38 protein-coding genes and 2 pseudogenes are annotated in these 57671 nt (G+C 55.2%); 11 read left to right on the forward strand and 29 right to left on the reverse strand.

The window, feature by feature from the left end:
* Window positions 1-193 (forward strand): hypothetical protein (locus tag WMO36_RS07680; protein WP_349077231.1); only part of this gene is annotated, 193 nt, incomplete at its 5' end.
* A 118-nt stretch (window positions 194-311) separates the two neighbouring features.
* On the opposite strand, the gene WMO36_RS07685 is transcribed toward WMO36_RS07680, so the two are convergent.
* A complete protein-coding gene (locus tag WMO36_RS07685; protein ID WP_349077232.1) occupies window positions 312-2768 on the reverse strand; it encodes a DUF6541 family protein in 2457 nt (818 codons plus the stop codon).
* 251 nt (window positions 2769-3019) lie between these two features.
* Between WMO36_RS07685 and WMO36_RS07690 the strand changes: the two genes are divergently transcribed.
* Complete coding sequence (locus WMO36_RS07690) at window positions 3020-4345, forward strand: ABC transporter permease (protein WP_349077233.1); 1326 nt, start codon at window positions 3020-3022, stop codon at window positions 4343-4345.
* Window positions 4342-5511: an ATP-binding cassette domain-containing protein gene (locus WMO36_RS07695; RefSeq protein ID WP_349077234.1), complete on the forward strand. Its 1170-nt coding sequence runs from the start codon at window positions 4342-4344 to the stop codon at window positions 5509-5511. Before WMO36_RS07690 ends, WMO36_RS07695 begins: the two co-directional genes overlap by 4 nt.
* A 118-nt stretch (window positions 5512-5629) precedes the next feature.
* On the opposite strand, the gene WMO36_RS07700 is transcribed toward WMO36_RS07695, so the two are convergent.
* The 8 genes from WMO36_RS07700 to WMO36_RS07735 form a co-directional block, all read right to left on the reverse strand.
* Complete coding sequence (locus WMO36_RS07700; protein WP_099571522.1) at window positions 5630-6421, reverse strand: HD domain-containing protein; 792 nt, start codon at window positions 6419-6421, stop codon at window positions 5630-5632.
* Window positions 6422-6557: 136 nt separating this feature from the next.
* Window positions 6558-7442 (reverse strand): class II glutamine amidotransferase, encoded by an 885-nt coding sequence (locus tag WMO36_RS07705; RefSeq protein WP_144165190.1) that lies wholly within the window; start codon window positions 7440-7442, stop codon window positions 6558-6560.
* 201 nt (window positions 7443-7643) lie between these two features.
* A complete protein-coding gene (locus WMO36_RS07710; RefSeq protein ID WP_144171101.1) occupies window positions 7644-9821 on the reverse strand; it encodes a KUP/HAK/KT family potassium transporter in 2178 nt (725 codons plus the stop codon).
* A gap of 222 nt (window positions 9822-10043) precedes the next feature.
* Window positions 10044-11000: a TatD family hydrolase gene (locus tag WMO36_RS07715; protein ID WP_039199411.1), complete on the reverse strand. Its 957-nt coding sequence runs from the start codon at window positions 10998-11000 to the stop codon at window positions 10044-10046.
* Window positions 11001-11100: 100 nt separating this feature from the next.
* Entirely contained in the window at window positions 11101-12066 is a 966-nt protein-coding gene (locus WMO36_RS07720; protein WP_154034945.1) for a family 43 glycosylhydrolase, read from the reverse strand.
* Between the two features lie 135 nt (window positions 12067-12201).
* The gene (locus WMO36_RS07725; protein ID WP_302147315.1) at window positions 12202-13035 is read right to left on the reverse strand and encodes a carbohydrate ABC transporter permease; all 834 of its coding nucleotides are present in this window, start codon (window positions 13033-13035) and stop codon (window positions 12202-12204) included.
* 59 nt (window positions 13036-13094) lie between these two features.
* On the reverse strand, window positions 13095-14042 hold the full coding sequence (locus WMO36_RS07730; RefSeq protein ID WP_302147300.1) for a carbohydrate ABC transporter permease: 948 nt from the start codon (window positions 14040-14042) through the stop codon (window positions 13095-13097).
* 177 nt (window positions 14043-14219) lie between these two features.
* Window positions 14220-15470, reverse strand: coding sequence for an ABC transporter substrate-binding protein (locus WMO36_RS07735; protein WP_302147301.1), 1251 nt, complete (start codon window positions 15468-15470; stop codon window positions 14220-14222).
* A 292-nt stretch (window positions 15471-15762) separates the two neighbouring features.
* Here WMO36_RS07735 and WMO36_RS07740 point away from each other — a divergent pair, with 292 nt between their 5' ends.
* Window positions 15763-16929 carry a LacI family DNA-binding transcriptional regulator gene (locus WMO36_RS07740; protein WP_187324896.1) on the forward strand — a complete coding sequence of 389 codons (1167 nt, stop codon included), beginning with the start codon at window positions 15763-15765 and terminating at the stop codon, window positions 16927-16929.
* A 198-nt stretch (window positions 16930-17127) separates the two neighbouring features.
* Here WMO36_RS07740 and WMO36_RS07745 read toward each other — a convergent pair whose 3' ends face one another.
* On the reverse strand, window positions 17128-19488 hold the full coding sequence (locus WMO36_RS07745; RefSeq protein ID WP_349077235.1) for an alpha-L-arabinofuranosidase family protein: 2361 nt from the start codon (window positions 19486-19488) through the stop codon (window positions 17128-17130).
* A 93-nt stretch (window positions 19489-19581) separates the two neighbouring features.
* A complete protein-coding gene (locus tag WMO36_RS07750; protein ID WP_349077247.1) occupies window positions 19582-20961 on the reverse strand; it encodes a glycoside hydrolase family 27 protein in 1380 nt (459 codons plus the stop codon).
* A gap of 285 nt (window positions 20962-21246) precedes the next feature.
* Here WMO36_RS07750 and WMO36_RS07755 point away from each other — a divergent pair, with 285 nt between their 5' ends.
* Window positions 21247-22479, forward strand: a complete 1233-nt coding sequence (locus WMO36_RS07755) for a LacI family DNA-binding transcriptional regulator (RefSeq protein ID WP_099571524.1) — start codon at window positions 21247-21249, stop codon at window positions 22477-22479.
* 86 nt (window positions 22480-22565) lie between these two features.
* On the opposite strand, the gene WMO36_RS07760 is transcribed toward WMO36_RS07755, so the two are convergent.
* The 5 genes and pseudogenes from WMO36_RS07760 to WMO36_RS08385 all read right to left on the reverse strand — a co-directional run.
* Complete coding sequence (locus WMO36_RS07760) at window positions 22566-25022, reverse strand: beta-L-arabinopyranosidase (protein WP_435374776.1); 2457 nt, start codon at window positions 25020-25022, stop codon at window positions 22566-22568.
* 242 nt (window positions 25023-25264) lie between these two features.
* A complete protein-coding gene (locus WMO36_RS07765; protein ID WP_271725053.1) occupies window positions 25265-25987 on the reverse strand; it encodes a hypothetical protein in 723 nt (240 codons plus the stop codon).
* Window positions 25988-26181: 194 nt separating this feature from the next.
* Entirely contained in the window at window positions 26182-27969 is a 1788-nt protein-coding gene (locus tag WMO36_RS07770) for an ABC transporter ATP-binding protein (RefSeq protein ID WP_144171095.1), read from the reverse strand.
* 30 nt (window positions 27970-27999) lie between these two features.
* Window positions 28000-28779 (reverse strand): annotated as a pseudogene (locus tag WMO36_RS08380) (ABC transporter ATP-binding protein); the annotation flags it as partial.
* 158 nt (window positions 28780-28937) lie between these two features.
* Window positions 28938-29940, reverse strand: a pseudogene (locus WMO36_RS08385) (ABC transporter ATP-binding protein); the annotation flags it as partial.
* Between the two features lie 401 nt (window positions 29941-30341).
* On the opposite strand from WMO36_RS08385, the gene WMO36_RS07780 reads away from it, so the two are divergent.
* A complete protein-coding gene (locus WMO36_RS07780; RefSeq protein WP_186291027.1) occupies window positions 30342-31433 on the forward strand; it encodes an alpha/beta hydrolase in 1092 nt (363 codons plus the stop codon).
* A 308-nt stretch (window positions 31434-31741) separates the two neighbouring features.
* Here the strand turns inward: WMO36_RS07780 and WMO36_RS07785 are convergent, their stop codons facing one another.
* A complete protein-coding gene (locus tag WMO36_RS07785; protein ID WP_099571528.1) occupies window positions 31742-31978 on the reverse strand; it encodes a hypothetical protein in 237 nt (78 codons plus the stop codon).
* Window positions 31979-32023: 45 nt separating this feature from the next.
* On the opposite strand from WMO36_RS07785, the gene WMO36_RS07790 reads away from it, so the two are divergent.
* Entirely contained in the window at window positions 32024-33229 is a 1206-nt protein-coding gene (locus WMO36_RS07790) for an ATP-binding protein (RefSeq protein ID WP_349077248.1), read from the forward strand.
* A 111-nt stretch (window positions 33230-33340) separates the two neighbouring features.
* Complete coding sequence (locus tag WMO36_RS07795; protein ID WP_099571530.1) at window positions 33341-34162, forward strand: alpha/beta hydrolase; 822 nt, start codon at window positions 33341-33343, stop codon at window positions 34160-34162.
* A gap of 267 nt (window positions 34163-34429) precedes the next feature.
* On the opposite strand, the gene WMO36_RS07800 is transcribed toward WMO36_RS07795, so the two are convergent.
* Both WMO36_RS07800 and WMO36_RS07805 read right to left on the reverse strand, forming a co-directional pair.
* Window positions 34430-35560 (reverse strand): glycoside hydrolase family 172 protein, encoded by a 1131-nt coding sequence (locus tag WMO36_RS07800; RefSeq protein WP_349077249.1) that lies wholly within the window; start codon window positions 35558-35560, stop codon window positions 34430-34432.
* A gap of 186 nt (window positions 35561-35746) precedes the next feature.
* Window positions 35747-37996, reverse strand: coding sequence for a glycosyltransferase family 2 protein (locus WMO36_RS07805; protein WP_349077237.1), 2250 nt, complete (start codon window positions 37994-37996; stop codon window positions 35747-35749).
* A gap of 295 nt (window positions 37997-38291) precedes the next feature.
* Between WMO36_RS07805 and WMO36_RS07810 the strand changes: the two genes are divergently transcribed.
* The 3 genes from WMO36_RS07810 to WMO36_RS07820 all read left to right on the forward strand — a co-directional run bounded on the left by WMO36_RS07810 (window position 38292) and on the right by WMO36_RS07820 (window position 43264).
* Window positions 38292-39560, forward strand: coding sequence for a chitinase (locus WMO36_RS07810; protein WP_349077238.1), 1269 nt, complete (start codon window positions 38292-38294; stop codon window positions 39558-39560).
* Window positions 39561-39658: 98 nt separating this feature from the next.
* Window positions 39659-42115, forward strand: a complete 2457-nt coding sequence (locus WMO36_RS07815) for an EAL domain-containing protein (RefSeq protein WP_349077239.1) — start codon at window positions 39659-39661, stop codon at window positions 42113-42115.
* Between the two features lie 132 nt (window positions 42116-42247).
* Window positions 42248-43264: a LacI family DNA-binding transcriptional regulator gene (locus WMO36_RS07820; protein ID WP_349077240.1), complete on the forward strand. Its 1017-nt coding sequence runs from the start codon at window positions 42248-42250 to the stop codon at window positions 43262-43264.
* Window positions 43265-43345: 81 nt separating this feature from the next.
* Here WMO36_RS07820 and WMO36_RS07825 read toward each other — a convergent pair whose 3' ends face one another.
* The 10 genes from WMO36_RS07825 to WMO36_RS07870 all read right to left on the reverse strand — a co-directional run bounded on the left by WMO36_RS07825 (window position 43346) and on the right by WMO36_RS07870 (window position 57170).
* Window positions 43346-44701 carry an N-acetylglucosamine-6-phosphate deacetylase gene (locus tag WMO36_RS07825; protein ID WP_144171089.1) on the reverse strand — a complete coding sequence of 452 codons (1356 nt, stop codon included), beginning with the start codon at window positions 44699-44701 and terminating at the stop codon, window positions 43346-43348.
* Window positions 44702-44991: 290 nt separating this feature from the next.
* On the reverse strand, window positions 44992-45804 hold the full coding sequence (gene nagB / locus WMO36_RS07830; RefSeq protein WP_349077241.1) for a glucosamine-6-phosphate deaminase: 813 nt from the start codon (window positions 45802-45804) through the stop codon (window positions 44992-44994).
* 68 nt (window positions 45805-45872) lie between these two features.
* Window positions 45873-47885 carry a beta-N-acetylhexosaminidase gene (locus WMO36_RS07835; protein WP_349077242.1) on the reverse strand — a complete coding sequence of 671 codons (2013 nt, stop codon included), beginning with the start codon at window positions 47883-47885 and terminating at the stop codon, window positions 45873-45875.
* Window positions 47886-47983: 98 nt separating this feature from the next.
* Window positions 47984-48904 (reverse strand): ROK family protein, encoded by a 921-nt coding sequence (locus tag WMO36_RS07840; protein WP_271725042.1) that lies wholly within the window; start codon window positions 48902-48904, stop codon window positions 47984-47986.
* A gap of 108 nt (window positions 48905-49012) precedes the next feature.
* A complete protein-coding gene (locus tag WMO36_RS07845; RefSeq protein WP_144164270.1) occupies window positions 49013-49972 on the reverse strand; it encodes a carbohydrate ABC transporter permease in 960 nt (319 codons plus the stop codon).
* The gene (locus WMO36_RS07850; protein WP_349077243.1) at window positions 49969-50913 is read right to left on the reverse strand and encodes a carbohydrate ABC transporter permease; all 945 of its coding nucleotides are present in this window, start codon (window positions 50911-50913) and stop codon (window positions 49969-49971) included. The genes WMO36_RS07845 and WMO36_RS07850 overlap by 4 nt, the downstream gene beginning before the upstream one ends.
* A gap of 274 nt (window positions 50914-51187) precedes the next feature.
* Window positions 51188-52495, reverse strand: coding sequence for an ABC transporter substrate-binding protein (locus WMO36_RS07855; RefSeq protein WP_349077244.1), 1308 nt, complete (start codon window positions 52493-52495; stop codon window positions 51188-51190).
* Window positions 52496-52952: 457 nt separating this feature from the next.
* Window positions 52953-54776: a glycoside hydrolase family 13 protein gene (locus tag WMO36_RS07860; RefSeq protein ID WP_349077245.1), complete on the reverse strand. Its 1824-nt coding sequence runs from the start codon at window positions 54774-54776 to the stop codon at window positions 52953-52955.
* 31 nt (window positions 54777-54807) lie between these two features.
* Entirely contained in the window at window positions 54808-55821 is a 1014-nt protein-coding gene (locus WMO36_RS07865; RefSeq protein WP_117664706.1) for a LacI family DNA-binding transcriptional regulator, read from the reverse strand.
* Window positions 55822-55829: 8 nt separating this feature from the next.
* Complete coding sequence (locus WMO36_RS07870) at window positions 55830-57170, reverse strand: ABC transporter substrate-binding protein (protein WP_117664707.1); 1341 nt, start codon at window positions 57168-57170, stop codon at window positions 55830-55832.
* Window positions 57171-57671: the final 501 nt, after the last annotated feature.

The raw sequence follows: 57671 nt of genomic DNA on the forward strand, positions 1-57671 counted from the left end.
GAAAAGCGGGCAAGGAACACCATCGCGCGGCAAAAGACCGTCGGAAAAACCTCAAAACACCCCACCGCAAGCCAACACCCGGGCGTGTCGGCACTACGACACCACATCTGCAACCAACTCTGCAACCAGCCATCCACACATCAGCCGAGATGGAAAAGAGAAGAAGCAAGCAGAGGAAGAAAGGAAGCAATAAAAAGAACCGCACCCAGATCGTTAATCTGAACAAATTCAGATCTCAACTGATCGAAAGTGCGGTCTCACATATGCGCGCGCAGGCGACGGCAGAACAAGGCAGCGCAGCCAAAAATCGATTAATCGGCGCATCCGAAACGGTAGAGAGCCCAGCCCTGGCCATACTGCGAATAATCGGCAACCTTCACCAACGTGCCGTCATCCACATACGCATCAATCAATTCCTCATTATGGAAGGAATCGTATTGGGCGCGATACGGGAACGACTGCAAGCTTTGCGCTTGGTCGCCCATCGTAAGAAAGTACTTCGGAGCGTCGGTCAGCGGACATACCGTGCCAAGCACCTGCTGCACATCGCCGGAAGCAAACGCGGTCTCCACTTTGCCGAACGGAGCGGATGACACATCGGTGCGCGCATTGATGATCGGATACAGCATGTTCGCGTTGAACAGCGTCTCCGCATACATCGAACCGTTCAGCGGATCGGAAATGATGGTGGCCTGAGTGCCAGTACGTTCCGTGACCTTGCGCAGCACAATGATCTTCTGCTCGGTGAGCTGCTCGTTGGGGTCGCTTTGATCCAGGCTGGAATGCGCGATGATCGCGTCACGAACTGCAGTGCGAGACGGACATACGATCTGCGCGGAAACCGCAAGTATCGCAATTGCGAGGAATGCGGCGATTGGGCCGATCCAATTAGAAGCGAAAGAAACACTCTTCACGGAAGAAACAGCAGACACAGGAGAAAGAGAAGGAACGGAAGAAGAAGAAACACTATTCTTCGCGGAGAAGGAAGATGCAGAAAGAGCGAAAGAAGCGGATGCGGCGCAAGCGGAAACGCATTCGGAAAACGCGTTGACGCCAATGACAAGCAACGGCAACGCAACCAGCGGAAGCATGGTCACAATACGGTTTTCATCGCGATACCAAGGAGCGCTGATGATATTCGGCAGCGCGCCAACCAACGTGACCGTGCACACATAAACCAGCGTGACCAGCAGAAATGCAGCCATTAACGCGATCACGTCACGCAGGCGATCGTTGCGGAGAGGTCGAGATGGTTCGGACGATTCGAATAAGGAGACGTCAGCAGCATCGGAACACGAAACAGCCGGCAGACCGGAAGTGGGAACCGGGGAAACAGCAGGAGCGGAAACCGCAGTATCGGAAGCCAAAGCATCAGCATCAGCGGAAAAAGCGGGAGCCACAGTGGAAACAGCAACCGAAAGCGAATCCGAAAAGCGCACAACAGTGCGGCGGGAGGCGCAAACAAAAGCGGCAACGGTTCCCGCAATCAGCAATAATGCGAACAGAATCGCAGGAAAACCGTCAAGACCATCCGCGAAACAGAACGAAATCGACTCCCACAAATTCTTGGACGGCTGATGACTGTGGAACCAGGAAGCGGGATTCGCCCAACGATCCGATTTGAACGACGTGAGCATCAGAGCCACAAACGCCACCGCGCCGACACACATGGCGATAAACGCGCCAAGAATCAGCTTCCACGGCAAACGCAACACAATGAAAGGCACCAAAATCAGAGCGTACGTGAATGCAATACGCGGGTGCGCAACCAAGCAAACCACGCCTGCGACAGCAGTGATCGCAAGCCATTTTGCTATATGCTCGCGTGCGGCGATCTCATCGAACAAGCGCAACGTGGCAGCGATAAGGAACGGCAGCAGCGAAGTGGCGAAACCGAATGCGATCAGCGGGCCGGCATTCAGCAGTCCGTACGGGTGGCACACCGAGCTGACGGCAAGCACCGGCACGAACAGTCCAAGCAGATTCTGCAGAACGAAAGTAACGTCGAGAGTGGCGTTATATTGCCGATTTACAGCTGACGATGCATGCTGGTTTGAAACATTCGACGATTCAGATACGGACGACGATTCAGATACGGACGACGATTCAGACGTAGGCGATGCTTGCGAAATACGTGAAATTCGATTGGAAATTCGATTGCCACGATTCCAACGTTGTAGAAAATACCTGCACAATACCAACATTCCGGAAGGAAAAATCACGCCCGAAGCGATGATCCACGTGATATTGAATGCCGCGTAAATCGAACATTGCACGCCGAACAGTGCCGCGATTTTGATCACGAAATAAGCGCAAATGTGGAATAACGGCGGATAAAACGAATTATGAGGCCACAAATGCAATGCCGCCCCCAAACCTTCGTCAAGCAGGCGGCGAATGAAATAGTAATGCGCGGGGGCATCGCTGCTGGCAATCGGCGTATTCCACACCGTGGAGGGGAACCACGCGATCACCAAGCATAACGCGGACGCGATGCCGATAATCGACGTAAGCCACGGCAATAACGCGCGGAGCGACGCCGGATGCAGCATCGCGTGGCACCGCTGCAGGCCATGTTTCCGCCCGGACGGACCGCCCTTGGCCGAATCATTCCTGGCTGGACCATTCGTAGCCGAACCATCCTTGGACGAGCCATTCTGCCGAGCCTGAGTCTGCACATAAGCCTGCACATGAGTTCGCGCACGAGCCTGAGCCGAGCCACAATCGCCCGACACGGAACCGGTATTCGTAATCTGTTCGGAAGTCATCGATTCCATCGTAGCGAGTGCCGCAACCATGCTCAACGCTTATTCTCTGGAATCACTTTTCAGGAATCATTCAGACTTCATGCAGGGGTATAACAGTGTTGCGCAAGAAAACAATCACGTTGGAAGCCCAAGATGATTTCACGGGACGCACCATGCGCTACGGGCCTGCCTTGCTGCGGAGCGCGCGTCCCGGCTAACGCTGACGTCGGCATGCGCCGGCGCGCAATAACAGAGAACTGGAGAAGTACCGCATGTTCGTTCTCAAGAACGCATGGGCGGCGCTCGGCCGCGTCAAATGGCGCACCGCGCTGATCGCCCTACTCGCACTACTGGTGTCTTTCTCGGCTGCCGTGGATCTGGCAGTCATACGAGCAAACGACACCGCCAATAATGAAACATACCAGTCGCAGAAAGCCACTGCGGTAATTCGGCCGACCGCGCAAACCAAAGCCAAGCGCGACGGCGCCGATTCCAGCTATACCGACAAATACTTGACGTGGGAAAAGTACGGCACGTACGCAACGGCCGCACAGAACAGCAGCGTGACCTTCAATTACACGTTGGCAACGTCAGTGCCGGTGCGCGAAAGCAAGTCGTTGCAGGCGATCGCCGCGAAAAACGATACCAGCGAAGACAAGACCGGCGGCAACCTGACCCTGCAAGCGTTCTACACGTTGGACGCCACGAAAATCAACGATTACGGCTACTACAAAGTGGTCAAGGGCAAGCATCTGAGCTATAAGACGCAGAGCGACGGCGTACTCATTTCGCAGGCGCTAGCCGATAAGAACAATCTCAAGGTAGGCGACAAGGTGACGGTCGGCAATCCGTCGAAGGCTTCCGAAACGTACACATTCACCGTGCGCGGCATTTACGAATATGACAGCGACGTGCCTGAGGGCAATGGTTCCGACGCAAAATACGCGAAGGACAATCGTGAAAACGTGATCTACACGACGTATCTCAACTTCGCCAAGAACGGGCTTGACACGACGGAGGCCACAGGATGGGGCGTTCCGAATCTCAATATCGTGTTCTCGCTGGCGAATCCTTCCACGTACAACAAGTTCGTGCGCGCGGTGAAGAAGGCCAAGTTGGACACGAAGACATACGAGATCACCTCGCCGTCGCTTACCGCCTATAAGAAGTCGATTGAGCCGCTTGATTCCGCCGCTTCGGCCGCGCGCATCGTGCTGTTGGCCGTGACGCTCGTCGGCGGAATCGCGTTGCTGGCATTGATTGTGTGGGCGGCAGTCGGCGGTCGGCGCGACGAGATCGGCATGGCGATGATCACCGGCGTGACCAAGGGCCGTTTGGGATGGCAGTTCATGCTGGAAACGTTCATGATGACGGTTCCGGGTTTGATCATCGGTTTGGTTGCCGGCGCGCTATTGGCGAAGCCGATCGGCACCGCGTGGGCCGGCGGGCAGACTGTGGCGATCACGTCCGCTTCAGTGTGGAATGTGATCTGGTGCGGCTTGGGCGCATGCCTGGCGCTTGGCATCGTGGCGTTCGTGCGCGTGGCCTGCTTCAACTTGAACCAACTGTTTGAGGAACGCTCGGAGGTGACGGCATGAGCGACAATATGAACGATAAGAACGAAAACATCGACGAGACCGTGGTTGACGAGACCGCTGAAGCCGAGGCAAGCGAGACCGTCGATGATACTGCGATCGGCGATATTGCAGATGACGCATCTTCCGCAGATTCCATTGAATCCATCGATTTTACGGTGATGTACGACGACGACAATGCAGATATCGAAATTGCGGCGAATGACGATGCTGCGACTTCCGACGATGCAAACGACGGCGACACTGCAGCGGCTGCAGGCAACAATACTGCAGATGCCGACGAAACCGCCGACGCTGCAAATGACGTTGCGGATACCGAGGATGACGATTCGGACGTGGTGGCGGATAACGCGAATCAAGTGAAGGAAACGCTCGCTTTGCGCTCTTCCGACGAACCGACCGTACTGGAATCGCATGAAACGGTGAAAGCCGATTCCGTGACCAGCGTTTCGTCACAGCTTGACAACGAAATCAAGCGCAATCGCAAAAAGGATGCGTTCTTCTTCAAAACGAATCCGACATTCGCGCTCGATCATGTGACCGTGACCAATCGCAAGACCGGCCGCAATATTCTTGACGACCTGTCGTTGTCGTTCCAAGCAGGCTCCACGCATGCAGTGCTTGTGGACGCGGAGGATTGCGAACAGCATCAGGCATTGCTGGCCACCATGGTCGGCATGGTGCGCACGGACCGCGGCAATGTGATGCACAAAAGCGCCAACCTGAGCGACACCGAACCGGTCGAAGTGCTGGGACACCGCATCGGATTCATTCCGCAACATTTCGCTTTCCGCCCCGATCTCGACGCGGAAAGCAATGTGCTCTACGCCATGGATGCATCGAACCGCAACTTCCTCAAACCGAAGCCTGTGATCGCCCGCGAACTGCTCAAGCGCGTAGGCTTCGACGAGGTGACGTCCGGCCTGGCAGTCGGCGAAGTAAGCGAACTGAACCAGCGTCGCGTGGCCATCGCTCGTGCGCTAAGCTGCGAGGCTGAGGTGATTATCGCCGACGAGCCGACCGCTGGATTGAATGCCGACGATGCGGCCGTGGTGTTGGATCTGTTGAAGAAGTTCAAGCGCGATGCCGATCGCAAGCGCGCCATCATCGTGGTGACCACCAATCCGGAGGTCGCCGATGCGATGGAGCACAGCGTGGAACTTGACTAGCCGCCTAGTGCAACGGGCGCGCGAACATAGACTCTTTCGCGCGCCCATAGGTAAGCCCTTTGGAATTCTGGTTTTAGCCAAATCCCAAAGGGCTTACGTGTTCTGAAAGCGGTCTGCCCTACTCCGCGATACGCATGTGGTACTGCTCGGCGAGTGGCGTGACGTCAAGCACACCGTATCGTTCGAGCAGCCGCAACCATTCGCGCCTGTTGCTTTCGCCGAAACGGGCCGCTTTGCGCGCATAGGCTTCGGCCGTCAGGAACTTCGGCGGAATCGACTTGCTGTTGTACTTGTCGGCCACCATCACCACTTCCTGCTCAAGATTCATGGGCACATAGTCGGCCGGAGGCAGCGGCAATCCTTGCGATTCCACCGCTTCTTTGGTGAGTCCCACACCGGTGTGGTTGCGCGCGAACTGCGCGATGGACTCGTCAACACCCTCATTCAACAAATATTCGTAGCCTTTAAGCCCATGCCGCACGTAATTCGGACCGTCGAATTTCAGCGGCCCACCGTCGGAACCATCTTGTTTGAGCAAAAAATACGTGCCGATATCATGCAGCAGACCACCGATCACCACCAGATGCTCGTCGATCAGCCTTGGCGGAACGGTTCCGCCCGTAAGCCCGTCCGATGATGGAATGGAAGGAATGCGAAGCATGCCGAACGATTCGTCTCCATTGCCATCTTGCGTAAGCCTAAGGCCGAAATCGCCCACTTTTTCGGGGGCATCGTCCGGTAGCGTGCAGCGACGGGTGAAAAGTGCGTTCTGCCTGCGTGCCATGCGACGTGCGATGTCGGCAACGACTACGCAATGTCCGTGAATCAAATCGTATGCGGCTTGCGATTGCGCGATTTTTCGATGCAGTTCGTCAACTTGGGCGAGTGTAGGAATATATCCGGTTGTCATACCGCCTATCTTAGGCGCTGTATGACGATTGCCGCATGCTGAATCCGGTCGAAAAAATGTCCGGAAATCCCAGATGAAAATTACAGTCGAAAATTACGGTCGAAAATTCCCAAGTACGGATTCCAGCTTACGAATTTCAGATAGAACGCACGCGAAATGCGCCGGTACGGTTAGAAGCGACGATCATCCGATCGTTTTCCAAACGAGTCCAGCCATCTTCGGCACGCTGATCGAAACCGGAGCTGGCCACAACCACGCCCTTCAGCTGGCCTGCAGCCTGATCCGCTTCGGATTCACCAAGCGCACGATAGCGCATCACACGATAGTCATGCGCCTGGTCGCCACGTCCGTACTGGTCGTAGATTTCCACAATGCGCTTGGACGTGACCTCACGACCGGCCGCGCACAGAGCGATGAACTGGTCTTGGCTCTGAATCATGCAGTTGTAGCTGGATTTCGGATAGCTTTTGCGCAGTTCGCGCACAGCCTGCGCGACCGCCTCGTCGAGCGCGAAACCAAAACCGATGTACTGCAGAATCACTGCGAAGAAAATGGCGGAATCGGAACGGCCGCCGGTGGACTGCACGATATTCGGATCGACTGGGAACGCACGGTTGGTGATGATGTTGCGACCCTGATCGTCGGAAATATCGCCATTGTGGATGAAGCTCAATCCGTTGGCGTAGAACGGCTGCTGGTTTTCGAGAATCAGCGGCAGGTTCGAGCTGGCCAAACGTAGGTGCCACAGGCCTCCACGGGCCGGAGCGTTGGCGAGCTCGTCGAAAATCGGATCATGGCGGGCCGCGACCGTGTTCTTGTAGATGGTGGTGCCGGTTTCCGGAGTGGGAGCGCCACCGTCACGCAAGTACGGCGACTCGCTCGGCACGGTGACCAGCGCGGAGCCCCAGCCATCGTTGTGGATTTCGCTCAGATCACGGAAATCGCGTACGGTCTGCATGCCGAGCACACCATTGAGACTGGTGTTGCTTCCGGCTGCCGCGAATCCAAGTAATCTGCACATGGTTGATTACTCTACAGGGCTTGTGCTGCAACGCGCGCATATGGCTATCGACATTGCTTATAGCGTGCAAAAAACCGCGGGATTCCAACGATTCTTCGCGATAAGACCGTGCAAAACCTACAAAATGTCCCTACGAAAACGGGCTGCGCGACGATGGCAGATGCGATCACCATCATCGCGCAGCCCGTTTCACGGCTTGTTTCACACACGCTTTAGCCGCGGAGGACGCTGAGTCGCGAGGAACAGCGGCTGTATCTCAATCAGCGGATTGTAAGGCGCAAGGCCGAACCATTTGACCGGAGATCCCGCAAGACGACGGATCGCATACTTGATTTCCAAAGAAATCGCGCCACGCTGCGATACCTTCGACTCAGGCATAAGCGCCTTGTGAATCAGCACATATCGAATCGGACCGATATTCGGATCAGCATCAAGCTTCGGATAACGGCTTTCCTGCTTCGGCAGATCTCCCGACTTCGACAAATCGTTCATGATCTGGTGAATGTAAGCCGGAATCGACTGAGAAACCTTGAAACCAAGCCGAATGCGAACACGGAACATGTAATCCGTGCCGAAATTCTCAACCGAATACTCGCGAGTGAACGGCTCATCAGCGGTCTCGACAGAAACCGCCCACCAAGCGCGGGCACGTTTTGGATGGTCGGCGAAAATCGAGAAGAAGATATCAGTATCGATACGCTTCATCTCCGGATCCGACGTGAGGTAAACGATATTGTCGGCAAAATACGGAATCGTATCGTCATCATGCAGCCGCTCCAGCACCGGCAGGCACTCGGCGGGCTGCATATGACGACGCTGCGCACGTTCCAGCTTCGTGCCTTCGTTCCACGTATACATGACCAGCAGAATCGCGAAGGTAAGCAGCATTGTGAACCAGCCACCATGCAGGAACTTCGCCATGGAAGCGAAGAAGAACATGAACTGAATCGCAAGGAACAGCACGGTGAATACGACCGCTCCGATACGACGCCCTGAATGCCAGATGTAGACGGCAAGCAGAATGGTGGTGGTGATCATGGTGATGGTCAACGCCAGGCCATACGCCGCGGAAATATGCTCGGAATCACGGAATAGCGCCAAAACCAACAGCGTGGAAACGCAAAGCACCACATTGACCACAGGAATGTACAGCTGACCGCGGGTACGGGCCGGATAACGGACCTGAAGATGCGGCATCCAGTTCAGATGGGTGGCTTCAGACACCATCGTGAACGCGCCGGTGATCAATGCCTGCGAGGCGATAACGCCTGCGAGCACGGAAAGCACGACGGCCACGTAACGCACGCTGGGCGTCATCATTTCGAAGAACGGGTTCAAACCGTGCGTGCGGGCATAAGCCGAATCATCCCAATGATTGAGCATCCATGCGCCTTGGCCGAAATAACAGAGCACAAGCGCGATTTTGATGAACGGCCACGTGAAATAGATGTTGCCACGGCCAACGTGACCCATGTCGGAATAAAGCGCTTCGGCACCGGTGGTTGACAGGAACACCGTACCCATGATGGCAAGACCAGCGGCATTATGGCTGCTGAACAGGAATCTGACACCGTACAAGGGGTTGAGCGCTGCGAACACGCCCCAATACTGGCTGAGGTTCGCCAAGCCGACAACCGCTAGGAACGAGAACCAGACAAGCACGACCGAACCGAACACCTTGCCGATACGCTCGGTGCCACGCGACTGCGCAGAGAACAGTATCAGAATGATGGCCGCGGTGATCATCAGGGTCAGCTGCTTGTTTTCGGTAAAAAGTTTTTCAAAAGCCGGTAGTGTTTCCAAGCCTTCCACTGCCGAGCTGATGGACACGGCTGGGGTGAGCACGGAATCGGCGAGGAACGCGGCACCGCCGAGCATGGCGGGAATCGCAAGCCATGCACCGTACTTGCGAATCAACGAGTACAGCGCGAAAATGCCGCCTTCGCCCTTGTTGTCGATGCGCATGGCAATCAGCACGTATTTGACAGTGGTGATGAGTGTGATTGACCAGAACACCAACGAAAGCACGCCGAGCACGGCCTCGTGGTCAGCGTGCGCGAGTCCGCCCTGCCCGTTGAGGAACGTCTGCATGGTGTACAGCGGCGAGGTGCCGATATCGCCATATACCACGCCCAACGCCACGATCGCCATGGCAGGCGTGATTTTGTTTGGCCCGGATTGCAGACGGCTCCACCAGCGGCCGATGGGACCTTTGCTGGCCACCTGGTCAAGCTTGGCGGCCTCCTGCTGCTTCTCCTCGTGCTGCTTGATCAGCTCCTGTCGCTCTTCCTTGGTCAGCACCTTGTGCGAAACCTTCGGCGCCTGCGTGTATGTGGCTGCGTGAAACAGCGGCTCATCCTCGTTAGGCTCGTTAGCCATAACGCTACCTCCAAGTGGCGGGCCTTCCAACCCACTCCCCAAAATAAACGCAAAAAGGCACGTTAGGAGCCGTACGAAGTCTTGTCAAATCTTCACATTGTTTCTTGCGATTCTTGATCTCGAAAGAAGTAGACTTCCTGTGGGTTTTTCCCTTTTGTTTTTCTCTTATTCTCTCTCATTTTCGGACAAATCGTTTCCGCTTTGCCGATTTTCGGAATTTGTTCAGATTCCGTACACTTCGCGCGTAGTCTTTCGTGTTGCCTGCGCGACTTCCGTCAGCGGTTTATCGAGATAATTCGCCAACGACTGCAGGGTGTAGGGGATCATGTACGGCGCGTTGGTGCGGCCACGATACGGCATCGGACTTAGGTAGGGGGCATCGGTTTCGACCATGACATGACTGAGCCCGACAATGCGTGCCGACTCGCGGATACCATCGTTGCCCTTATAGCTGGATGTGCCCGAAAGACTGAGATACCAACCGTTTTCGCGCGCTATCTCACCCATTTCGGCATCACCGGAATAGCTGTGGAACACGGTCCGTTCGGGAGCGCCGTCCGCCAGCAACGTTTCGATGACTTCCTTATGCGAGTCACGGTCATGGATCTGCATAGGCAGATTGAGTTCCTTGGCGAGCGCGATGTGCGCGCGGAAAGCTTCCCGCTGGAGTTCTTTGGCGGCTTCGCCGGTGCGGAAGAGATCCATGCCGGTTTCGCCTATGGCCACAACCTGATTGGGGTAAGTGATGGCAAGACGGTGTACTTCGGCCATGGCGTCTTCGAAGTTGGTGTCGTGCCAGGGTTTGTATTTGAGCGGAAGGCCGTCTGGTCCGGGCACTCCGCGATGACCGTGGAGCACGGATTCGTTGGGATGTATGGCGATGGCCGCGTGCACGGTTTGGGGGTGTTCACGTGCCATGTCGATGGCGGTCATGAGGTTCGGTAGTTCGCATCCGCAGTCGATGACGCCTTCGACGCCGACTTGTTGTGCTTGGTTCAGCAGTTCGTCGACGCTGTATACGGGGACTTCCGGTTGGCCTTTTTCTTGGGCTTCATGGCTCATGGCCCGCGAGAACGGCACGACGGACGCCACATGCGTGTGGTTGTCGATAACGTGCGCGTTCTCGGGAAGTGGTTGCGGTGCTGGCGCCCAGCTGCGGTCACGATGGTGTTTGCTCATGCCTCCAGCCTACGCTCGATGGCAGTCTTGCTTCGGAAGCCGCGTTATTCATCGATGGCAGTGGGATTAACCAACGCATTTTTGTGCGTTCCACAACGTTTCAGCGCAGTGGGCGGTAGTACGAGCCGACTTCAGGCCGTACTTGCTCCAGCGTTCCGTCGACATTATGCACAAGTGGGGCGAATACGGTTTCGCGATGGCATCCGTCGCCGCCCGCCCAACGTCCGCTCGGATCGTATGCGAACCGATGGTACGCGACGATCCACTCATCCGTCCCCGGAATATTGACGATATTGTGATGTCCGGTTGCGTATAGCGCACGATCAACCGCCGGCATGATAAGCGGCTTCGGTTCACTCCACGTGCCTTGCAACGATTGCGCCATGGCATATTTCACACAGTAGCCTTCGTCTCGCGCATCGTTCTCCGACCAGGAGGCGTAGTAGATGCCGTTGCGTTCGTGCAGCCAGATCGCTTCACGGAAGTCGCCGGGAATCCAACTTATGGCACGGGTTTCATCAAAGCTGAGGCAGTCTTCGGCAAGCGGGGCAATCCAAGCACGGCCATTGCCCCACAGCAGATAACGGGTGCCGTCCGTATCGATGAAGGTGCCGGGATCGATGGTATGGCAATCGAACGTACCTTTATGCACAATCGGCTCCGGCTCCGGAATAAATGGACCGTAGGGGCTCGCACCTACTGCCGCGCCGATTTGCGATCCGGCCACGAAGTAGAACACGTACCGTCCATCCGCACGCTGGATGACGGAAGGAGCCCAAGCGCCATCTTCGCCATTCCACCAAGGCACATCACGCAGGTCAAGCGCCGGATACCGTTCCCAGGTGACGAGATCGTCGGAAACATACACACTGAATGCGGTAGTCCCCCATTCATCGACGCCATCGTCCGTGCAATACAAAAAATATCTACCATCATAGATGGCGAGATTGGGATCAGCGCAATACCGATGCAACGGATTGGTGTCGATCCATGCGTTGTTGACGCGATGCGGCAGCGATCTGAAGTCACGATCACGCAACGCAGGCGGTTGAATCACAGTAGTCATGGAAGTCGTCTTTCTTTACGAATATCTACATCACTGTAGTTTTCCGAATGAAAAAGGACAGGCGGGAAGGGAAGGAAGCGATGGGAGGCATCATCCCACCTGTCAAATCTTATTATGTTGCCGCTTGAAATGCGATCATCCCTTGACCGAACCGGCGACCAGGCCGGAAACGATCCACTTCTGGCAGAAGATGAAGAAGATGAACACAGGCAGCAACGCCAGCACGGTGATGGTCATGAAGCTCGGCCAATCAGTGGAGAACTGACCGACCGCGTTGTACACCTGCAGAACAATGGTGCGCAGTTCGGACGAGCTGATGAACACGTTGGCGTTCATGAAGTCGTTCCATGTGCCCATGGTTTGGAAAACCACCACGGTGGTGAGGATCGGGCGAATCAACGGCATCACGATGCTCCAGAAGATGCGCAGCGGACCGGCTCCGTCGATACGAGCCGCTTCGATCAATTCGAACGGCAGCGAGCGCATGTAGCCGACGATCAGAAAATAGCAGAAAATAGCGCCGCCGAGGTAGATGACCACTAGGCCTGCGAGGGTGTTGACCAGGTGGCTTTGCGCTTCCATGCGGTACAGCGGAATGAGGGTGGACTGTGCGGGCACCACAAAGGCGACCATCAGCACGGCTCCGACCGCTGCGGTGAAGCGCGATTTGCGTAGTATCATGCCATAGGCTGCAAGCGCGCCGACGATGACCTGAATGGCCACGCCGAAGAAGGTGACGATAAACGTGTTCCACAGGGAACGCAGGATCGGCACGGTTTTGAAGGCGTGAACGTAGTTGTCGAACGTCCATTCCTTGGGCAGCCCCAATGGGTTGGAGTTCATGTCGGGAATGGTTTTGAATGTGTTGATGACGATGTACCACAGTGGCACCGCGCATATGAGTGCGACGGCGATCATGACGACGCTGGTGATGGCCAATCCGATACGCTTGCGCGCGGTGAAATTCATGCCTTTGCCGTTGACGGTTGGCGTAGCGGCGGGCTGTGGATTACTGGTTGCGCTGCTCATCACTGGAACCTCCGGGAAATCAGGTTGGAAATGCCCATTTGCAGGAATACGACGATGCCTGTGGCAATGAAGAAGAGAACTGCGAGAGCGGAGCCGACGCCATATTGGGATTGGCCGATGCCCTGCTGGATGATGGATTGGGTGACGGTGTAGGTGGAGTAGCCTGGACCGCCTTTGGTCATGGTGTATGGCAGGTCGTACACTTTCAAGCCGCCGCTCATGAGCAGAAATGTGGAAGTGACGATGCCTGGCATGAGTTGCGGCAAGGTGATGTGGGCGAATTTCTGCCATGCGTTGGCACCATCCACAGTGGCCTGTTCGTACAGGTCTGCAGGAATGGCCTGCAGAAAGGCCAAATAGAGGGTTGCATGCCAGCCGATTTGCGCCCAGATGGCGATGAAGATCACGCAGAATTTAGCAAGTCCGTTGTTGCTAAGCCACGGAATGGGTCCAAGGCCGAAGACGGAAAGCACAGAGTTGACCACGCCGGTCTTCATGGGAGAGAAGATGTACTTCCAGACCATGCCCATGATGGCGAGGGACGGCACGGAAAAGAAGAAAAACACAGAACGCACGAAATTGCACCCTACGAACTTCTGATTGAGCGCTACCGCTAGCGGAATGGCGATCACAGTGACGCCAATCATCACCGTGATGGCATATAGGAGGGTGAAACCGAGGCCTTGCAGGGTGGAAGGATCGCTGAAGACCTTCTGGTAGTTGCTGAGGCCTACGAAGTGCATATCCATGCTGTAGCCGTTGAAATCGGTGAGCGAGTAGTAGGCAGTTTGCACGAGTGGCACTAAGAACAGCACCACGAAGATGGCGAGGATGGGCAGCAGAAACCAGAATGAGGTGACGTCTTCGAGACGCCCCTGTTGCCGGCGGCGCTTGCTGTAGGCCGCCTCATCAAGCGGCGGAAGCGCCGCGGTAGTTACGTAGGTCATGATTGCCTCTTGATTCGATGTACATTCGATGCAATGCGATCGGTTTCGATTGACGATTTGAAATTGAGATTGAAATTGGGAGTGTGATTGGTGACGTGCGGACGGCTGCGATCAACAGGCGTCTTGTTTTCGAGAAGGCAGCCGTCCGCAATGATCGAATTCGAATGGCCGGGAGTTTTACTGGGCAGAGGCCATCTTGGCGTCGATGTTCTCAGCCCACTGGTCAGCGGTGATGGAACCCTGCACGAGCTGCTGGACTTCCGCGTTGTTGGTGGAGATCAGCACGTCCGGATTGGAGTAGAAGTTGGTCATCAGGAAGTACTTGCCGGTCTTCAGATTGTTCTCGTAGACATCTTTGTATTGTTCGGTCACGTCGGATTCGAACCCATCGACGGTGATCGCGTCACCATTCTTGCTGCGCTGTTCGAGCGACCAGTCAGACACCATGAAGTCAAGGAACTTTTCGGCGGCCTTGAGCTTGTCACCGTCGAGCTTGGAGTAGATGGCGAGGCCGGGAGACGGGGAACCCTGGGCATACTGTTCATGGTTCTTGTCGAGGGCCGGAATCTGAGCGAATCCCCAGTCGAAGCCGGCCTGTTCGAAAGTGGAGAAGTCCCATGCGCCGGTGCAGTACATGGCTACTTGGCCGTTGACGAACTGGGTTTTGGCGTCATCGCCGCTCACACCGACGTTGTCGCGGGATGCGTAGCCCTCGTCATAGACTTTCATCCACGCCTTGACGGCTTCCTTCTCGTTCGCGCCGGGGGTTTGCGGATCCTTGGAAGCGAGGGTGGTCACATCAATGCCCTTGTCGGCAAGAATGGCTCCCGTGAAAGAATCCGGAATACGGTCGGCGCCATCGCCGATGGCTTCAATGTAGGGGCTTACACCGTTATCCTGCAGTTTCTTGCACAGATCAAGGAATTCGTCCCACGTGCTTGGAACAGTGTCGTATCCGACCTGCTTGAGCAGTTCCTTGTTGTAGGCGATGCCCGCAGCCCATGATGAGATGGATTGGCCATACACTTTGCCGTCTCGAGACACGAAGTCCTTGTTGGCCTGGGAAAGTTTTTCGGTATACGACTTGCCTGTCATGTCAAGCACGTAGCCATTATCGATCAGATCATTCTTGTTTTCGGAAGTAATGATGAACACATCCGGCGCTTGGTTACCTACAAGACGGGTCTGCAGAGTCTGGATATATTCGGCGGTCGGCGGCGCATAGCTGAAATCAATGGAGATGTCAGGATTTTCCTTTTCGAATTCCTCGATGAACGGACTCATAGTCTGTTCGTTGTCCCAACTAAGGAAAGTGATTTTGGTTTTGCCCGAATCTGCCGCAGTGCCTCCACCGCAGGCAGCCAATGGAATGAGCATGGCACCGGCCGCTACCGCCGCCACTGTTCTGACGATGTTCTTGACCTTCATGATTTCTCCTTGTCCTCCGAGCTTCAGCGCCCGTATGGTCGCGTTCCCGCAGCCTTCGATGGTTGCAGAAACCACAAATTGAATCGTGTCAATTCGTGATGGAACCAGTTATACACCCCGGATTTGAATCGTGTCAAATCATGTTGTAGACTGACGTCAGAAGTCGACGGAAGGCGGCACAATCGCAACCGACACGCCATGAGAAAGGTAATGGAACGGGGCTAAGATGCCGTCGGCAGAGTGCCACACACTGGGTAAGACACCGCCTGGAGCAGGCACGAAAGGGGCATCCATGGTCACCATGAGCGAAGTCGCCAAAGCGGCGGGAGTCTCCCGAGCCACCGCATCGTACGCGCTGCGCGGCGATCCAAGAATCGCGCCAGACACCGCACAGAAGGTACTTAACGCAGCCAACGAACTCAAGTACACGGCAAACCTTTCCGCACGATCGTTGCGCAGCGGACATAACGGCGTCATCGGCGTGGCCATCTTCGAACTCGACCGACCCTACCCTTCCGAAATGAGCGCAGCGATCTCACGAGAAGCGACCAAACATGGATTGCAGACCATCGTGCAGCAAACATCCATTTCAAAGGACAGCGAAATCGGCATTCTCAAAAAAGTGACAAGCCAACTCTGCGACGGCATGATCTTCAGTCCAAGCAACGTGTCCGATCAAGAGATCCGCATACTCGCCGGAGGCAAGCCGATCGTGCTGCTTGACGCACTGTCGCACTCCCCCATGTTCGACACCATCAACACCCCGTGCGAGACAGGAGCCCAAGCGGCAATCGACCATCTGATCAACGTCGGATGCCGCAACATACTCGTCATCGGCGCGGGCGGACCGTTGGAACAGACTGACGGCACCATCGCAGGCGAACACCAAGACGACGCAACGTACGACGTAACGCAACCCATGTTGGCAAAAACATCGCAAGACGCTTCGGTTTCCGACCGACGCGCGTACGGATGCCTGCAATCCTTCGCCGAACACGGCATGCCGATCACCACGTCGACGTTTTTGCCAATGCCCCGCTGGGACGAGGATGCCGCACGTTCAGTCGGCCGGCAAATCGCCCGTGCGATGCAAGGCGAGGACGCAACGTCTCGCGTGAAACAGCCCGGCATGGCTCCGCGTCCGGTGCCGCACGACGTGGACGGCATATTCTGCATGACCGACACCATCGCGCTTGGCGTGATGCGAGGTCTCGCCGATTGCGGCGTAAACGTGCCGCGTGACGTGAAAGTCATTGGATTCGACGGCATCAGCGAAGGCGAATATTCCATCCCCTCGCTCACCACGATCAGCACGGATCTGGGCGACCTAGCCAAGCAGGCAGTGAGCCAGCTGCTGGACCGCATCAACAATCCCGATTCCGGACGCGAGCCGGAAATCATCACCGCCCGATACCAACTCATCGAACGCGAATCAACCAACACCCCCACCAGCAAGTGACGCTTGCCGTCACATTGCCCAAAACGACGTTATTAGCAATCAAGTTATTAGCAATCAACAAGCATCTTTTTCAACGAAAGAAAAGCGACTTCCGATTATCAGACACAACCGGAAGTCGCTTTTCTTCATCGATGGCAGTGGAATTAACCAATGCATCTCTATATGTTTTGCGACGTAGCGCTGAAACGCTTTCCGCGATTAGTCATGGAGGGTGAGGGTGGTGAAGGACCAGGAGGGGGCGGTGTAGGCGCCGCTGGTCAGGTCGAGCGAGGTTTCGACTGGAACGGTTGGCGAAGCCTTGCCGATTTCACCGGCGTACGGGTCGGTTCCGGCGAGCACGGTGGCGGTTGCCGAAGCGCGGGATTCCGCGGAAACACCAAGCTCGTCAAGCACCTGAGTCACATCCACTTCAGCTTCGGCATCGAGCGCGTTGACGATACGCGCGTAAGTGACTCCCTCGGCATCGTTACGAGCCACAGTGACGGTACGACGAGGCTCTTCCGGCTCTTCAACACCTTGCGCAACAAGCTCTCCATCGATATACAGCTTCATGCTTTCGCCACGATCGGTCACTTCGATGCGCACCTGCCACACGGTTCCGGGGAACACTTCGTCCATGGACCATTCGGTGCCGTCGAGATTGTAGGCGGTGCCGTCGCGCACCACCTTGATTTCGAAGGCACGGCCGAGCGACGTGATGTTGTGGCTCTTGCCGTTGATGTCGCCGTGCACCAGCTGCAGACCCCAACGACCCTGATAATAGGTGATGGTGGCGTTGATGGTGTAGGCGTCGGCGTCGATGTTCAGATTCGTGGCTTTCGGACCGTTGCCCGCGTAATGGCAGTCTTCAAGCTCAATATGGCGACCATCAGCAGTGTCGACGCTGAAGTCGGTGATGTCGGCGTGAGCAGCGCCTTCCAAACGCAAGCCGACCGTCGACGGCAGTTCGCGACGCAGCGTGGTCTTGCCTTCCACTGCAACCGGCCATGCGGTATCGGACGTGGTGGTGGCATACATCTGCTGCACCCAGTAGCTGTACGGCAGGTAGGTACGTTCGTTGTCGAAGTAGATCAGATCAGGATTCCAGCTGTGATGCCCGTTCTTGGCAAACAGCGGCGCATACGAAGACATAACCACTGCATCGCCGTTCAATTCCATGTGACCCATGAACGCCGCTTCAGAAAGACCGTTGATCAGCTGTGTGTTCCACGAGCCATACTCGCCCAAGTACACCTTCGGGCCTTCACGATCCGTGGTGTCGTAGTGGTCGAGATTGTGGAACCACCAGCTGGAAGACTGGTAGGAATGCTCGTCAACAATGGGAATACCGGCTTCACGTGCATACTGCCAACCAGCCTCATAGTCGGGGCCACTCGGAGCCGGACCGACCGTGCCAACCACAACAATATCCGGGTAGGCGGCCTTGACCTCGTCGAAGATCTGCTGGAAGCGGTTCTTGAACACGTCATCGATAAGATCTTCGTTGCCAATGCCCAAATATTCAAGGTTGAACGGTTCCGGATGCCCCATGGCGGCACGCTTGGCACCCCATTCGGTGGTTGCGGCGTCGCCATTGCAGAATTCGACCAAATGCAGCACTTCATCGATGTATGCCGGCATGTCTTTCTGCGCGATCGGCACCGGACCTTGGCTGGTGTTCTGGCAGCTCACGGCAGCGGGCAGCACCGGTAGCGGCTTCGCGCCAATGGTTTCGCACAGGCACAAATACTCGTAGTAGCCGATACGGAACGACTGGTGATATCCCCACAGGTTGAAATTGTGCGGCCGATGCTCAACATCACCGATGGTGCGATCCCAGTGGTACATGTTATCCATGCCAAGACCGTGGGTGATGCAGCCGCCCGGGAAGCGCATGAAGCGCGGCTGCAGGTCGGCGAGCGCCTTGACCAGGTCGGGACGGAAATGCTTGAGCCCGTTGTAGGTGGTGCGTGGTTCGAGGGTAACGAAATCAAGATCAACGGTACCTTCCGTGGTGAAGGTGAGTCGCAAAGCGCCTTCATGTACAACGATGGCATTGCTCTCACCGGAAACCGTCAGCGAAACCTCTTGCTTACGCCAATCGTTGGAATCGACGGTGATATCTTGTTCTGCAATCGCATTTCCATCGTCGTCAATCAGAGCGACGGTGACGGGAAGTGCGGAAGCTTCGCAATTGTTGGAAATACGCATCCATGCGGAGAAATCGTAGGTTTCGCCGGCACGGAAGACCATGCCGTCCCAGCCGATATTTTCAAGCGAAGCCGGCGCCTGTTCGACTTCAACGGACGCATAGTGCGGGTTTTCTTCGGCTACCGGATTGTCGGTGAGCACGTCGAAGGCTGCGAAGGAGCCGGCGGGCACGATTTTGCGCCAGAAGCTGTAGCTGCTCCAGTCGGAGGAGTCGGCGCGATTGTATTCGAATGCGCCGTTCTGTACGAGGTCGGCGTTGAGTCCGCCGTCGCCGGAGTAGCTGATGTCTTCGTAGAAGATGCCCCACAGGTCGGTGCTGATGTTGCGCACACCTGCCTTGTTGAGGGTTGCGATGATGGTGTCGGTCATGGCATTCCTTTTTGTGTTTGGTTGGTGGTTTGTTATTGAGTTTTGTTGGAAATTTGATGATTGATGGCGATTTATAGCGACTGCTGGTTGCCGTCAGCGCGGGTCGAGTGCGAACCAGAGCACGCCATGCGCCGGTATGGTTCCGCGGATGACTCGATCTTCGCCCTCACCTTCGATACGTGCGCCGGTTACATCAGTTTCGCCAGTTGCGTTGGTTTCGTCGTCAAACAGATTGGTAATCGTCCACGGATCGTTGCGTTGGCTTAATCCGACGATGGATTGCAGTTCGATGGTTGCCGGCAGTTCGTAGTCGCGATCGCCGGTCCAGAAGATGGCTGCATAATGTCCGCCCGAATGCGCGGAAGGAGTGCCATCCGCGCATTCGGCCGCATCGGCGGCCCACACCACGAGATCCCCAAGGTAGGAGTTTTCGTCATCCCAACGTTCGAAGATGCGTTCGTACACGGTTTCGTGATTGTTGGTGGATCCTGCGGTGACTTCGCGCAATGCCGGATTGGCGAGCAGTTCAATGGTTTCGCTGGTACTGGTCGGCAGGTCGCCGCCTACCATAAGTGGGCTGCGTCCCATGCACCAGAGGGCAAGCAACGTGCGGCTTTCATCTTCGGTGAGGCGGCTTTGGCGATCAGCGCCACGTTCGGCCCGCAATCCAATATGCCCCAACGGCAGCATGTCGGCGTCAGCCCAATGACCGGTGGTCTGGAACGGCGCCCACCTCGCAAGACGCGGGAATTGCTGGTAGATGTCTTCCCAACGATCCCATAAATCGTCGCTGATACGCCACATTTGCGCGCTGTCTCGCAGAAATTCGGTGTAGCCGGTGCTCACCCAACCGCCCGGCGAGAGCGACAGGCTGATGCTGCGACCGTATTTCGCTTCAGCTTTGGCGATGGCGTTATGGTAGGCGGCGATTTCCGCGCTGTGGAATGGCGTTTGCATGTCGTCGACTTTGAGGAAGTCAAGCCCCCATGAGGCGAACAGGTCGAGCTGTTCGTCATACCAAGCTTGAGCTCCGGAGTGGTTATGGTTCAGCCCATAATTGTCCGGATTCCACTTGCACACGTGGTTAAGGTCCGCCACCTCTTGCGCCGTGTATGGAGTGCCTTTGACCGGCAGATTGTTGTCGACCGCCAAGCGCGGAATGCCTCGCATCATATGTACGCCAAATTTGAGTCCCATGGCGTGGATCTGTTCGGCAAGCGGTGCGAAACCGTGCCCGTCTGCAGCGCTGGGGAATCGTTCAGGGTCGGGCAGTTGACGCCCGTATTCGTCGAGGATCAGCTGCGCATTGGCATTGTAACCGTGTGCGCGGGCGGTCGGGTCGTACCAGTCGATGTCGACGACGATCGTATCCCAGCCGGCGTCTTTCAGGTGTTCCGCCATGAATCGTGCGTTGGCAAGCACTTCGCTTTCAGTGACGGTGGTGCCGTAGGAATCCCAGCTGTTCCAGCCCATTGGCGGTCGCCATGCTTTTGGCAAATCCTCGGTAATCGCCATTGCCTTCTCCTTGTACAACGTTAGAAAAGCGTGTCGTTTACAGTATCTGACGTCATCCTTGACTTACTTGTTCGACTTCATCATCCTGGAAAACTTCAGATATGTACCGTTACATATTTTATAGCATATTTCAGAAATCACAATCATGATAAGATATTGGTGATTCTTTGAAATTTCAACGATTACTAGAAAATCATCATATATAATATCGTTACAGAAAAACTTGGCTGTAAGGAGCGGCGCATGACAAGCGGCAAACCGACGTTGCGAGACGTGGCAAATCAGGCCGGAGTCTCCCCCATGACCGCATCGAACGCACTGCACGGCAAAGCCGGCGTCAAGGAATCGACCCGAGCCAAAGTATTGGCAGCAGCGAAAAAACTCGACTATCGCATCAATCTGACAGCCAGCATGCTCAAATCAGGTCGCAGCAACATTATTCACATCATCGTCAACGAATTCGATTCGCCGTTCTATTCGAAACTGACGCAAGCTTTGAGCCACGAGATCACATCACGCGGACTCACGCCATTCATTGAGCAAACCCAATATTCACCGGACGCGGCCGAACACGCTCTGACCAGCAATCCGTTCTCCGGGCAGCTCTTCGACGGTGAGATTCTGCATGCCACCGGATTAGGCACGAATCTACCGCTCGCCAAACTCAACGGCGGGCGCCCTCTCGTACTGCTCGACGCATGCGAGGAAACGCCAACCGTGGATGCCGTGAATTTCCCCAACGAGGAGGGCGAACGCGCTGCGATGCAGTATCTGATCGCCCAGGGATGCCGGAATATTGCGATTGTCGGGCATACGTTCGTGCCGCGCGCCGAGTTAGCGCATGCGCAGAATGCGTTCGCACTGCGACTTCGGGGGGCGTGCGCGGCGTTGCTGGACGCAGGATTGCCATATGACGAAACCATGGTGTTCGAAGGCGGTTGCTCCGACGACGGCATTACCGCCGGGCACGCGATCGCCGAACGGATTATGGCGGCACGAAGGGCGGACTGCGGAGCCGGCGCGGGTGCCGGAGACCGCGAAACAGGCACGGCCGGAACCGCCGATTTCAACAATGTAAGCGGCGAGATTACGGGCAAATCGATCGAAACGACCGACAAGATTCCCGCAATCGCGTTCGACGGAGTGTGCTGCGCCAATGATTTCGCCGCATTCGGCGTGATTCGCGGCCTCGCCGACTATGGCATCCATGTGCCGCAAGACGTGAAGGTGATCGGATTCGACGGCGTGACTTCTGGAACCTACACCACCCCTTCGCTGAGCACCATCCAAGTGGATCTCGACCAGCTTGCCAAATTCGCGGTCGATATGATCGTCGAACGGATCGAACGCGGCGAAGTGAATGGTAATTCCAGCAATGCCGGAAATTCCAATGATGCAGGCACGGTGCTGCCGCCGAGCCGCGCAACCATCGGATATCAGTTGGTCGAACGTGAATCCACGACCGCGATCATATAGCTATCGTGCGTTCCGCGCCCGATTGCAGCGGAACGCACGATAGCTGGAAAATACGCCATTTTAGCGATTGGTTGGCTCAGCCCCGATCAACCGCGGCGGCGAATCGCGAAGATTCGGGCGGAGGGACGCTTGGACGTGGTTGCGTTCAGACGGACCGTTTCCGGATCCATGCGTTCGATGGTCCACGGCTCGGCATCCGGCGCATGATCCGGTTCGGCAGGATTCGGGAAAACCTGTTCGATGGTTTTGCCGGCTTCCAGCGGCATGTTCACCGAGGGGGTGCCGCCGCGACGCCATACGATGACGTAATCAGGCTTATCTTCCGACTGAGACCGCTGACCATTCTGCTGATCGTTCTGATCGGCATTCCGCTCATTCCAAGCGTCTTCGCCGCGCACGTACCGGTCGCGCGCATCCGCTTCGACATGGCGCAACCCGACGGCGAGCCAATCGCCATCGAAATCGGGAAGTCCCGACGGCCAGAACGGCACCATATGCTGCTGGTCGGCAAGCACGCAACGATGTAAGGCGACGGCATCTCGAACGAGCGAAAGACGCGGTTCAGTCATGCGATCGATGAAACCAGACAGATACAGTCTGCCGAGCACGCCCGTGGCAAGCGTGAAGACGGCCGTCTCATCGTCCATCTCCTGCTGGGCGTAGCCCCAGTTTCCCTGCTGTTCCGGCAGGATCATCATGCCCGCGCCTGCCGCGATGGCCGCATAAATCAGCGGATCGCACTGGTCGGAAGTGGACTGCAGATCCAAGCGAGACAACTGCGCGTAATCGGCGCGCATGGCGCCGGAACCGCAGTTTTCAATCATCACATCCGGATGACGGCGACGCAGATCGTCAAGCCAATCCAAATACGCACGGCAATGCCCAAGCAAGCCGTCGCCAACGGATTCGGCATTCAAATCAGTGCCGACGCCGGGAGTGGTGTTGTAGTCGAACTTGAAGAACACCGCGCCGAAATCGTCGATTAGACGATCAACGGTACGTGTAACATGCTTGCGTGCTTCGGGGGAACGGAAATCAAGCAAATAACGACCCGAATCACACACACGCACGCCATGGCGTTGAAAGAACGCGGAATCCGGCAGCGTGCTTGCCAGCGGCGATTTCACGCCGATCACTTCAGGTTCGAGCCACAGGCCCAAGCCCATGCCGTGCGCACGGATGTTTTCGGCAAGACCACGCAAACCGGTGTCGCCGAAACGGTTGGTGGAGGCCTGCCATTCGCCGACCATGTCCCACCAGCCGCCGTCGGTGCTGTCGTACCAGCCGGCGTCGATGCAGAAAATATCCGCGCCAACGCTTGCCGCGCCTTCGATCAGCGGCAGCTCCTTCTCAATACGAGGATCGCCAAACAGCGTATTCATGTAATCGTTGTAGATCACAAGACCCTGCGTACGCTCGAACTGCTTGATGCGGCCCAGTTCGCGGGCTTTGGCAATGCGTAATGCGCGACGCTGCAACGTCATTTCGGCGACGGCCTGCTGCCAATCGCCTGCGGCAATGGCAAACGACACGGGAACCGACTCGAAATCGTTGCCTTCACCGAGATTGGTGAACCAGCCGTGATCCTGATATTCCGGGCCGAATGCACTGATGTGCAGACCGGGATCATCCTCACCGACCTCCCACTCCCACGGGCCATTGTGCTCGATCTGCCACATTACGGAGAAGTCGCGGGCACGGCGCATAGAACCCTCGACCTGTACGATACCGGCCGGTTCATGCACGCCCGTACTCCATGTGGAAGTGGAGCTCATGGCGAATCTCGAGCTGGACTGGCCTGGATTGATTTTCTGGTTGCGGTTACGCACTTGGGTGTCTCGCAGCGGGCGGACGCGCCAATCGTTTTCCACGGCCCAGGCGGCGTCACCCCAGAAAATATTCGAACGATGGATTTTGCCGCAGTTGACGCGCATGGGAACGGTCAGGTTCAGCGACGACACCGCTTCAATCGGCAGTTGTTTGGCGGACTGCAGACGCGTGTACGTGCGCACCGCGGAAAGATTAGAAAACGCTTCGAACACGGAGGTGACCACCAGGCCCTCATGCGGGTCGGCACAAACCGTTACGGGTGTGGGATTCACAGCAGAGGCAGCCGCATCGCGCCCACTGGCGGTCGGCTCGAATTCGCGGCCTTTCGGCTCAAGATCGGCATACGACGCGAACTGCGTGATCTCCAAACGGAACGGATCGTCGGAACCCTGCCCGGGCTCGGACGCGAGCGCGGAAACGAAGCGTAGCTTGCTGCCGGCGACCGTGGCAATCAATGCGAGACGGTTGTCTTGCGAACCGGTGTTCGCGGCGAGCACTTCCACGATCGGGCGGGGATCCTTTTCCACTACAGGCTTTCCATCGTCGGACAGGCGACCGTCAATGGGGATCATGCCTCGTCCTACAACGTTGCATAGGCGGACGGGAGAATCCCCTGCAATGTCGAACAGCATGGACACCACACCGTTACCCCATTCGAGACGTCCATCCTGACGAGGAAGTAGGGGGTTCAACATGCTGGCTGCCATTGCCATCTCCTTCGCGCTTCGGATACCGCCTGTTTATTAACGTGTATCGTTTGACGTACCTCCACTAGCTTAGGCGGAAAACAGGGCATAGCGTGCATGCGTGTCTACAGGTATTCAGGAAACGTTCAGCAACAGGATTTCGGCAAATGCATTTCGGCAAATGCATTTCGGCAAAGCAAAGGTGCAATCATCGCACGAATCGCATGCGCATTCCGCGAATCGTACGAATATCGCTCGATGCAATCAAACTAATCAAATTGCAGATATTTCACGAATTGGATTGGCATATCCTTGGATTCCGAAACGTTGCTGAATCCAAGAATAACCCCCTTTTTCGGCAGTCCATGCGTAGAGATCCATGTTTTCGAATGGGACAAGTCGAATCCGACAGCGTCGTTCACATCGGAAACCGGATTGCCTTTGGCGTCGACCAGCGCATCCTTGACCTGCTCAAGATCGGCGGCACTCATCACTTCCGCGGGTTTGGTGATGTCGCCGCGATCATTGACTTCGGCGAAAATATCGGTTTCGGCAACAATCATGTTGATCTGACCTGCCGAAACGCGAGCCGTTAACGATGCGGAACCATCTTGCGCGGCATTCTCGCCAATCGCAATGGAGGCATCCGTCCGCACGAGACGCTCGTCTTCAATACCTTGCGTCTTCACAAAATCAGCGCCCAACGCATCAATCTGTTCGGAATATTCCGCCATATCGACACCTTCAAGACTCAGCTTGGCCTCGGGACCTTTGGTCACATACGAGATGACGAAAGCAAGTACCAAGCCGACCACTGCGATAATGATCAGCACATCGGTCAGAAAGTTCTGCTTGAAGTACGGCCACTTGTCTTTCGGCGGCAGCTCGCGGAAGGTTTTGAATTTCGATTGCTTCGCATACACGTTGGTGGATGCGAGCGCTGCGACCGCATCTTGCTGCTCCTGGGTGAGAACTGGCTTCTCTACTGCCATGCCAAACCTTCCCGCGTTGTTTCATCGACGCATTCACGCGTCATCTTCGTGCGCAGCAACATGCGTTGCTTTCTCACTTCCCTATCTTCCGCCTCGTACCTGATAATTTGCGGCTAGCCGCCGGCCGAAAAACGACAAGCGGCTAGCAGGAAGGCTGATTTCAAGCCAATCAGTCCAAGCCCTAATCAGCCCATTTAGACCTTGATCATGGCGTATTGGGAGTCGTAGAGGCGATAGTAGGCGCCACGCTTGGCGAGCAGCTCGGCATGGTTGCCTTGCTCCATGATCTGCCCATGATCGATGTAGCAGATCATGTCCGCGTTCTCGATGGTGGACAGTCGGTGCGCGATGATGAAGCTCGTGCGTCCCTTCAGCAGGTGGTTCAATCCGGCCTGAAGTGCCTCTTCGGTACGCGTATCGATATTCGACGTGGCCTCGTCGAGAATCAGAATACGCGGATCGGCCAGCAGCACGCGGGCAAACGCGATCAACTGGCGCTGACCTGCGGAAAGCGTGGAACCACGCTCCTCCACCACCGTGTCATATCCATTCGGCAAATCCATGATGAACTCGTGCGCATGCACCGCCTTCGCGGCCGCTTCGATCTCGGCATCGGTCGCATCCAACTTGCCGTAGCGAATGTTCTCGCGCACATTGCCGGAGAAAATGAACGTATCCTGCAGCATGACGCCCATCTGCCGACGCAACGATTCCAACGTGACCGAACGCACGTCATGCCCGTCAATCGTCACCGATCCTTCTGCAACGTCGTAAAAACGCGACAGCAGGTTGATGATCGTGGTTTTGCCGGCACCGGTCGGGCCGACCAACGCAACAGTACTGCCTGGTTCAACATGCAGATCGACCAGATTGAGAATATTACGACCGTCAGGCTCGTAACGGAAAACCACATCGTTGAAATCGACGCGACCTTCGATTTGCGGCAGTTCAGTCGCGTCAGGCGCGTTACGAATCTCCGGCTGCACGTCAAGCGTTTCGAAAATACGCTCCAAATATGCGGAACAGGTGATCAGCTGATTGTAGAAATTGCCGATGCTGATAACCGGATTCCAGAAATTGTTCGCATACCCGACGAACGCGATCAGCACGCCGGTGGAAACGTTCACCGCGCCAAAGCCCGTAACTCCCACATAGTAGATGAACGCGATCGTCATGACGGAAATGGTCTGAATGCCCGGCCACATGAGGAACTGGATGTGCACGGCCTTCATCCACGAAGTGCGCACGTCGTTCTGCTGCTCCTGGAAGGTTTTGAACTGTGCAGCCTCCTGGGCGAAGGTCTGCGTGGTTTTCACGCCGGCAATCGACTCGTGGATGAACGCGTTGAGATTGCTCTGCTTGTTCGACAGCACCTGGTACGCGCGACGCTGAAAATGTTGCAACATCAGCACCCACGCGATCAGGAACGGGAAAAGCACCAAGCTGAACAGTGCGAGCCGCCAATCGACCACAAACATGACCACCAAGGTGATCAGGAACGTGAACACGTCGGAAATCACATTGATCAAACCGGAACTCAACGTGTCGGAAAGAGTGTTCACATAATTGACCACGCGAATCAGGATTTTGCCGTGCGGACGCGAATCGAAATAGCTGAACGGCAGCGTTTGAATATGCGTGAAAATATCGCGACGCATATCTTTCAACATGAGCTGACCAACTCGAGTAATTTCAACGGTACGATAGCGCAATCCAAACTCATAAATCACAATAAGCACGGCCATCAATCCCGTTAATTCACCAAGTAAGGTGAGATTTTTCGACGGAATCGCACTATCGATCATGATTTTCGTCAAATATGGCACGACTACCGCAATGCAGCTCATCATTACGACGACGGCGAGAATACGTGCGATACGCGACATATATGGTTTTAAATAGACGCCGATACGCAGAATATCGTGCAGATTAATATGCTCTTCCAGCTCTTCGTCTTCACGGAATGTATTACGTTTTGCCATGGGTTTTCCTCCTTTCTTGCCTTAGCTGCGTCACGCTTCGAAACCTTGCGAACGACCCGCTTGCAAGCCAAGCTGCTTGTAGTAGATCTCCCAATATCGGCCGTGCGCAGCCACGAGTTCGTCATGCGTGCCGCGCTCCACAATGCGGCCGTGTTCGAGCACAAGAATCAGATCGGAATCTTTCACCGATGAAATACGGTGCGCGATGGTGACGATGGTTTTCCGCTCGTCCAGCTCGCGCAGGTGACGTTGGATTTCCGCTTCCGTTTCCATATCGACGGCGCTGGTCGTATCGTCCATGATGAGGATCGACGGATTGTCGGCGAGCGCGCGTGCGAGGCTCAGGCGCTGTTTTTGGCCGCCGGAAAGGCCGACGCCACGCTCTCCGACCACGGTATCGTAGCCTTCCGGCATGCTGCGGATGAAGCCGTCCGCACCGGCGATGGTGGCCATGCGGCGAATGTACTGTTCGTCGTATTCGCGCTGTTCGCCCACACCGAAGCTGATGTTGCCGCCAATGGTGTCGGAGAACAGGAACGTGTCTTGCGCGACGACGCAGACTTGCGAGCGCAGTGTGGCAAGCGGCCAGTCTCGCGCGTCGACGCCGTCGATGAGCACATGGCCTTCGGTGGGGTCGTAGAAGCGGGAGATAAGGTTGACGAGGGTGGATTTGCCCGCGCCCGTTTCGCCGAGAATGCCGAGTTTGGCGCCTGCCGGAACATGGAAGTCCACGTCTTCAAGCACGGGGGTGTTCGGTTCGTCGGGGAAGGCGAAGCTGACATGCTGGAAGTCGATGCTGCCGGCGATGCGGGTCGCATTAGTCGTTACCTGTGTTGCCTGCGCCGCTTGTGTCGCCGACGTTGTAAACGTTGCCTGCGATTGCGAGACGTTGCCAGTTGCATCGCTTGCACCGTTGGCATTGTTGGCGTTGTTCGCATTCGTAGTCGCGGTATTCGCTTTTGCGCCGACTCCCGGCTTTTCCGTGATGTGCGACTGAGAGGTGAGCAGTTTGCGGATTTTGATGCAGGATGCGTTGAAACGCTGCCAGTCGTTGATCAGCCATCCGGATTGGCGCACCGGCCCGTCGATCATCCACAGGTAGGAGTTGAACGCCACGAGATTGCCGAGGGTCATGCGCCCGGTGATGACCAGGAATCCGCCGAATCCAAGCGTGATCAGCTGCAGTGAGAAGCCGAGACCGTCGAGCCATGGCATGTATTTGCGGCTGTTGTAGGCCTGAGCCATGTTGCGTTGCATGTAATCGTCGTTGCGTTCGTCGAATTTTTCGGTTTCGTACGGTTCGCGTACGAACGCTTTGATCACACGGTTGCCTTCGATGTTTTCTTCGACCATCGAATTCATTTCGGCGAGCGAGTTGCGGATGGCGAAGAACAGCGGCCTTGCGTGCGTGGAAAGTCCGCGCGTAAGAATGAAAATGAACGGCGTGACGCATGCGAGCGCGAGCGCGAGACGCCAGTCGATGGTGAACATCATGGCGAGCGCGCCGACGAACATGACCACGCAGTCGAGCACCTGGTAGCTCACCCAGCTCAACACGTGGCGGATGGCGTCGGTGTCGGAGGTCATGCGGCTCATGATGTCGCCGGTGCGCGTGTGGTTGAAATACGTGAAGTCAAGTTCGTGCAGTTTCTCGTATTCGTCGCTGACGAGACGAAATACGGAGTTCTGTCCGAAACGTTCCATCCACATTTGGTAGCCGTAGCGCGAGGTGACGCGCACGATGGTGAACACGATCATCATGATGCACAATCGTGTCAGTTCGTCGACGTGTCCTTGCACGATCACACGGTCCACAATGATGCCTGACAATATCGGAATGATGAGCGCCATGGTGTTGTTGACGCAGAACAGCACTATCGCACCGGCCACTCGCGGCAGGTCAGGTTTGCAGTATGGCAGGATCCATTTGAGGTTGCCTGCTTCTGTATTTCGATTCGGATCGACGTACATACGTGGCGTTCCTTCAGATTGTTTGCTGGGGTATTTGGGTTTTCGTGGGCTGTTGTTGCGTTTGTTCGTTGCTTTTACGGCCATTCGTTGCCGTTACGATTCACGTCCGTCGTTTGTCGAGCGTCCCGTTGCCGCCTCTCTATCGGTCGAAACCCCTGTTCGGATTCGCAAACGCGACTTATTCTATGCGAACCGTTTTTCGACGCAACGTGGGCGATTTCGGCGTGTCGAAATCGCAGTAAAATCAACGCATGCGCCGTTACATAAATTCACTGTGAGCGCAATGAAATATGGATGATTGCGGTAGCGCTTTCCGTATCGAACCGGTACGATATATCGAAGTGCGGCATTCCGACGACGGCAACGACCGCAATCGTATGAAAAATCACGAAAGGACGGCAATGATGGCGGATGAACAGGCGATCATCGCGCAATATGCGGAAAAATATGGTCTTACCGACGAGATGATCAAGCATGCGGAACGTTGGACGGAAACCACCGTCGATCTTGCAGGACTTTCCGAAGCGCGACTTCAAGGCATTCTCGACATGCGTTTCAGTGCAATCGCGGTTGACACCCCGCGTTCCGAACTGTGGCACACACCGGAAAGCATCGACGTAATCGACGATATTCCTTACCTTCCCGACGGCGGCTACGATGCGGAAGCCGGGCAGTGCAGGGGGCATTTGCTCGACCTGTATCTGCCACATGACGCGGTGCTACGTTGCGGGCATACACTGCCGGTGTACATCGATATACATGGCGGCGGTTTCACCTATGGATACAAGGAATTGAACCGCAATTTCAACGTGCATCTGGCCGAAACGGGCTTCGCCGTGTTCTCACTGAATTACCGCCCGGCCCCGCAGACCGATCTGAAGGGTCAGTTGGCGGATGTTCAAGCGGCATTGCGCTGGATCAAGGCACATTTGGCGGATTATCCGGTCGACCCGAACGCCGTGTTCCTCACCGGCGATTCAGCTGGCGGCGCATTGACCATGCTGACGCTGGCGATTGAGAACAACGCCGAGGCTGCGGCCGCATTCGGCATTGACGAGCCTTCCGGCATTGGATTCGCAGGCGCGGCTCCCGTGTGCGGCGCGTACAGTTCCGCATCATTGGAAACCATGGGCAGCAAGTTGACCGTTGGCTACGATCCGAACCGCCGCACCGGCCTCGAACAGATGCTGGGCGTCGAATTCTTCGACGGCATCGAAGCCGCCGACCCGAAGTTCCTCACCGCCGAAGGCCTGGCGTTCAACGTCGACCTGCCGCCACTGTTCATCGTGACCTGTGGCGACGATTTCCTTGAGGCCGATAATCTGGCGCTCGCCACCGCACTGGCACGCAAGGGAGCCGATTTCGAACTGTTCGACCCGAAGCCACGCCGCCACGAGACACTCGGCCATGTATTCGTGATCGGCATGCCATGGCTTGAGGAAAGCGTGGAATGCTTCGAACGTCTGCGCAGATTCTCGTACGAACGCTGCTAACTCACGAACGCCAGCACACAACCGCACAACCACACACAACCACTGCATAATCACAAACATCGCAACGGTCGACCATATGCCAATAAGCGCGGTCGGCCGTTTCTTTTTACACATTCAGAACGGCATCAATCGCAAATCGCATGATCCTGTTCAGAAAAAGAAAGCCGGCGGAAGAAGGGCCGCCGGCTGAGAGAGAAGAGAGAAGAAGGGTTCAGTTATGGGGTTCTTCAGGAACCTCGCCAGCCGTCATAACCGCTGACATGTTCTATATAAGCGCCCAAGTCTTAGAGGAATGATGCGTGTTCCTGTCAATTCGCTGGGAAAAATGTATCGGACATGTAAGCGGAACATACACATTCGTGAATTCCGTCGAATGATTGCAACATTATTTCCGATTTGCCCAATCGCACGTCCATATCACTCACCCACTCTGCAAAATCATCCATTTCACTGGACGATTCTGTATTTTCCACAAAATCATCCAGTAAAATGGACAATTCTGCAAAAATCGCAAAATCATCCATTTCACTGGACGTTTTCGACATATCATGGATAACATCAACATCATTTCAGCAGGGCAGAGGTTCCACATGGTCACCAGTGAGCTTATCAAGCGACCGCAGTACACCGATTGGCTTCAACGGTGGAAAGACCGGGATGTCATCAAGGTAATCACCGGTCTGCGACGTTGCGGAAAATCCATGGTTTTAGAGCTTTTCCGCCGTTCGCTGGTTGCGGAAGGCATTGCAGAAAGCCGTATCATCTCCATTAATTTCGAATCTCTCGACGCACACTATCCAACCGATTACCAGTCTTTATACGATTACATCGTTGAGAGACTGCAGCCGAACTGCACCAACTATGTTTTTCTCGACGAAGTACAGCACGTCGAACATTTCGAAAAAGCTGCGGACGGACTGTACGTGCGTGATGACGTCGATTTGTATATCACCGGATCGAACGCAAATCTGCTTTCCAGCGAATTGGCAACACTCCTCACCGGACGATATGTCGAACTTAAGATGCTGCCACTGTCTTTCTCGGAATACCGAAATGCATTGCAATCAACAGCAAATGACAATGCGCTGTTCGACCGGTATCTCACATATGGAGGACTCCCCTACGTCACGCAGCTCACCGAAGATCGGGACATCGCCGACTATTTGGGAGGCGTGTTCAACACCATTCTTGTAGCGGACATCGCACAGCGGAACCCCCGTATGGATATGCGGGCATTCAACGATGTAGCTGCATTCCTCGCCGACAATGTAGGTAATCTTGCATCACTGAAAAGCATGTCCGGAGGCCTCGCCGCAAGCGGCCGCCGCATTTCTCCCACCACAATCAGCGGGTATATCGAAGAAATGGTTCGTAATTACCTACTTTTCGAAGCAACCAGATACGACCTGCAAGGCAAAGCGTATCTGCATAGCGAATCCAAATATTATTTGGGCGATATGGGATTTCGATTCTGGCTGCTTGGCAAAAGGCAAGGCGACCTCGGACACCGCATCGAAAACGTGATCTACTTGGAATTGCTGCGACGGTACAGCACCGTTTCGGTCGGCAAGCTTCGGGGCGGAGAAATCGATTTCGTCGCATCCGATGCCAACGGCCCGCACTACTATCAGGTTTCGCAAACCGTGCTTGACGAGTCGACACTTGCGCGGGAACTGGCACCATTGCAGACGGTGCGCGACAATCACCCCAAAACGCTGCTCACTCTAGATACCGTCGGGCTCGGCGACTACCAAGGCATTCAACACCGCAACATTCTCGACTGGCTGCTCGAGTAGGACGCACTCTCCCGACTGCACAATTTGCATCCACGGATCACAAGGTACGAAAAATAGCGGGACCAAATAGTTCCTGCATAACGTGCGTCGTGTTCCACCTATGATGGATATATGAAATATTTCGAACACGAAATTCTTGGCATCGATGGCAGCGCAGCGAAATTCGTCGGATATTGCCTTGACAACAGTGAAGAAATCGTTCCCGATCGTGTACGTCCGTCCGTTCTCGTGATTCCGGGCGGCGGTTACGAAATGACGTCCGATCGCGAAGCGGAGCCGATCGCGATGCAGTTCCTCGCGGCCGGTTTCAATGCTTTTGTGTTGCGATATTCGGTAAAACCTTCCGTTTTTCCAGTTGCGCTTTTGGAAGCTGCCGATGCGATGAAGATGATTCGTGAGCATGCCGCTGAATGGCATGTTGATCCGGAGGCGATTGCTGTAATCGGTTTTTCCGCGGGTGGTCATCTGGCTGCGAATCTCGCCACGTCCACCAGCGATGACGTGCTTGAGGCACATGGATATGACCCGGATGCGGTGCGCCCGAACGGTTTGATGCTCGCCTATCCTGTAATTACGTCTGGCACGCTCGCGCATCGCGGCAGTTTCGACTCGCTGCTTGGCGAGCGACGCAACGATCCGGAAGCGCTCGAATCCGTGTCGATCGAACGCCATATTGACACCAAAACACCGCCGGTGTTCGTATGGCACACCGTTCCCGACGAAGTCGTGCCATATGAGAACACACTGATGCTGATCGACGCCTGCAAGAAGGCTGGCGTCAGTGTGGAGGCGCACCTGTTCCCGAACGGCGGTCACGGACTGTCGTTGGGCACTGCGGAAACCGCATGGCAGGGCGTCAACGGCATCGAACCAAGCATGCAGATCTGGACACAACTGGCTGTTGCGTGGATGCGCAGAACGTTCGCACGATAATCGGCACAGCAGGCGTTGCGACATCTAATCCCGTCTGCACAAGTCGCATTTCCCGTCTGCACAACCCACACCCCGCGTCTGCACAACCCACAAAATTGGGTTAAAACCCGAGTTGTGCAGGCACAGAACGCAAGTCGTACAGACAGCACAATGCCCCCGAACTGACCGGAAAGACTGGAAATCGCAAGTTCAGGGGTATAAATGGGCCGATTGCTGTCTGCACAACTCTTGAATCGGCCCGATTTTGCGGGTTGTGCAGACAACAATTCAGCGGGGCTGACGGAAGCGACGATCGCCAATCGGATCGAACGGAGTATGCGGCTCGAGCTGATACCAGTATGCGACGGAAGCGACGTCGTCCTGACGCTCGAAATTGCCGCCCTCCTCAGTACCGATCTGCTGCCATTCCACACGCAAATCATGTTCGAAATAAATCGGATCGGGAATGTGCCAGCGATACAATCCGCGGGTCACCGGCGTATTCACATCCCAATACGCGCTCTCGCGATGCGAGGCGAGACGCTGCGAATAGAATGGGAAACCGACGTACGGCGCACAGAACGTCTGCTCATGCATACGCCCATGCTCGTCGAAATCGGCGAAACTCCACGCGCCACCGAAATAATCCTCGGCACCGGTGCTGCACCACGTGGGATACCGGTCGTCCCCATCGATGTACATCTTGACTTCACCCTCGCCCCACCAGCGGCTTTCCAACGCGGTGAGCGCCAGATACGTGCCGATATATGCGCCACGACCGTGCACGCCGTCGAGCACCACATAGTCGCGGGCCAGTTCGGTGACGCGCTCGCGACGCCACTGCGCATGGAAACGCATGGTGTCTGCCGGAAGCGCGTCATATTCGGTGTAATCGATTTGGTAGAAGAACGCGGGAACGTCTTCATTGTGATCGTTGCGAAGCACGATGCGCGCATGTTCAAACGGCATGGAGAAATAGCAGTTGAAGCCGCGATTAGGCACGACCACCACCGGCATCGAATTGACTCGACAAGCCTGCGCGTGACCGCAGCAGAAGAAGTCGCCGATCGGGCATTGCACAGACGGGGTTTCCTCGCCATCCCAATAGAATTCCAGAATCAGATTGCGAAGCACGTTCGGGCCGGTCGGGGAGGTTCGGTCAGTGACGGTCATCCAAATATGACGGATCACGCCCGGACCGTCCACATCCATCAAAGTGACGCTCTCCCCTGCTTTCACGGTTTGAATGCACGGACTGCCCTTGCGCGACGGGCCAAGCGCACTGGCCGCAGTGGCCGCAGTGCCCTTGCCGCCCGTGGGATTCTCGGCGTTCACACACCGCGTGCGCCCCGGCGCCGCAACCGCAAGCGAGTCAAGCGGATTGCGCGCGGAGAACGCACCCAACGAATCAACCTGCATATCATGATACGAACTTTGCTGCATAGCGCTCCAATCGTTATCTCGAGTCATAAGAAACCCCTTTTCCCGCTACTTTACGGCATCCACAACAGTGCCTCACGGAGATTCGATCCAAACACGTGACAAGATTTTTTGCTACACGGCTTTTTAAACCCCAAGAAAGTGCAGACAGACACGGGGAACGCGCTACAGCGGGCGGGACTCGTAGATCATCTGACGATCGCCGAAGTAGAGGGCGTCACGCCAGGAGGCCTTCTTGCGGACCGCTTCCTGCTGCGGTTCCTTGATCGGTACGAAGAACCAGCGAATAAGGCCAACCACCATGTCTTGCACGGAATGCCAGATGCCGATATACGCGGTCAGCGCCCAGAACGTCACGATCGCATTGAATCCGGCGAACACCGCGTTACCCCAATTATGCGAAAACGTATCGGCATAGAACACCATGCACGAATAAATAATGATCACCCACGGCATCGTCACATACAAGGCCGGAGAAGCGGTACGATTATTGACTTTCGGCGTACGCGCGAACGGAATCTTCGTATTCGTCATGCCCTGCTGAATCGACTTGAGCGTACCGGAAAGATTCACCGTCAACAGCACGATATTGAAACCGTAAATACGGAAAATATCAGAACGCTTATACCCGTTACGCTTCAAATCGCTCGACATGGTGGCAAAATACGGCAACGAAGCGAACACCACCCATGGGCTCAGCAACCGCTGATCGAACGGATACGCCAACAGGAACATCAAGCCGAAGCTCGACCATGCGATGGACGCCATATAGTTCACGCGCAACGCCCACTCGCCCAGCTTCACATCATTGCCCTGCTGATGCCGCGCATGCACAATGCGGAAGAATTTGCCGATGATCAACAGACCACCGTTCGCCCAACGCCGCCGCTGCACCACCAGCGAGCCGAAATCCGGAGGCGTGGCACTATAGCTCAACCGCTCCGGATAATTGACCAAATGCCAGCCGAAATAGCCCAAATCAATACTGGATTCGGTGTCTTCGATTACCGTACGATCCTGAATATACGTTTTCACCGTACGCGTGCCCTCGGTCGAGACCACGCAAATATCGTCAAGCGCGGCCTTGCGGATCACCGCATTCGCACCCACCCAGAACGTGGCATCATAGTACGTCATACCCTGATGCAGCATATGCTGAATGTCAGTGGTGGCGGCCGCAATACGTTCGATTCGCGTCGGCGCTCCACGATACGAGGAATACGGAGTCTGAATCACGGCCACGCGCTCATTGCCCGGCTGTTCCATCTGGTACACCAAACGCAGGCAGTAATCACGCAGCAGCATGGAATTGGCATCCAACGTCAGCACATATTCGGAATTGCGCATCACGAAATCCGGAGATTCGCCCTCACGCACGTCACGCAAAATCACCCCATCGGAAGTTTCCACACGTTTGAGCGAGTGTCCCATCAATCCGATGAAGGAATTCAGATTCATGGCCTTGTTGCCTTCGCGGGAAGTCGATGCGTACAGTTTGCGTTCGAAAGACCATCCTTTTGCGGTGAAGATACGCACCAAACGTTCATACAGTTGCAGAATGCGATTCGCGTCGACATGCTGCTGCAATGTGATCGATTCGTTCAACGCCTGTTCCGTCAAACGCAGGTCGCGTGCAAGACCGCGCAATACCTGATCGCAGAAGAAATCGTCGGTATGATCTTCGACCAGCCATGTGTCGGCCTTATGCTCCAACCATTGCGCGGCCGCACGATAGTCTTCCGCACAGCGTGCGACCACGCTACGCCTTGCGTCCATCTGATCGGCGAACGCCGCAGCGGTTTCGTCGCGCGCTTTTGTGAAACGTTCCGCAGGTGCCGCCAATTCGGCTAATACTTTCGGCATGAGTTCACGGCTTGCTTTGAGAATCGCTCGCGCCTCATCATTTTTAGGATGCGGAGGATCGTCGATTAGGAGTACGACTGCAAGGTCGGGAAATTCCTGCAATGCCGCCGACCAGATTGTTTTTTCGACAACTTTCGGCTGTTCCACATACGATGGGATCAGTACGGTGATGCCTTTGTTGTAGTTATGTGCGAAATGGTCGTCGAGCATCGCCCGAGGCACGCGTTCATGTCGGATGAAGCGATATAGCGCGCCCTGCCGTGTGACCAGATAGACGAGCGCACTGAAAATCAGCGTGGTCACAATCGTCATGTACAGCACGCCTTCAACCACGAAACGTAACGTGAGCGAAGGATTGTTGACGAACAATGACAAAATCATCGTGATCATGTAGATAAGCCATGAAATAACCGTGCAGATGATGGCAACGTAACCGAGCACAACGCGCGTCGGCGAAGGCTTGGCATGCATGATCGCAAGCGGTTGCGTGGAGGTTTCAGCACCCCACTGATGTTTGCGATCACCACCTTCAGCATCCCCTATTCTTGCCACCTCAAACCCCTTTGAATTGCCGGCGCCGCCTCATCGACGCAAAAAATACATCACTGCCTAAAATCTTCGTACCAGCCACATACTACACTCCCTTACCGTTAGCAAGATATAAGAGAGCCAGCGCACGAGAGGAATACCCAATCCCCCGTAAAATCACCCGCCTGCGCACTGAAGCCAAGCGGGGCATAGCCCGCTCGAACACCCGATGCCCCCATCGGCATGGTAGCTTGACGATTCTTGATGAAAGGGAATGATGAAACCCTTGTTTCCGGGAAGGCGATTTTCCTTCCTCCGATTGTTCATAGCGATACTGTGCATCGCGCTCGTCGCGGCCGGCACATGGTCGTGGATCACGTTCACGCGAACGGCGGCTAAGAAATTGCCGGAACCCTGGTTCGGTGGCTATGTGGACGTGACCGCGACACCCTCATACGAGTTTGAATCCAAAGTGGGCAACGTCTACCGGAATGTGTCCCTCGGTTTCATCACCGCCGGCGACGGCTGCCAGCCCAGCTGGGGCGGCTACTACACGCTCGACGAAGCGGCTTCCGCGCTCGATCTCGACAGCCGTATCGCGCAAACCTACAAAACCGACCGCACGGTAACCGTCAGCTTCGGAGGCCAGAACGGTACCGAGCTGGCCGCCGCATGCACTGACATCGACGCGCTTGCCGACGCATACCAGCAGGTGATCGACCGCTATCACATCACCTCGCTCGACTTCGATATCGAAAACAAGAATCTCGACGGCTACAGCGAAACCGCAACCCGGCGAGCGCAAGCCGTGGCAAAACTCATCGCCAATGAAAAAGCGAAAAACAAAGGAAAAGACGATACCAGTCACGATCTGATCATCAGCCTGACGCTTCCAGCTGACGCGAAAGGCCTTACAATGCAAGGAATGCAAACCGTGAATGCGTTTCTGGACGCTGGCGTAACGCTTTCCACCGTGAATCTCATGACCATGGATTTCAACGTGGCATCCACGTCAATCACACAATCCACCCTGATCAAAAGCTCATTGAACGCGGCCCACGCGCAATACAAAACCTTGCTGTACAGTCGCGGCAAACTCTTCAGCGACCATCAGATCTGGGAACTGCTGGGAGCCACCGTGCTCATCGGCCAGAACGACACCAAAAACGAGTATTTCACGCTCGACAATGCGCGCGAAATCAACACGTTCGCACTAGAAACAAGCCTGGGCCACTTAAGCATGTGGTCGCTGAATCGCGACCAGCAATGCGGCGAAAACTATACGAACACAAACACGCTCAAAACATTCTGCAGCGGCATGAAACAGACGGACGGCGAATTCGCCACCACCTTGGGCTCGGGCTTCCGAGGCACACCGGGCACGCTCGTCGATTTCGACAATGCACGTTGGAATTCCTCGCAGCAGGCCTACCCCACATGGGAGCCAGACGTATTGTACAAGCAAGGCGACAAGGTGATCTGGAACGGCGATATCTACGAATCGTTGGGCAACAACGAAAACGAGCAGCCGGACAGCGCCGAGGAAGGCACGAACGCACCGTGGCGCATTATCGGACCGGTGCTGTAGCCGGCGGCAACGCAAGCAAGCACAAGCAGACATAGGCAGGCAGACGTCACTTCTTCAGCAAGAAGCAACGTGAAACAAGGGAACGAAATCAGGCAATCATGACATCGAAGCAATCAAAGCATCAGGCAATCAACAGCAGCCAGCCAAAAGACGGTATCAGAAAACCAGCCAGAATCACCATTCTGGCCATCATCTATGCGTTGTGCATTGCGGCCGCAATCGCATTCCATGCGCAGGAAGGCGTGCAGCAACTTATGGAAGACCCTGCGCGCATCTGCATATGGTCGCTGTGTTTTCTGCTGTGCCTGATCTACCACAAAAAGCGTTCGTCGTATCGCGTTGCCGCCGAACACACCATGCTGCCACCGTTGACCGTCATACTGCTGGTAACCGGCTATTTCCCCAACGTGGCCATGTTCCTGATCATCGTTACCATCATCACGTCGATCATCACCGCACGCAGTCTGAAAATCGGCATTCTTCACGCCGGAACCACACTTGCGCCAATCCCACTGATCAAAATATTATTTGCGAATACTTCTCACGTACTGTCGATTATTATCAGACAGAATTCCGTCAATGCTGCGATTAATCCTTATCAATTTCAGCATTGGTTGCTGCCATTACTGATTATGACTGCTGCAGTGCCGATTATTCGATTGATTTGTGATATTGTAACGTTCTTTTTTGTACAAATTCCGATTCGTAAAGCCATGCACGAGTATTCGCTGTCTCACATTCTTGCCATGGCTTTGGCTGATTTGATGGCGATTGTGTGGATTCCCGAAATTCTGGAGTTCGCCAATATTGGCTCGGATACTGCCACCGTGCTTTCCGTGTTCATGCTGGCACTGATCGCCTGCTCGCTGTTGCTGATGACGGTCGATACGATGAGCCGGCTCGCGCGATCCCGAAGTGCGTTGAAATGCATAGCGAATGTGAGTGACGCGCTGCCGTTGCCGAATCAAGTTCCGGAAGAGACCGTGGTAAGACGCATTAATCGTGGTCTCACCCGCATGCGCTGTTTCATCAGCAATGCAAACAATCTTGATAAAAGAGGGTATTCCTACCGCTATTCCGCGCCTATTTCCACCGGCTCGCGACAGTATTATCTCGCGACGGAACGCAGTATTTGGAATCGTCCGTTCATGTCGACCGACGAGACGATATTGCTCACCTGCGGCGAAATACTTACTGAATCGTTACGCGTGAACAAGGAAGTGACGCTGCTGCGCACCGAATCGGAAACGGATACGCTGACTGGAGCACTCACGTATCGTGCGTTCATCGGGCATTTGAAGAGCCTGCAAACCGAGAATGTGCATAATCTGGTTGCCGTGGTGTATTTCAGCGTGGAGCATTTGCGCACCGTCAACGAACATTATGGACGCAAAATCGGCAATGCCGTGCTGCGATCCGTGGGCATGCGTTTAAGCCAGCTGCTGCCGGAAAACGCCACGCTTTCGCGCGTGAACGGCGCGGAATTCGCCATGATCGTAACCGATGTGACGTCAACCAGTGGTGTGGAGGAGTTGGCCACACGCATGCGCAATCTTGCCGTCATGCCGGTGTATACCGAAGAAGGCGAGGTTTCCGTGGACGTGTCGAGCAGCATTTCGTTCTCGAACGCGACGGACGGGTTCGCCGTGCTGCTTGCCGATGCGAGCGCGCACATCTACGAGTCGGAGAGCTCCAATCTGCCCGTAGTCGACGGCATGACGTCCACGCTCGCCGCGCAGAATGGTTCGGGAGACTATTTCAACGCTTCCGACGTGCTTCGTCATGCGATCGAAGACAATACGATTTCCGTGCTCTACCAGCCGATTTTCGATGTGAATACGAAACGTATCACTTCGCTGGATACGATTGTGCGCGTGCATGACGCGAAGGGCCGTACGCTGGCACCGTATTTCGTAACGGCTGAAGCGCATCGTCTCAACATGAGCGTGCAGCTGACGCTCGACGTGCTGGAAACCTGCGTGAAAGACATGACCGCGTTCCGCAAGGTGGCACCCGAATTGGATATTGTGGACATTTGCATGAATGGTTCGGAATTAGGCGCATCCATCTTCCACGAGCGCTTGGAGCAGTTGACTCATGAGCAGCCACAGCTGCGTTTCGGTCTGCAGTTGGGATCGCATGCCATTCATGTGGCGCATGATGAAGTTGATGATGAGGTTGCCGATCTTGCCGCTTTGTCGAACGTCGAGTTGGGTTTGACCAATGCTGGCACCACGTATTCGGAGGTTGCCGCGTTCGCGCATCTGCCATTGGATTTCGCACGATTCGACAAGACGGTGGTTCGCGATTTCCGTACGCCTCGCGCAAAGCAGATCATGCAGCGCACGCTCGAGATTTCGCGCGATAACGATGCGTTCCATGTGGTGTTCGATGGCGTGGAGTCCCTGGACCAGGTTGAGTTCATCCGTTCCATCGGAGGCACGCTCGCCGAGGGTACGCTGTTGAGCAACGCCATGAGCGCCAACGAGTTCCTCATGCGCCTCGAGACCATGGGCACTTCATTGCCCGAAGCCGCCCCGAGGCAAGCTAAGTAAAGAGGAGTCTCGTTTGTCGCACGATTGCTTCATCTCGTGAAACGCTTAGAGGGAATACGGCAGGATGGAGGCATATATGCTAAATTAATTAGTAAATGTGTTTAGCCAACGATGGCTTCGAGGAGGATTCGAATGGCCACTATCAGAGAGATAGCGAAACGGGTAGGTTTCTCCCAAGCCACTGTTTCGAGGGTTTTGAAGGACGATCCCACCTTTTCGGTGAAGGATTCCACCCGCGAGAAGATTCTAAACGCCAGTCTAGAAATGGGGTACAAGAACGTACCGCAATATCAGCGCATTACCATTCCGCAGGATGTCGCGATTCTCGACAATGTCGTTCCCGACGAGGGTTTGCAGGACGTGTATTTCGACGAGTTGCGCGAAGCGCTCGTCAAACATGCTGAAGAGCAACGCATGAACGTAACCATGCATGAGGACGTGGATTCGCTGATCGCCAATGCCGACAAATACGCCGGATTCATTTCGATCGGCCCATCGCCATTGGGTCGCAAGACGCTGCACCGCCTGCATAGGAAGCTTCCACACGGCGCATTCATCGACATCAATCCTGCGCCGGAATTGTTCGATTCAGTGCAACCCGATTTGGAACAGACCATATTGGATGCAATTGACGCGCTTACGACATCCGGCTGCTCGCGAATCGGTTTCATAGGCGGCTTGGGCAACATTATGGGCGAGCATGAATATCCGGAAGATATTCGTACGTTCGCATTCCGCAATTGGACGCTACGTTTGGACTTGGACGTGCAGGGATTGGTGTATGCGAATGGCCCATTCACTGTGGAAAACGGCCGTTTGCAGGGGCGTCAGTTACTGCAGGATCATGCGGACGATCTGCCCGATGCAGTGATCGTTGCAGCCGACCCGTTGGCGGTTGGCGTGCTACAGGCGTTTGCCACCGAAAATGTGATAGTGCCACAAGATATCAAAGTAATCAGCATCAACAATCAGGAGATCGCGAAATACACATCTCCCGCATTGTCGTCGTACGACATTAGCCAGGACGAACTCGCGAAAGCCGCAGCGCTCATGCTTGCCGAAGCACTGACCGCGAATCGCACGATCAGCCAGCATATGCGAATCTCCACCCGTCTCGTCGCACGCGACAGTTTCACCCCGCAAGACTGAAAACAAAAAACTTGAGATACAGCAAGGACCGGCATCCTGTTACGGAGCCGGTCCTTGCAATTACGTTTCAGCAATCACGCCTCAACGAAGAGGGTGGGCGGCGCACCAGACGTGAGAGACGGACCAAGTGGCGGGGTCGAGCAGAAGCACATCGGCAGCGTAGCCGGGGGCTAGCAGACCGAGCGGCTTCTTGGTGACCGGGTTCGCACGGTCGAAACCGAATGCTTTGGCCGGAGTCAATGTGGCGGCTTCCACTGCGTCGGTGGGCGCGAATCCTAATTCGAGCACCGCACGCTGAACAGCCTTTTCCAATGTCAGCGTGGAACCGGCAATCGCACCATTCGACACGAGCCGAGCGTGACCATCAATCACATCCACATCCAACGCACCCAGCAAATAATGACCATCCGGGCAATCGGTGGCAGCCATGGCATCGGTTACGAATGCCATGCGATGCGGTGCGAAACCGAATCCCAAACGCACCATCGGATCCTGCACATGAAAACCATCATTGATCAGCTCGATAGTGACGCGCGGATCTTCAACGGCAGCCGGAATCGGACCTGGCTTACGATGATGCAAGCCATTCATCGCGTTGAACATGTGCGTCATAATGCCAGCACCCGCATCAAAACCCCTGCAGGCAGTTGCATAATCGGCATCGCAATGCCCTACCGCAGGAACCACTCCGGCCGCTGCAAAACGACGAATCGCATCAATACCGTGAGGCAATTCGGGCGCAATGGTAATCTGCCGCAAACAGCCGTTTGCCGCTTGCAAAAGACGATCAACATATTCGGGAACCGGATCCTTCAAGCATTCCGGATCATGCGCACCTTTGCGAGACAACGCGAGGAACGGACCTTCCAAATGCGCGCCAAGAATGTCAGGGCGAGCATTCATCATGCCACGCACGGTTTGAAGATTGGCGCACATCACATCAAGCGGATTGGTGATCAAACTGAGCACTTGGCGGGTGGTGCCGTGCATCATATGACCTGCGCGAGCCGTGCGTATGCCTTGCACGCCATCATCGAAGGAGCTCCCCCACGAACCGTGCGCATGAATGTCGACGTAACCGGGAGTCATCATGCAGCCTGCAGCGTCGGTTACGGAACCGGTCGAACCGGTCATGGAATTTCCGGAACCAGCCGAACTGACCGAACCGGAATCAGCATCGGCACCAACTGCAGCCTCCGCATCCAAACCGACGCTTGCGCAAGCCGCAGCAAAATCATCGTCCCGATTACCAGTCGCAATAATCGCACTACCATCGGAAACTATCCAATAATGTTCCGCAACACCTCGCGCATCGACTTTGCGCGCATTGTGAATCGCAAACGGGCGGGCCGACTGCGCCAACGCAATGTCCACCTCATTCGCAAAACGCTCCCGAGACTGTTCCATATTCAAACCTTCCGACTCACTTCCAGCCATATTCCTCAATTAGCATCCAATTCTTCCAGTCAGTGGAAGAATTACCCCGCCGACAAGCCCATCAGCGTCCAAAAACCTCCAGTCGGTGGAAAAATCCTCCCGCTAACAGCCACCTCAGAGTCCCAATTCCTCCAGTCACTGGAAGAATCCGGACGGCGAAATACCCTCGTACTGTCCAAAAACTTCCAGTGAGTGGAAGAATCATCCCGATGACAGGCCGAAAAGCGTCCAGAATGTTCCAGCGAATGGAAGAATCCGGACGCTAGCGGACACCGACTGCGGAGCAGCAATCAGATGTGCTGCCAGGCGGGCTTGTGAGCGTAGGCGTAACGGTAATAGTCCTTGTGACGTAGGCGGCTCGCAGCCTCTTCGTCCACAATAATGGTGGCGTGCGGATGCATTTGCAGCGCGGATGCCGGGCAGAACGCACTCACACCGCCCTCCACCGTTTCGGCCACAGCCTCGGCCTTGCCCGATCCGAAGGCAAGCAGCACCAAATGACGGGCTTTGAGAATTGTGCCGATACCCTGCGTGATGCAATGCGTAGGCACCTTGTTGATGTCGTCGTCAAAGAATCGGGCGTTGTCAATGCGCGTCTGCTCAACCAACGTTTTGACGCGTGTGCCGGAAGCAAGCGACGATCCCGGTTCGTTGAAGCCCACATGCCCATCCGTGCCAATGCCCAGAATCTGCACATCTATGCCACCGGCCTCTTCGATTGCCTTATCGTAGGCAGGGCCGGCAGCCGCAATGCGTTCGCCGTCGCTCAGCGGCGCCCCGTCGAGCACGTCACCAGGCACGTGCACCAAATCAGGGTTCAGTCCAAGCGGTTCCACGACAGTGCGGTGAATGGTGGAATGGTACGACTGCGGGTGATCAAGCGGCAATCCCAAGTATTCGTCCAATGCGAAACCGCGCACCTGCGATACGTCAATATGCTCGCTGTGTACAATGCGTGCGAGCGACTGGTATGCGGCGAGCGGACTGGATCCGGTTGCCAGACCCAATACCGCATTCGGCTTGGTTTTGATGAGATCGGCGACTGAACGGCCGTAAATATCGCCCGCTTCGCGCTCGTTTTTCACGATGATGACTTCGGTCATGATGTTCCTTTCATTGAACTTGGATTGACGTTTTCGTTTGCTGATTACTTGAGAATTTGTTTGATGATTTATTTGCTGATTCGCCGCAACTCGTCGGCCGCTTTCCACACGGTTTCCTGAATGCGATGCAGTTCCGATGGTTGACTCGTCACAGCCCATTCCTTCGCATAGGCCTCGCACCAGCATTCGAGATCGCGTGCCAGCGCACAGCAGTCGGAGGACTGCTGATCGTCAACGTCATGCGCATCACGCACGTCATGCGCGCCGGCGAGCGCGAATCCCACTCGATTGAGCAACAGCTGACCTTCCATGGCGATACGCACGGCAGCTGCAATGCTCGGCTTTCCTATATGCGCCATAATTGGCGCAATTTCAACCATGCATTGCTGCAGCTTACGATTGGCTTGCGGAATTCGTTCGATTGTCGTTGCCATATTGCGCATCATGCGATCGCGCGCCTCACGCAAAGTCAATGCGTTTCCCGGATTGGCAAGACGATCGGTCAAGCATGGGATGGTTTGCGCAACTTCGGTATTGCAATTTCCCGTACCATCATCCAATTCGAGATATTCCACAAGCTCACGCCAAGTGAATGCGGCTTGCGCGGAAGCGCTACGGAGCAATGTGACGAACCGTGCGCTGCAATCGTCATATTCGACGCGCGAAATACGCGCGAGCAAATCATTTTCGGCACTATTTTCGTCAGTATCTCCAGCAATATTTTCTGTTGGATTCCACGCATATTGCGCACCGAATATCATGCCAGGCACGGCCATGCGCGGATCGTTGACATGCCCAAAATCGCCCCAATCGGTGACGAGCATGCCTTCCGCACCGCAGTCGCGGCCGTATCGTGCGATGCGTGCAATGTTGTTCCACGCGTCGTCGATGCGAGGGAGCAGCGCATTCCACCCCCATACGGCCGGGCATACGATTTGTTTGGCTCCGGCTTTCGCCACAAGTTGGATTTTCTCGTCGGTCGCTTTCGACTCGTACTGCCAGTTCAGCAGGGTGACGTTGTTTGGCAGGGTTTCGAGAATTTCCGGCATCTCGATGGCGATGTCTCCCCAAAACATGGGCTCATGGCCTTGCTGGGAAAGGTGTTCGCAGAGTTTGCCCACGTATGTTGCGTACAGCGTTGCGACGCCTACGCGTTGAGCTTCCTGCTTCGACTTGCCTTTGCCGAGGTCGAAGGTTTCGTCGGCGCAGATATTGAATCGTTTCGTACGGAAAAGTTGCAGGTACGAGTCGACCAGTTGCGTGGAGAATGCGAAGGCTCGATCGTCGGCGACGTTGAGCGTGTGGTGCCTCATGCGTTCGATGAAGCTGAACGGCCGGTCTGCATCTTCGGGGAATTCGCCAAGTTCGCGCAGTTCCTGCGTGCGCATCGCCACGTATTGGTGGCCGAATGTGGAGACTGACGGCACGAGTTCGATGCCAAGGCTCGCACAATATTGGTCGAATTCGACTATGTCTGCCGGAGTGAGCGGGCTTGAGCCACGCCACGTTTCGCTCATGCCGTCGAATGCGAACGTATGCTCGATGTAGAGCTGCAGCTGGTTGTATTTGTAGAGGCAGAGTTTGTCGGCCCACTGTTTGAGCCATGCGAGCGTTGGCACGCGTCCACGCGTCGCATCCAAGTAATATCCCCTGATCTGATATGCGGGAGCATCTTCGACCTGCAGCACTGGTAGCACGACACCGTTTTGCCGTATGAGCTGACGCAGGGTCTGCACACCGTTGCGCACACCCTCGAAATCGCGAGCGGTAATCGCAATGCCGTTAGTATCGACAGTCAGCGTGTATGCACCGGGAATGCCATCTTCTTCCGCTGCGCCCGAATCCGCAATATGCAAACTGATGAATCCAGGCCACATGTCGCCAGTCGCAACATCCCAATCAAACCCTGTCACGGAATGTATGTCGGCAACAAGCTGACGTGCAAGCAGATAATCGCCATCGCCAATTGCAATGGATTCGTTCACACGGTCCGCGTAAGGCAGCAATACCGTACCTTCGCCGACCGTTATACTGCTTGGTTCGGGAATGATCGCCCATTCGCGGGTGTTCTCGCTTGTCATCGATTTGCCTTTCAGCTTGCTAATTCGCCGTTTTACGCGGATTATCGTGCGATTACCTGCGACTTGTTTCACGTCGCTTATATTGTTTGGTTTCCCAGCTACGCTCGTTTTGCTGCGAGCGCGGCACCGATTGCACCGATTGGTTTATCGACCGCTGCGATTCTGATTTTCGATGCGATGTCGAGTGTGTTCAGGAATCGGCAACCTTCTGCCCTGCGGCTCAGTTCGGCTTGAATGACTTCGATGAGATCATTGCCGGTTTTCGCCATGCCTCCGCCGATGATGATACGTTGCGGATCATAGGCTTGGGCGGCGATTTGGATGACATCCCCCATGCCGTGCGCCACTTTGCCAAGCACGTCGTTGGCACGCTTGTCTCCTTGCCGCGCTTTGCGGATGAGGTCAGGCATTGGCGGGTTGGCGGAGGGCCAGAGTTTTGCCACGGCTCCGCCGGATGCCACGGTTTCCAAGCACCCGCGCTGCCCGCATGGGCATTCGAAACCGTTCGGGTCGACGGGCAGGTGTCCGATTTCGCCGATGAATCCGCTGTACCCGTGTTCGGCTTGCCCGTCGCGTACAAGCCCTGCGGCGAGGCCGGTGCCGAAGTTGAGGAACACCACGGTTGCGTTGCCGTCTACGTGTTCCACGAATTCCGCGGCTCCGACCGCAGCCGCGTTCACATCGTTTTCCACGTAAACCGGAGCGTGCATAATTTCACTGACGCGTTCGCCGAGTTCCAAGGTTTCGATGCCGAGATTGACAACATTGCGCACTTGCCCGGTTGCGCAGTTCACCTGTCCCGGAATGCCGATGCCGATGGGCAACGGTTCGTTGGAAAGTATGCGGGCGACACGCACGATATCGGATACAACATTGTTTTCACCGGAGTGCGATGGCATACGGTAAACGTCGACGACGCGGTCCATCGCGTCGAGCAGTACGCCTTCGATTTTCGTTCCGCCGATGTCGATGCCGACGCATCCTTGCGGACGATTATTGCGATGCAGTCTTGCGTTCATTGCATGTACCTGCCTGGAATAGGATAAGTGCCCGGATTGCGGTTGTTCCGTTGCTCCGGGCACCCGTGCGCAGCGTTTACGCCACGCACGGAGTTGGATGGATACCTGTCAGCCCTTGACCGCGCCTGCCGCAAGACCTGCCTGCCAGTAACGCTGCAGACCGAGGAAGAGCACAATCACCGGCAGCACGCCGAGCAGTGCACCCATCATCAGCGATCCGCGATCGTTGAAGGTGGCGAGCGATACCATGCCATACAGGCCGAGTGTGACCGGCTTGAGGGTATCGGAGGAAACCATCATCAACGGCAGCAGGAAGTTGTTCCACGTTCCCACGAAGAGGAACAGGAAAATGGTCACCATGGCCGGAGCGAGCAGGCGGAGCACGATGGTGAAGAAGATTCTCACTTCACCGGCACCGTCGATGCGGGCCGCTTCCAACAGTTCGTTCGGCACGGAGGTTTGCGCGTATACGCGCCCCAGGAAGAAGCCGAATGGCGAAACACAGCACGGGATGATGATCGCTAGCATGGTGTTGGTCAGGTGCAGTGCGTGGAAGATGGAGTACTGCGGAATGGTGAGCAGTGCGACCGGCATCAGCATGCATCCCATGACCACGCCGATGGCGATGCCCTTGCCTCGGAAGTTGAATTTCGCGGTAGCGTAGCCGGCCATCACCGAAATGATTGTGCCGATCAGTGCGGAAACTCCGGAGTAGATCAGGGAATTCAGCACCCAACGCCAGAACTGGCCACGGGTCCACCCCATGAGCTTCGAATAGTTGGTAGCGACGGCGTCAGGAATCTGGTCAAGTCCGACGGCAAACCACAATCCGTTGCTGCTAGCCAGCTGCGATGGTGTTTTGGTGGATGCGATGATGGCCCAGTAGATCGGGAACAGGAAGTAGATCAACGCTACGACGAGCACGATCACGGTAATGGTTTTGACGATCGGTGACGGGCGCATGGAACGCGGCAGATCATGCTCAGCCGCCTCACGCTGCCTTTCCATCATGCGTTCCGCTTTTCTGTAAGCGCGTTCGTCTTTTCTTGTTTTAACTGCGATGCTCATTGCTCGTTCACTTTCCTCTCGACCAGTGCGTAGATCATAGCGAGAATGCCTGCGATCAGTGCCATAACGATGGCGACTGCCGATGCAGGTCCGTCGCCGCCTGGGGTCAGGGTGCCTTGGGATGTGTTCATGGCCATCATCATTGGCGTATAGGTTTTGGAGATGCCCGGATCAGCGGTCTGCATGATCTGCGGTTCGTTGAACAGCTGGATTGTGCCGACGATGGACAGCAACATGGACAGCAGTGCCGCGGAACGCACGTTCGGCAGTTTAATGCGCGTGGCGATCTGCCATCCGCTTGCGCCATCAATGCGTGCGGCTTCGTACAGTTCGTGCGGAATCGCCTGCAGTGCGGCCAAGAAAATCAGCATGTTGTAGCCGGTGAACGTCCATGTGGTGATGTTTGCCATGGAAGCGAGCACAACGTTCTTGCTGAAGAAATCAACGTTTATTCCGATGGCCGCAAGACCTTTGACGATCGGCGAAATCTGACCGTTATACAGGTACACCCAAATGATGGATGCGACCACACCTGGAATGGCGTACGGCAGGAAGTAGCCGAGACGGAAACCCGTGATGTGCTTGACCACGAACGAATCAATGACCATCGCCAAAGCCAACGCGATGATGATCATCAGCGGAACCTGAATGAGGGTGTAGATCAGCACCCTGCCCACACCGGACCAGAAATTGCCGGACGTAAGCACGTACTCGAAATTCTGGAATCCTACGAATTTATTCACCAATTCGCCGCCGCCGTACGCGCCGCCGCCCTCGGTGACCTGACGGAAGAAGCTGGAATAGATGGCATAGAAAATCGGGATGATGAATACGATGGCGAACAGTATGCCGAATGGCGCCATGAACGCCCATCCTGTTCGATTCTCGCGGCGTTGCGCATCAGTGCACTTTGGTTTCGCCGCATGCGTTGTTGCAGTCATGATGTACCTATCTTTCGCATCGGATGCCATTCATCGTTAATGGCATCTTTCACAGTTCGAATCGCCGTATCCAAATCGTCATCACGGGAGAGGAGTGCCGGTTTCAGCCGCTCCGTCGAATCAGCTAGATCGATTCATAGGAAATATTCACGGGGAGGAATATTTGTGAGAAATGTTATGGACAACGGTGCGAAGCCGTGTGTTGCGTTGGCTTCACACCGTCGTTGGAGGGGTTATGGAATCAAAGCGGGTGATCTCCGACTCCATACGTCGATCACTTCGCTATAGGCAGACCGTAGTTCTTAAGGGTGTCGATGGAGGTCTGCTGTGCCACAGGGAACACATCCGCCACCTTGCCGGAACCATCGGTTGCCTTGTCGGCGGCTTCCTTCATGGCCGAGGCGACTGCGGAGTAGCCCGGCATGTAGTTGAATGCGACCATGTTGTCGTTGGCAGTAGCGAATTCCTTCATGACATCCTGACCGCCGTAGAATTCGCTCCAGGATTCAGGGGTCTTTGCGGTTTCGGTATTGGCGGCCACGATCAGACCCTGGGACGTCAGATCCTCAACCTGAGTGTTGAACCAGTCGAGGAATTCCATGGCTTCGGCCTTGTGCTCGCAGCCCTTGAGCACTGCGACGCCGGAACCACCGTCAGGGCCGGTGCTGGTGCCATTGCCGAACCAGTCGCCGATCTGGGTGACGCGCCAGTCACCCTTGCCGGTGTCTCCTGCGGAGTCCTTGAATAGCGGAGCCTCCCAAGCGGCGCCGATGTTGCCGATCAGCGTGCCATCCTGCAGGGATGCATCGAACGACGGCACCCAACGCGGGTTAGTCAGCGTGGCCTTGTTGTCTATCAGTTCCTGGAAGGTTTCGGCAAAGGCCTTCGAACCGCTGCCGTTGGTGTTGACCACCCAAGCGTTGTTCTTGACGGTGTACCACGGGTCGGAGGCGTTGGACAGACCGGCGAAAATGTTGCCAGCCTCATCGGCTTCGTAATCCATGATGTACTTGCCGGATGCAGCCGCGGTCTTTGCCGCTGAGATCAGCTCGTCTTTGGTCTTGGGAACCTTGATGCCCAGTTCGTCGAAGGCCTTCTGGTTGTAGAAGTACACAAGCGGGCCGGTGTCTTGCGGCAGGCCGTAGGTCTTGCCGTCAACCTGCATCATGGAATATGGGCCTTCGGCGAAGTCGCTTTTGTACTTCGCGGCCTCTTCGGTCACGTCTTCGAGCAAGCCCTTGGTGAACACCTCAGGCACTTCGGCGTAGCCGACCTGTGCAAGATCCGGAGCGTTGCCGGCCTTGACGTCGGTTTCCAGCTTCTTGATCATGTCTTGTGCGGCACCATCGAACTTGGTGGCCTTGACCTGAATGTTCGGATGATCCTTGTTCCACTTGGCAACAATGTCTTTGACCAAGGTCATACCTTCGGAATCCGGAAGACGGTGCATGTAGGTGAGGTTGACGACCTCTCCGGAATCCCCGCCGGAGCTGGCAGTGTCGGAACCGCATCCTGCAAGACCCATGCACAGGTCCGCGAAAGAAGCTGCGCAAACCATCAAACGCTGAGTGTGGGATCGCATATCTCTCTCCTTCGTGAGATTATTCCGGCACCTCATCGCGCCGGATAATCACAGCATATATACGCAATTCCTTTTTGTCAAGTTTCCTTACATTTAAATCAGAAGCAAGCTACAAACAATGCCAAAGCATTGCAATTTAGCCAAACATAGAGTATTCACAAAAGACAGAAATGCTTATATTTGCATCACACAACAGTTTTCAGTAATGCTTATTGACAATAAATACACAACGAAGCATCCTTGCATCGCGGCAAACTACAATATGTATCAGCCCCACACGGGAAAGCGAGAACACCGTGAGCGGCACCAGCCAGTGTTCTCCAATTCACATTTGACGGACATCGACTTCCCCATTAAGAGACGCCACTCCGGGAGATAGACACGCCCCTGACATTGACTTCATGTTCACACTCAACCAGGGTAAGGTCGAGCGTGAACATGAAGTCAGCTTGAGTCATTAGAGCTGAATCACGACTCCCTCCCAACGAGCAAGCTCGCCACGAGCGATCGACCTCACGCCATGCGCAACATCATAAGTGCTGAGCAGTATTTGCGATTCCGCGACGCCATCGCCGAGCAGCTCCGCCACTTCTCCCGGCAGGCCGGCGGATTTATCGGTGAGGTTGACGACAACGAGAATCGTATCGTCGCCGCCGGTGCGAGTGAAGGCATATACCTGCTCGTCATCGGCAGCAAGCAGATTCCACTCGCCCGTCGCGACGGTCGCGTTATTGTGGCGCATGGCGATGAGCTTCTTGTAGAAGCCGTACACGGAATCCGGATCGTCGAACTCCTCGGCGGCGTTGATCTCCACGTGATTCGGATTCACGCCGATCCACGGCTCCGTCGCCGCGTCCGCCGGGGTGAAGCCGGCATACCTGGAAGCGTCCCACTGCATCGGCGTGCGCGAATTGTCCCGTCCGATGAGTGCGAGGGCCGCCATCATCGATTCTGCGGACTGGCATTTTGCTTCTTCCACGCGCTGGCGGTAGCCGTTGATGGATTCCAGATCGCGATACTGCTCGAGCGTGGTGAAGTGTGCGTTGGTCATGCCCAGCTCTTCGCCCTCGTAAATGTACGGGGTGCCGCGGTGCATGTGCAGCAGCATGCCGAACGCCTTGGCGCTCAGCTCGCGCGACTCGCGATCAGCGTCATTGCCCCAACGGGAGACGACACGCGGCTGATCATGGTTGCAGAAGAACAGGCTGGCCCAGCCGGCGTTCCTCACGGCCTCCTGCTGTCTGCTCATTCTATCTTGAAGTTTTTTAGGAACAAAAGCGCGTGTATCCCATTTTGATTCGGGGGATTGATCGACACTGACGTGGTCGAACAGGAACAGCATGTCGAGTTCCTTGTGGGCCGGATTGGTAATAAACTCGTTGCGTTCCGGAGTGATGCCCGGCGCTTCGCCGACGTTCATGTAGCCCTCACGGCCCTCGAACACCTCACGGCGCATTTCGGCGAGGAATTCATCGAGCCGCGGACCATCGGAACAGAACGGGCTCGCGTTCGTATATCCCTCTTCGCCTATCTCTCCTTCGGATAATTCCGAGTCGACCTCTCCAGGCAGCCGTCCGTGGCTATCGAGATGTTTCGAGATCAAGGTGATCACGTCCATGCGGAAGCCGTCGATGCCGCGATCCATCCACCAGTTCATCATCTTGTAGACGGCCTTGCGCACCTCCGGATTCTCCCAATTCAGATCCGGCTGCTTCCTGGAGAACTGGTGGAGGTAGTATTCGCCACGCTTCGGATCGTACTGCCAGGCGGAACCGCCGAAATAGGAACCCCACCGGTTCGGCTCGGCACCCGGAGTGCCCGGCTCATGGCCCGGCTTGGCTGGACGCCACCAATACCAGTCGGCATGCGGATCGTCCTTGTCTCGGGAGGCCTGGAACCAGGCATGCTCGTCGGACGTGTGGTTGACCACCAGATCCATCACGATCTTCAGACCGCGCTTGTGCGCTTCGGCAAGCAGCTCGTCCATGTCCTCCAACGTGCCGAACAGCGGGTCGATGTCCTGGTAGTCGGAGATGTCGTAGCCGTTGTCGTCCTGCGGGGACCTGTAGACCGGGGACAGCCACAGCACGTCCACGCCGAGGTCGGCCAAATAATCGAGACGGCTGGTGATGCCCTTCAGGTCGCCGATGCCGTCGCCGTTCGTGTCTTGGAAGGAACGCGGGTAGATCTGGTAGACCACCGCGTTGGCCCACCACGGGTTCGGGGTCGCGCCGTTGGAACGCACGGCGTCGGGAAGGACGGAACGATTGAAATCAGTCATATCTTGTTTCCTTATTAAATCAAGTTCTTCATCAACGCGATGCTATGGATCCACGTTGCCTATATACGGGATGAATCAATGTTGCTTTTTCCTTTCCCTTTAGAGTTCCATCCATGAGCCGGACAAGCATGCTCATGCCCAGTTGACACAACTCTGCTGGCATTAAGGGAAATTCATCTATCCTCAGACGCTTGCCTATGGAATCTGTATATGTTCCCGCTGAAATCAGCGAAAGATCTTGAGGAATCTTCATTCCACGCTGTCGCGTCGCAGCAACAAGATTATTAAGGAACAATGGGCCGCCTTGAGTCACAATTGCTGTGTTCTCACTCGAGATGAACCTCTCAAGTAGGTTTTCGGCAGCATCGAAATCATCCTCGTCGGTAAACTCTTCATCTATATGAATCTTATATCGCGCAGCAGCATCATGCATTGATGCCCTGAGTCGAATGAGGTAATTTGCACCTCCATTTCGTTCGTAATCAATCTCCTTCCCCCCTGCAAACAGAATTCTGCTGTGCCCATTACGACAAAGCGTTTGCATGATCATTTCACCCATTTCAATAAAATCGGTATCAATGCATGGCACATTTATTTCATTCATAGGATGTCCAATAGAAATGACCGGAATACTTGAAAGCTGAGCTAATTCAATTCGGGGATCATTCATAGTCACATCCATAAGAGCGACACCATCCACCATCCCAGTGTCGATGATGGAGCGAAGCTGTTCATCTCCTGTTTCCTCAGTCAACAGCAACGTTTCATAGCCAAGTTGTCTGGCCGCTTTGAGGAAATTTAGAAAATAAGCACAATAATTGGTATAGCTGGTGGAATCATGGACAGGCGAACTCAGCGCGACGAAATGAGTCTCACCACTCAACGGAGCTGGACCACCGTTTTTCGCCAAGTAACCAAGTTCCCGCGCAGCTTGCAATACTCTCCGACGGGTATTTGCCCCTATGGGACGTTTCCCTGTCATCACATAGGAAACCGTGCTTATGGAAACTCCTGCGAGAGCCGCCACGTCCTTGATTCCAGCCATTGTTATCCTTATTCGTTCACAGTAAAGCCTTGGCTCTTTCCTTGCTCAACGAGCTTGTCCTGCCAAGCCTTCACACCTTCCTTCATTGTGGTCTGTCCCGTGTAAGCCGCCCCGACAGTGTCGGTGAAAACGCTTCGCGCATAAACGTCATAGGGCAGAAATTCGAACTTAGATGTGACACGCTTCGCAGCCTCGGCGAATTCAGCATTGAACTTCTCACCGCCAAAATAATCCACCGTGTCTCCATCGGAGTTCACCATAGTAGTCTGGCTAAGGAATTTATCGTTAGACATGGTCTTCAAATCAGCAGGAAAACCACCTTGGTCCACACGGGACATGATGGCATCAGAATTAGTGCTGGCAAATTCCATAAACTTGTACGCAGCATCCGCATTCTTGGATGACGACATCAGGGCAAGGGAGGAGCCGCCGTACTCAGAACTTACCTTCTCGCCGACGTTCCACGTTGGCATTTGAGCAATTCGCCACTTTCCAGCACCCTCCGAAGCATTGTTTAAAAACATGCCGGGAGCCCATGCAGCAGATATCACGCTCGCAAATTCTCCGGAACCAACTGAACGATACCAATCATCAGAACTATCTTTTGTCTTCGTTTCGATTAGTCCTTCATCAATCATCTTTTGCCAGAAGTCACAGAATTTCTGCACTCCTTTATCAGTAGTGAGTTTGACGGTAACCTTGGTGCCGTCTTTAGATGTGGAATATGGGTGTCCACCTGCTTGCCAGACCATTGCATTGAAGAATCCGGCGTTCCCTGGATCATTAGTAATATATGAACCAATCTGCTTAATCTTCTTTGCATCTTGATAGAACTCATCCCAAGTACTTGGCGGCTCAGAAATGCCAGCTTTGTCAAATACCTCTTTGTCATAGTAAAAAGCCATTGGTCCAGAGTCGACTGGCATACCATACATACCGCCATTGAAATTCACTGCATTCCAAGTACCTGGGGTGTAGAAATCCTTATATTTGGCAGTCCCATAGTCATTCAGATTTTTAAGAGAGCCCTTAATTACATACTCAGGAATCGCATAATATTCAATCATGGCTATATCCGGAATTCCACTGCCAGCTTCCAAAGCATTATTCAGAGCTTTGTATTCATTTTTACCACTACCGGCATTGGTAAATTTGATGACAATGTTAGGGTTTTTCTTCATGAAAACCTTAGCATTAGCTTTAAGATTGTTATCCCAAGCCCAAACATTAACAACCGTCTTACCGCTCCCATCGGGAGTTTCCGACTGAGTTGTTCCACACGCTGCCAATGGAACAACCATCGCCGCAGCACCGCAGAGAGCAATTATTTTTCCTAACGAGAACCTCATTGTTTCCCTTCTTTCTATTGAGCAGCAATGGCATGATCCTTGCTTTTGGCGCCCTTGCTTGTAGTCTGCATCTTAAAACCGAAGGATTATGACTGACAAATAATTTCGATGATTTCGACGATTTCAATAATCAAGGCACTCACCAGAACAGGCACGCGCGATTGTATCGTGTGAGGGCCAACACAATTGATGATCCATTGTCTAAAGAACGAGAAAGTCACATTAGCGAATATAGTGCTGTCCCAAGGAATGTGCCGCGTCTAAAAGCACATACATCGTCATATGATCGGACACTTCGACGCTTTACTAAGAAGTCAACACAGACCGGAAAAACCTATAACGTAAATCAACAGCGATGTCGCCAATAACAGCTCTGCTATATATTTCTATCAACAAATTGCCTGGAATATGTGCCAAATTGCAACCCCGGCGGTTCAGCTATCATGCGCTGAACCATCAACTTCGTAGGCCCTCACACGATACAATCGCGCGTGCCTGTTC

Origin of the sequence: Bifidobacterium hominis, assembly GCF_040095915.1 — a bacterium.
GTDB classification, from domain to species: Bacteria; Actinomycetota; Actinomycetes; order Actinomycetales; family Bifidobacteriaceae; genus Bifidobacterium; species Bifidobacterium hominis.

Excerpts from the sequence above, each read along its gene's own strand:
- WMO36_RS07695 (WP_349077234.1), top strand. The coding sequence starts at position 4,342 with ATGAGCGACAATATGAACGATAAGAACGAAAACATCGACGAGACCGTG.
- WMO36_RS07710 (WP_144171101.1), bottom strand. The coding sequence starts at position 9,821 with ATGGCTAACGAGCCTAACGAGGATGAGCCGCTGTTTCACGCAGCCACA.
- nagB (WP_349077241.1), bottom strand. The coding sequence starts at position 45,804 with ATGACCGAAGTCATCATCGTGAAAAACGAGCGCGAAGCGGGCGATATT.
- WMO36_RS07800 (WP_349077249.1), bottom strand. The coding sequence starts at position 35,560 with ATGCAGGTTGATTCGTTGGGTGCGTTCTCCGCGCGCAATCCGCTTGAC.
- WMO36_RS07740 (WP_187324896.1), top strand. The coding sequence starts at position 15,763 with ATGGTCACCATGAGCGAAGTCGCCAAAGCGGCGGGAGTCTCCCGAGCC.
- WMO36_RS07750 (WP_349077247.1), bottom strand. The coding sequence starts at position 20,961 with ATGGGCTGGAACAGCTGGGATTCCTACGGCACCACCGTCACTGAAAGC.
- WMO36_RS07815 (WP_349077239.1), top strand. The coding sequence starts at position 39,659 with ATGACATCGAAGCAATCAAAGCATCAGGCAATCAACAGCAGCCAGCCA.
- WMO36_RS07700 (WP_099571522.1), bottom strand. The coding sequence starts at position 6,421 with ATGACAACCGGATATATTCCTACACTCGCCCAAGTTGACGAACTGCAT.
- WMO36_RS07860 (WP_349077245.1), bottom strand. The coding sequence starts at position 54,776 with ATGACTGATTTCAATCGTTCCGTCCTTCCCGACGCCGTGCGTTCCAAC.
- WMO36_RS07840 (WP_271725042.1), bottom strand. The coding sequence starts at position 48,904 with ATGAACGCAAGACTGCATCGCAATAATCGTCCGCAAGGATGCGTCGGC.
- WMO36_RS07855 (WP_349077244.1), bottom strand. The coding sequence starts at position 52,495 with ATGCGATCCCACACTCAGCGTTTGATGGTTTGCGCAGCTTCTTTCGCG.
- WMO36_RS07735 (WP_302147301.1), bottom strand. The coding sequence starts at position 15,470 with ATGAAGGTCAAGAACATCGTCAGAACAGTGGCGGCGGTAGCGGCCGGT.
- WMO36_RS07765 (WP_271725053.1), bottom strand. The coding sequence starts at position 25,987 with ATGGCAGTAGAGAAGCCAGTTCTCACCCAGGAGCAGCAAGATGCGGTC.
- WMO36_RS07780 (WP_186291027.1), top strand. The coding sequence starts at position 30,342 with ATGATGGCGGATGAACAGGCGATCATCGCGCAATATGCGGAAAAATAT.
- WMO36_RS07725 (WP_302147315.1), bottom strand. The coding sequence starts at position 13,035 with ATGAATTTCACCGCGCGCAAGCGTATCGGATTGGCCATCACCAGCGTC.
- WMO36_RS07715 (WP_039199411.1), bottom strand. The coding sequence starts at position 11,000 with ATGAGCAAACACCATCGTGACCGCAGCTGGGCGCCAGCACCGCAACCA.
- WMO36_RS07770 (WP_144171095.1), bottom strand. The coding sequence starts at position 27,969 with ATGGCAAAACGTAATACATTCCGTGAAGACGAAGAGCTGGAAGAGCAT.
- WMO36_RS07795 (WP_099571530.1), top strand. The coding sequence starts at position 33,341 with ATGAAATATTTCGAACACGAAATTCTTGGCATCGATGGCAGCGCAGCG.
- WMO36_RS07720 (WP_154034945.1), bottom strand. The coding sequence starts at position 12,066 with ATGACTACTGTGATTCAACCGCCTGCGTTGCGTGATCGTGACTTCAGA.
- WMO36_RS07865 (WP_117664706.1), bottom strand. The coding sequence starts at position 55,821 with ATGGCTGGAATCAAGGACGTGGCGGCTCTCGCAGGAGTTTCCATAAGC.
- WMO36_RS07785 (WP_099571528.1), bottom strand. The coding sequence starts at position 31,978 with ATGTCGAAAACGTCCAGTGAAATGGATGATTTTGCGATTTTTGCAGAA.
- WMO36_RS07870 (WP_117664707.1), bottom strand. The coding sequence starts at position 57,170 with ATGAGGTTCTCGTTAGGAAAAATAATTGCTCTCTGCGGTGCTGCGGCG.
- WMO36_RS07705 (WP_144165190.1), bottom strand. The coding sequence starts at position 7,442 with ATGTGCAGATTACTTGGATTCGCGGCAGCCGGAAGCAACACCAGTCTC.
- WMO36_RS07760 (WP_435374776.1), bottom strand. The coding sequence starts at position 25,022 with ATGGCAATGGCAGCCAGCATGTTGAACCCCCTACTTCCTCGTCAGGAT.
- WMO36_RS07825 (WP_144171089.1), bottom strand. The coding sequence starts at position 44,701 with ATGGCTGGAAGTGAGTCGGAAGGTTTGAATATGGAACAGTCTCGGGAG.
- WMO36_RS07850 (WP_349077243.1), bottom strand. The coding sequence starts at position 50,913 with ATGACTGCAACAACGCATGCGGCGAAACCAAAGTGCACTGATGCGCAA.
- WMO36_RS07685 (WP_349077232.1), bottom strand. The coding sequence starts at position 2,768 with ATGACTTCCGAACAGATTACGAATACCGGTTCCGTGTCGGGCGATTGT.
- WMO36_RS07755 (WP_099571524.1), top strand. The coding sequence starts at position 21,247 with ATGACAAGCGGCAAACCGACGTTGCGAGACGTGGCAAATCAGGCCGGA.
- WMO36_RS07745 (WP_349077235.1), bottom strand. The coding sequence starts at position 19,488 with ATGACCGACACCATCATCGCAACCCTCAACAAGGCAGGTGTGCGCAAC.
- WMO36_RS07690 (WP_349077233.1), top strand. The coding sequence starts at position 3,020 with ATGTTCGTTCTCAAGAACGCATGGGCGGCGCTCGGCCGCGTCAAATGG.
- WMO36_RS07730 (WP_302147300.1), bottom strand. The coding sequence starts at position 14,042 with ATGACCTACGTAACTACCGCGGCGCTTCCGCCGCTTGATGAGGCGGCC.
- WMO36_RS07820 (WP_349077240.1), top strand. The coding sequence starts at position 42,248 with ATGGCCACTATCAGAGAGATAGCGAAACGGGTAGGTTTCTCCCAAGCC.
- WMO36_RS07835 (WP_349077242.1), bottom strand. The coding sequence starts at position 47,885 with ATGACAAGCGAGAACACCCGCGAATGGGCGATCATTCCCGAACCAAGC.
- WMO36_RS07845 (WP_144164270.1), bottom strand. The coding sequence starts at position 49,972 with ATGAGCATCGCAGTTAAAACAAGAAAAGACGAACGCGCTTACAGAAAA.
- WMO36_RS07790 (WP_349077248.1), top strand. The coding sequence starts at position 32,024 with ATGGTCACCAGTGAGCTTATCAAGCGACCGCAGTACACCGATTGGCTT.